Origin of the sequence: Kosakonia sp. N21, from assembly GCF_050587465.1 — a bacterium.
Classification (GTDB): Bacteria; Pseudomonadota; Gammaproteobacteria; order Enterobacterales; family Enterobacteriaceae.
Map to the genome: position 1 here is coordinate 1 of NZ_JBOBHR010000007.1, position 54,282 is coordinate 54,282.

General features: G+C 52.4%; 61 protein-coding genes and 1 riboswitch (1 of these 62 only partly in view). Of the genes, 39 read left to right on the forward strand and 22 right to left on the reverse strand.

What is annotated here, in order from left to right; genetic code table 11:
* Window positions 1–190: 190 nt before the first annotated feature.
* From rimO to ACQ3G7_RS17115, 4 genes are all read right to left on the reverse strand, one after another.
* Window positions 191–1,516: a 30S ribosomal protein S12 methylthiotransferase RimO gene (gene rimO, locus ACQ3G7_RS17100; RefSeq protein ID WP_430890685.1), complete on the reverse strand. Its 1,326-nt coding sequence runs from the start codon at window positions 1,514–1,516 to the stop codon at window positions 191–193.
* A gap of 197 nt (window positions 1,517–1,713) precedes the next feature.
* On the reverse strand, window positions 1,714–2,085 hold the full coding sequence (locus ACQ3G7_RS17105) for a DUF3592 domain-containing protein (RefSeq protein ID WP_430890686.1): 372 nt from the start codon (window positions 2,083–2,085) through the stop codon (window positions 1,714–1,716).
* A gap of 263 nt (window positions 2,086–2,348) precedes the next feature.
* On the reverse strand, window positions 2,349–2,720 hold the full coding sequence (locus tag ACQ3G7_RS17110) for a hypothetical protein (RefSeq protein WP_263097387.1): 372 nt from the start codon (window positions 2,718–2,720) through the stop codon (window positions 2,349–2,351).
* Between the two features lie 10 nt (window positions 2,721–2,730).
* A complete protein-coding gene (locus ACQ3G7_RS17115; protein ID WP_430890687.1) occupies window positions 2,731–5,139 on the reverse strand; it encodes a type VI secretion system Vgr family protein in 2,409 nt (802 codons plus the stop codon).
* A 488-nt stretch (window positions 5,140–5,627) separates the two neighbouring features.
* Between ACQ3G7_RS17115 and ACQ3G7_RS17120 the strand changes: the two genes are divergently transcribed.
* Complete coding sequence (locus ACQ3G7_RS17120) at window positions 5,628–6,587, forward strand: bifunctional helix-turn-helix transcriptional regulator/GNAT family N-acetyltransferase (RefSeq protein ID WP_430890688.1); 960 nt, start codon at window positions 5,628–5,630, stop codon at window positions 6,585–6,587.
* Between the two features lie 106 nt (window positions 6,588–6,693).
* On the opposite strand, the gene ACQ3G7_RS17125 is transcribed toward ACQ3G7_RS17120, so the two are convergent.
* The gene (locus ACQ3G7_RS17125; RefSeq protein ID WP_430890689.1) at window positions 6,694–7,257 is read right to left on the reverse strand and encodes an STY0301 family protein; all 564 of its coding nucleotides are present in this window, start codon (window positions 7,255–7,257) and stop codon (window positions 6,694–6,696) included.
* Between the two features lie 288 nt (window positions 7,258–7,545).
* Between ACQ3G7_RS17125 and ACQ3G7_RS17130 the strand changes: the two genes are divergently transcribed.
* On the forward strand, window positions 7,546–8,454 hold the full coding sequence (locus tag ACQ3G7_RS17130; RefSeq protein WP_430890690.1) for an alpha/beta hydrolase: 909 nt from the start codon (window positions 7,546–7,548) through the stop codon (window positions 8,452–8,454).
* Window positions 8,455–8,503: 49 nt separating this feature from the next.
* On the opposite strand, the gene ACQ3G7_RS17135 is transcribed toward ACQ3G7_RS17130, so the two are convergent.
* The 3 genes from ACQ3G7_RS17135 to ACQ3G7_RS17145 are packed head-to-tail and all read right to left on the reverse strand — an operon-like array spanning window position 8,504 to window position 10,268.
* Entirely contained in the window at window positions 8,504–9,061 is a 558-nt protein-coding gene (locus tag ACQ3G7_RS17135) for a hypothetical protein (protein WP_430890691.1), read from the reverse strand.
* Between the two features lie 57 nt (window positions 9,062–9,118).
* Window positions 9,119–9,598, reverse strand: coding sequence for a GNAT family N-acetyltransferase (locus ACQ3G7_RS17140; protein ID WP_430890692.1), 480 nt, complete (start codon window positions 9,596–9,598; stop codon window positions 9,119–9,121).
* A gap of 46 nt (window positions 9,599–9,644) precedes the next feature.
* On the reverse strand, window positions 9,645–10,268 hold the full coding sequence (locus tag ACQ3G7_RS17145; RefSeq protein ID WP_263097381.1) for a glutathione S-transferase family protein: 624 nt from the start codon (window positions 10,266–10,268) through the stop codon (window positions 9,645–9,647).
* Between the two features lie 224 nt (window positions 10,269–10,492).
* Window positions 10,493–10,591, forward strand: a riboswitch (guanidine-I (ykkC/yxkD leader).
* A 58-nt stretch (window positions 10,592–10,649) separates the two neighbouring features.
* Here ACQ3G7_RS17145 and ACQ3G7_RS17150 point away from each other — a divergent pair.
* The 9 genes from ACQ3G7_RS17150 to ACQ3G7_RS17190 all read left to right on the forward strand — a co-directional run bounded on the left by ACQ3G7_RS17150 (window position 10,650) and on the right by ACQ3G7_RS17190 (window position 22,006).
* Window positions 10,650–11,708 (forward strand): putative urea ABC transporter substrate-binding protein, encoded by a 1,059-nt coding sequence (locus tag ACQ3G7_RS17150; RefSeq protein WP_263097380.1) that lies wholly within the window; start codon window positions 10,650–10,652, stop codon window positions 11,706–11,708.
* Window positions 11,709–11,726: 18 nt separating this feature from the next.
* Window positions 11,727–12,542: an ABC transporter permease gene (locus ACQ3G7_RS17155; protein WP_263097379.1), complete on the forward strand. Its 816-nt coding sequence runs from the start codon at window positions 11,727–11,729 to the stop codon at window positions 12,540–12,542.
* Entirely contained in the window at window positions 12,539–13,315 is a 777-nt protein-coding gene (locus tag ACQ3G7_RS17160; protein ID WP_430890693.1) for an ABC transporter ATP-binding protein, read from the forward strand. The genes ACQ3G7_RS17155 and ACQ3G7_RS17160 overlap by 4 nt, the downstream gene beginning before the upstream one ends.
* Before the next feature lie 3 nt (window positions 13,316–13,318).
* The gene (locus ACQ3G7_RS17165; RefSeq protein ID WP_430890694.1) at window positions 13,319–14,044 is read left to right on the forward strand and encodes an urea amidolyase associated protein UAAP1; all 726 of its coding nucleotides are present in this window, start codon (window positions 13,319–13,321) and stop codon (window positions 14,042–14,044) included.
* 11 nt (window positions 14,045–14,055) lie between these two features.
* Window positions 14,056–14,688 carry an urea amidolyase associated protein UAAP2 gene (locus ACQ3G7_RS17170; protein ID WP_263100933.1) on the forward strand — a complete coding sequence of 211 codons (633 nt, stop codon included), beginning with the start codon at window positions 14,056–14,058 and terminating at the stop codon, window positions 14,686–14,688.
* 152 nt (window positions 14,689–14,840) lie between these two features.
* A complete protein-coding gene (gene uca / locus ACQ3G7_RS17175; protein WP_430890695.1) occupies window positions 14,841–18,443 on the forward strand; it encodes an urea carboxylase in 3,603 nt (1,200 codons plus the stop codon).
* Window positions 18,440–20,239 carry an allophanate hydrolase gene (atzF, locus tag ACQ3G7_RS17180; RefSeq protein ID WP_430890696.1) on the forward strand — a complete coding sequence of 600 codons (1,800 nt, stop codon included), beginning with the start codon at window positions 18,440–18,442 and terminating at the stop codon, window positions 20,237–20,239. The genes uca and atzF overlap by 4 nt, the downstream gene beginning before the upstream one ends.
* A 100-nt stretch (window positions 20,240–20,339) precedes the next feature.
* Entirely contained in the window at window positions 20,340–20,723 is a 384-nt protein-coding gene (locus ACQ3G7_RS17185; protein ID WP_061494611.1) for a biofilm formation regulator BssR, read from the forward strand.
* A gap of 170 nt (window positions 20,724–20,893) precedes the next feature.
* On the forward strand, window positions 20,894–22,006 hold the full coding sequence (locus ACQ3G7_RS17190; RefSeq protein WP_430890697.1) for a PQQ-dependent sugar dehydrogenase: 1,113 nt from the start codon (window positions 20,894–20,896) through the stop codon (window positions 22,004–22,006).
* 54 nt (window positions 22,007–22,060) lie between these two features.
* On the opposite strand, the gene ACQ3G7_RS17195 is transcribed toward ACQ3G7_RS17190, so the two are convergent.
* Window positions 22,061–22,690: a glutathione S-transferase family protein gene (locus tag ACQ3G7_RS17195; RefSeq protein ID WP_430890698.1), complete on the reverse strand. Its 630-nt coding sequence runs from the start codon at window positions 22,688–22,690 to the stop codon at window positions 22,061–22,063.
* A gap of 232 nt (window positions 22,691–22,922) precedes the next feature.
* On the opposite strand from ACQ3G7_RS17195, the gene dacC reads away from it, so the two are divergent.
* Window positions 22,923–24,125 (forward strand): serine-type D-Ala-D-Ala carboxypeptidase, encoded by a 1,203-nt coding sequence (gene dacC / locus ACQ3G7_RS17200; protein ID WP_430890699.1) that lies wholly within the window; start codon window positions 22,923–22,925, stop codon window positions 24,123–24,125.
* A 30-nt stretch (window positions 24,126–24,155) separates the two neighbouring features.
* Here dacC and deoR read toward each other — a convergent pair whose 3' ends face one another.
* Together deoR and ybjG are read right to left on the reverse strand one after the other, a co-directional pair.
* The gene (gene deoR / locus ACQ3G7_RS17205; protein WP_430890700.1) at window positions 24,156–24,914 is read right to left on the reverse strand and encodes a DNA-binding transcriptional repressor DeoR; all 759 of its coding nucleotides are present in this window, start codon (window positions 24,912–24,914) and stop codon (window positions 24,156–24,158) included.
* 65 nt (window positions 24,915–24,979) lie between these two features.
* Entirely contained in the window at window positions 24,980–25,588 is a 609-nt protein-coding gene (ybjG, locus tag ACQ3G7_RS17210; protein ID WP_430890701.1) for an undecaprenyl-diphosphate phosphatase, read from the reverse strand.
* Window positions 25,589–25,863: 275 nt separating this feature from the next.
* On the opposite strand from ybjG, the gene ACQ3G7_RS17215 reads away from it, so the two are divergent.
* The gene (locus tag ACQ3G7_RS17215) at window positions 25,864–27,096 is read left to right on the forward strand and encodes an MFS transporter (protein WP_430890702.1); all 1,233 of its coding nucleotides are present in this window, start codon (window positions 25,864–25,866) and stop codon (window positions 27,094–27,096) included.
* Window positions 27,097–27,134: 38 nt separating this feature from the next.
* Here the strand turns inward: ACQ3G7_RS17215 and ACQ3G7_RS17220 are convergent, their stop codons facing one another.
* The gene (locus tag ACQ3G7_RS17220) at window positions 27,135–28,337 is read right to left on the reverse strand and encodes an MFS transporter (protein WP_430890703.1); all 1,203 of its coding nucleotides are present in this window, start codon (window positions 28,335–28,337) and stop codon (window positions 27,135–27,137) included.
* A gap of 80 nt (window positions 28,338–28,417) precedes the next feature.
* Here ACQ3G7_RS17220 and ACQ3G7_RS17225 point away from each other — a divergent pair, with 80 nt between their 5' ends.
* Entirely contained in the window at window positions 28,418–28,960 is a 543-nt protein-coding gene (locus ACQ3G7_RS17225; RefSeq protein WP_430890704.1) for a TetR/AcrR family transcriptional regulator, read from the forward strand.
* A gap of 23 nt (window positions 28,961–28,983) precedes the next feature.
* Here ACQ3G7_RS17225 and ACQ3G7_RS17230 read toward each other — a convergent pair whose 3' ends face one another.
* Window positions 28,984–29,202, reverse strand: a complete 219-nt coding sequence (locus tag ACQ3G7_RS17230; protein WP_430890705.1) for a DUF7661 family protein — start codon at window positions 29,200–29,202, stop codon at window positions 28,984–28,986.
* A gap of 181 nt (window positions 29,203–29,383) precedes the next feature.
* Between ACQ3G7_RS17230 and ACQ3G7_RS17235 the strand changes: the two genes are divergently transcribed.
* The 5 genes from ACQ3G7_RS17235 (at window position 29,384) to ACQ3G7_RS17255 (ending at window position 32,529) form a co-directional block, all read left to right on the forward strand.
* Entirely contained in the window at window positions 29,384–29,809 is a 426-nt protein-coding gene (locus tag ACQ3G7_RS17235; protein ID WP_263097360.1) for a type VI secretion system amidase effector protein Tae4, read from the forward strand.
* Entirely contained in the window at window positions 29,806–30,282 is a 477-nt protein-coding gene (locus tag ACQ3G7_RS17240; protein WP_430890706.1) for a hypothetical protein, read from the forward strand. The genes ACQ3G7_RS17235 and ACQ3G7_RS17240 overlap by 4 nt, the downstream gene beginning before the upstream one ends.
* 96 nt (window positions 30,283–30,378) lie before the next feature.
* On the forward strand, window positions 30,379–30,837 hold the full coding sequence (locus tag ACQ3G7_RS17245; RefSeq protein WP_430890707.1) for a hypothetical protein: 459 nt from the start codon (window positions 30,379–30,381) through the stop codon (window positions 30,835–30,837).
* 159 nt (window positions 30,838–30,996) lie between these two features.
* Window positions 30,997–32,028: an alpha/beta hydrolase fold domain-containing protein gene (locus tag ACQ3G7_RS17250; protein ID WP_430890708.1), complete on the forward strand. Its 1,032-nt coding sequence runs from the start codon at window positions 30,997–30,999 to the stop codon at window positions 32,026–32,028.
* 150 nt (window positions 32,029–32,178) lie between these two features.
* Complete coding sequence (locus ACQ3G7_RS17255; protein WP_430890709.1) at window positions 32,179–32,529, forward strand: DUF1304 domain-containing protein; 351 nt, start codon at window positions 32,179–32,181, stop codon at window positions 32,527–32,529.
* A gap of 21 nt (window positions 32,530–32,550) precedes the next feature.
* Here the strand turns inward: ACQ3G7_RS17255 and ACQ3G7_RS17260 are convergent, their stop codons facing one another.
* Entirely contained in the window at window positions 32,551–32,706 is a 156-nt protein-coding gene (locus tag ACQ3G7_RS17260) for a hypothetical protein (protein WP_430890710.1), read from the reverse strand.
* Between the two features lie 234 nt (window positions 32,707–32,940).
* On the opposite strand from ACQ3G7_RS17260, the gene ACQ3G7_RS17265 reads away from it, so the two are divergent.
* From ACQ3G7_RS17265 to ACQ3G7_RS17280, 4 genes are all read left to right on the forward strand, one after another.
* Window positions 32,941–33,345, forward strand: a complete 405-nt coding sequence (locus ACQ3G7_RS17265) for a BPSL0067 family protein (RefSeq protein WP_430890711.1) — start codon at window positions 32,941–32,943, stop codon at window positions 33,343–33,345.
* Window positions 33,332–33,703: an STY0301 family protein gene (locus ACQ3G7_RS17270; protein WP_430890712.1), complete on the forward strand. Its 372-nt coding sequence runs from the start codon at window positions 33,332–33,334 to the stop codon at window positions 33,701–33,703. The genes ACQ3G7_RS17265 and ACQ3G7_RS17270 overlap by 14 nt, the downstream gene beginning before the upstream one ends.
* Window positions 33,704–33,831: 128 nt before the next feature.
* A complete protein-coding gene (locus tag ACQ3G7_RS17275; protein ID WP_430890713.1) occupies window positions 33,832–34,200 on the forward strand; it encodes an STY0301 family protein in 369 nt (122 codons plus the stop codon).
* 140 nt (window positions 34,201–34,340) lie between these two features.
* Window positions 34,341–34,709: an STY0301 family protein gene (locus ACQ3G7_RS17280; RefSeq protein WP_430890714.1), complete on the forward strand. Its 369-nt coding sequence runs from the start codon at window positions 34,341–34,343 to the stop codon at window positions 34,707–34,709.
* A 210-nt stretch (window positions 34,710–34,919) separates the two neighbouring features.
* Here ACQ3G7_RS17280 and ACQ3G7_RS17285 read toward each other — a convergent pair whose 3' ends face one another.
* The 5 genes from ACQ3G7_RS17285 to ACQ3G7_RS17305 all read right to left on the reverse strand — a co-directional run bounded on the left by ACQ3G7_RS17285 (window position 34,920) and on the right by ACQ3G7_RS17305 (window position 39,282).
* On the reverse strand, window positions 34,920–35,669 hold the full coding sequence (locus ACQ3G7_RS17285; RefSeq protein ID WP_430890715.1) for a hypothetical protein: 750 nt from the start codon (window positions 35,667–35,669) through the stop codon (window positions 34,920–34,922).
* Window positions 35,670–35,671: 2 nt separating this feature from the next.
* Complete coding sequence (locus ACQ3G7_RS17290; RefSeq protein ID WP_430890716.1) at window positions 35,672–36,142, reverse strand: Panacea domain-containing protein; 471 nt, start codon at window positions 36,140–36,142, stop codon at window positions 35,672–35,674.
* 166 nt (window positions 36,143–36,308) lie between these two features.
* Complete coding sequence (locus tag ACQ3G7_RS17295) at window positions 36,309–37,328, reverse strand: phage integrase (RefSeq protein ID WP_430890717.1); 1,020 nt, start codon at window positions 37,326–37,328, stop codon at window positions 36,309–36,311.
* An 89-nt stretch (window positions 37,329–37,417) separates the two neighbouring features.
* Entirely contained in the window at window positions 37,418–38,386 is a 969-nt protein-coding gene (locus ACQ3G7_RS17300; RefSeq protein ID WP_430890718.1) for a hypothetical protein, read from the reverse strand.
* Window positions 38,387–38,397: 11 nt separating this feature from the next.
* Window positions 38,398–39,282, reverse strand: coding sequence for a phage repressor protein CI (locus ACQ3G7_RS17305; RefSeq protein WP_430890719.1), 885 nt, complete (start codon window positions 39,280–39,282; stop codon window positions 38,398–38,400).
* A 121-nt stretch (window positions 39,283–39,403) separates the two neighbouring features.
* Between ACQ3G7_RS17305 and ACQ3G7_RS17310 the strand changes: the two genes are divergently transcribed.
* Genes ACQ3G7_RS17310 through ACQ3G7_RS17320 form a run of 3 tightly spaced genes read left to right on the forward strand, consistent with a single transcriptional unit; the run spans window position 39,404 to window position 40,360 of the window.
* Window positions 39,404–39,625 carry a regulator gene (locus ACQ3G7_RS17310; RefSeq protein ID WP_430890720.1) on the forward strand — a complete coding sequence of 74 codons (222 nt, stop codon included), beginning with the start codon at window positions 39,404–39,406 and terminating at the stop codon, window positions 39,623–39,625.
* A 32-nt stretch (window positions 39,626–39,657) separates the two neighbouring features.
* Window positions 39,658–40,167, forward strand: coding sequence for a phage regulatory CII family protein (locus ACQ3G7_RS17315; protein WP_430890721.1), 510 nt, complete (start codon window positions 39,658–39,660; stop codon window positions 40,165–40,167).
* A gap of 7 nt (window positions 40,168–40,174) precedes the next feature.
* Window positions 40,175–40,360: a phage filamentation protein Fil family protein gene (locus tag ACQ3G7_RS17320; protein WP_430890722.1), complete on the forward strand. Its 186-nt coding sequence runs from the start codon at window positions 40,175–40,177 to the stop codon at window positions 40,358–40,360.
* Here ACQ3G7_RS17320 and ACQ3G7_RS17325 read toward each other — a convergent pair.
* The gene (locus ACQ3G7_RS17325) at window positions 40,357–40,815 is read right to left on the reverse strand and encodes a hypothetical protein (RefSeq protein ID WP_430890723.1); all 459 of its coding nucleotides are present in this window, start codon (window positions 40,813–40,815) and stop codon (window positions 40,357–40,359) included. The two genes, ACQ3G7_RS17320 and ACQ3G7_RS17325, sit on opposite strands and share 4 nt — an antisense overlap.
* A gap of 218 nt (window positions 40,816–41,033) precedes the next feature.
* Here ACQ3G7_RS17325 and ACQ3G7_RS17330 point away from each other — a divergent pair, with 218 nt between their 5' ends.
* The 8 genes from ACQ3G7_RS17330 (at window position 41,034) to ACQ3G7_RS17365 (ending at window position 47,985) form a co-directional block, all read left to right on the forward strand.
* A complete protein-coding gene (locus tag ACQ3G7_RS17330) occupies window positions 41,034–41,375 on the forward strand; it encodes a DUF5347 family protein (protein ID WP_430890724.1) in 342 nt (113 codons plus the stop codon).
* Between the two features lie 66 nt (window positions 41,376–41,441).
* Window positions 41,442–41,675, forward strand: a complete 234-nt coding sequence (locus tag ACQ3G7_RS17335; RefSeq protein WP_430890725.1) for a DUF2732 family protein — start codon at window positions 41,442–41,444, stop codon at window positions 41,673–41,675.
* Window positions 41,675–41,902 carry a TraR/DksA family transcriptional regulator gene (locus ACQ3G7_RS17340; RefSeq protein ID WP_430890726.1) on the forward strand — a complete coding sequence of 76 codons (228 nt, stop codon included), beginning with the start codon at window positions 41,675–41,677 and terminating at the stop codon, window positions 41,900–41,902. Before ACQ3G7_RS17335 ends, ACQ3G7_RS17340 begins: the two co-directional genes overlap by 1 nt.
* Window positions 41,899–42,909: a phosphoadenosine phosphosulfate reductase domain-containing protein gene (locus ACQ3G7_RS17345; protein ID WP_430890727.1), complete on the forward strand. Its 1,011-nt coding sequence runs from the start codon at window positions 41,899–41,901 to the stop codon at window positions 42,907–42,909. The genes ACQ3G7_RS17340 and ACQ3G7_RS17345 overlap by 4 nt, the downstream gene beginning before the upstream one ends.
* Window positions 42,910–42,953: 44 nt before the next feature.
* Window positions 42,954–45,317 (forward strand): replication endonuclease, encoded by a 2,364-nt coding sequence (locus ACQ3G7_RS17350; protein WP_430891004.1) that lies wholly within the window; start codon window positions 42,954–42,956, stop codon window positions 45,315–45,317.
* A 159-nt stretch (window positions 45,318–45,476) separates the two neighbouring features.
* Window positions 45,477–45,659, forward strand: a complete 183-nt coding sequence (locus ACQ3G7_RS17355; protein ID WP_430890728.1) for a hypothetical protein — start codon at window positions 45,477–45,479, stop codon at window positions 45,657–45,659.
* Between the two features lie 167 nt (window positions 45,660–45,826).
* Window positions 45,827–46,090 (forward strand): hypothetical protein, encoded by a 264-nt coding sequence (locus ACQ3G7_RS17360; protein WP_430890729.1) that lies wholly within the window; start codon window positions 45,827–45,829, stop codon window positions 46,088–46,090.
* Between the two features lie 311 nt (window positions 46,091–46,401).
* Entirely contained in the window at window positions 46,402–47,985 is a 1,584-nt protein-coding gene (locus ACQ3G7_RS17365) for a GmrSD restriction endonuclease domain-containing protein (RefSeq protein ID WP_430890730.1), read from the forward strand.
* A 39-nt stretch (window positions 47,986–48,024) separates the two neighbouring features.
* On the opposite strand, the gene ACQ3G7_RS17370 is transcribed toward ACQ3G7_RS17365, so the two are convergent.
* Both ACQ3G7_RS17370 and ACQ3G7_RS17375 read right to left on the reverse strand, forming a co-directional pair.
* Window positions 48,025–49,062, reverse strand: a complete 1,038-nt coding sequence (locus ACQ3G7_RS17370) for a phage portal protein (RefSeq protein ID WP_430890731.1) — start codon at window positions 49,060–49,062, stop codon at window positions 48,025–48,027.
* Entirely contained in the window at window positions 49,062–50,828 is a 1,767-nt protein-coding gene (locus ACQ3G7_RS17375; RefSeq protein WP_430890732.1) for a terminase ATPase subunit family protein, read from the reverse strand. Before ACQ3G7_RS17375 ends, ACQ3G7_RS17370 begins: the two co-directional genes overlap by 1 nt.
* 139 nt (window positions 50,829–50,967) lie before the next feature.
* Between ACQ3G7_RS17375 and ACQ3G7_RS17380 the strand changes: the two genes are divergently transcribed.
* The 5 genes from ACQ3G7_RS17380 to ACQ3G7_RS17400 all read left to right on the forward strand — a co-directional run.
* On the forward strand, window positions 50,968–51,798 hold the full coding sequence (locus ACQ3G7_RS17380; RefSeq protein WP_430890733.1) for a GPO family capsid scaffolding protein: 831 nt from the start codon (window positions 50,968–50,970) through the stop codon (window positions 51,796–51,798).
* 16 nt (window positions 51,799–51,814) lie between these two features.
* Complete coding sequence (locus tag ACQ3G7_RS17385; protein ID WP_430890734.1) at window positions 51,815–52,894, forward strand: phage major capsid protein, P2 family; 1,080 nt, start codon at window positions 51,815–51,817, stop codon at window positions 52,892–52,894.
* A gap of 3 nt (window positions 52,895–52,897) precedes the next feature.
* Window positions 52,898–53,545, forward strand: a complete 648-nt coding sequence (locus ACQ3G7_RS17390) for a phage terminase small subunit (protein ID WP_430890735.1) — start codon at window positions 52,898–52,900, stop codon at window positions 53,543–53,545.
* A 93-nt stretch (window positions 53,546–53,638) separates the two neighbouring features.
* The gene (locus ACQ3G7_RS17395) at window positions 53,639–54,103 is read left to right on the forward strand and encodes a head completion/stabilization protein (RefSeq protein WP_430890736.1); all 465 of its coding nucleotides are present in this window, start codon (window positions 53,639–53,641) and stop codon (window positions 54,101–54,103) included.
* A protein-coding gene (locus ACQ3G7_RS17400; RefSeq protein WP_430890737.1) for a tail protein X crosses the window boundary here: on the forward strand, window positions 54,103–54,282 show its 5' portion. The gene runs 24 nt beyond the window's last position; the window shows 180 of its 204 coding nt (coding positions 1–180); its start codon is at window positions 54,103–54,105; the stop codon falls past the right edge of the window. The genes ACQ3G7_RS17395 and ACQ3G7_RS17400 overlap by 1 nt, the downstream gene beginning before the upstream one ends.

The window sequence follows — 54,282 nt, forward strand, 5'->3', positions numbered from 1 at the left end:
GCAGTAGTTGTAAGTGTCTACCATGTCTCCGAACAAGTGTTCACCATGTCTCCGGTATGTACACCCACGGGGGAGAGGGGACCGATCGGCGCGGTTTTGTGGGTTCCCGCTCCGCACAGCGGCAACGGGCTGGTATTGCTTTTCTCCCTCTCCCTTTCAGGGAGAGGGGCGGGGTGAGGGTTAAAACGACTTAAACCCGGGTGCCCCACAGATCATATTCGTCGGCATTTTCCACTTTCACGCGGACGACATCGCCTGGCTTCACCGTGGTTTCACCGTTCAGGTAGACGGCGCCGTCGATTTCCGGGGCGTCTGCCATGCTGCGGCCAATCGCGCCTTCGTCATCCACTTCATCAATAATTACCAGAATTTCGCGACCGACTTTTTCCTGCAAACGTTCAGCAGAGATCTGCTGTTGCAGTTGCATAAAGCGGTTCCAGCGCTCTTCTTTAATCTCTTCCGGCACCTGATCCGCCAGTTCGTTGGCGGTTGCGCCTTCGACCGGGCTGTATTTAAAGCAGCCGACACGGTCCAGGCGCGCTTCTTTCAGAAAATCGAGCAGCATCTGGAAATCTTCTTCGGTTTCACCCGGGAAGCCGACGATAAACGTAGAGCGCAGCGTCAGTTCCGGGCAAATTTCACGCCACTGCTTGATGCGCGCTAACTGGCGATCGACAGAACCCGGGCGCTTCATCAGTTTCAGAATGCGCGGGCTGGCGTGCTGAAGCGGAATATCCAGGTACGGCAGGATTTTGCCTTCGGCCATCAGCGGAATAACATCATCCACGTGCGGATAGGGGTAGACGTAGTGCAGACGCGTCCAGACGCCGAGTTTCGCCAGTTGCTCACACAGGCCGACCATGCTGGTTTTAACCGGCTCGCCGTTGTGGAAACCCATACGGTGTTTAACGTCAACGCCGTAGGCGGAGGTGTCCTGAGAGATCACTAACAGCTCTTTTACACCAGCATCCACCAGACGTTTGGCTTCCGCCAGTACGTCGCCAATCGGACGGCTGACCAGATCGCCGCGCATCGACGGGATGATGCAGAAGGTGCAGCGATGGTTGCAGCCTTCGGAAATTTTAAGATAAGCGTAGTGGCGCGGCGTCAGTTTCACGCCCTGTTCCGGAACCAGGCTTAAGAATGGGTTGTGCTTCGGTTTCGGCACATAGTGGTGAACATGGGAAAGCACCTGCTCGTAGCTGTGTGGCCCGGTGATTTCCAGCACTTTCGGGTGCACTTCGCGGATCTGATCTTCTTTTGCGCCCAGGCAGCCGGTGACGATCACTTTGCCGTTTTCGTTCAGTGCTTCGCCGATGGCTTCCAGCGACTCTTGTACTGCGCTGTCGATAAAGCCGCAGGTGTTGACGATTACCATATCGGCATCGTCATAGGTCGGTACAACGTCGTAGCCTTCGGTACGCAGTTCGGTAAGGATACGTTCAGAATCCACCAGGTTTTTCGGACAGCCAAGAGAGACAAAGCCGATTTTCGGCTGCAGGTTCACATTGCTCATAGTTCAAAAAATAATCAGTTATAGGATGCTTAGGGCAGGGATTGTACAGGTCTCCGGGCAAAATTTATAGCGATTAAAGCGGTGCGGTGTGCTTCGGTGTAAGTTCACAAAAGTGTCTCTCTTTTTAAGTCATCGTGTATGACACCCTGAGGTCTGTTAAACCGGTATCGATTCAGATTAGACGCACACCTGCATACTCAGCGTCTCTTAAAATCTTTCATCGCATCTCTCATATTTAACATATTTTTAGAGGGTTCACTTTTTGCATATACAACAGGTATTCCTGAACCAACCTGATATTTGGGTAAGTCCATTGTTTTAATATTGATGAGTTCATCTTCTTTTTCAAAAGATGTACCGTTTTCTGCTGTAAAGCGGTAACCAACATGGATACTGACAATACCAAAACTTGAAGGTGTACCCGGAGTCATATCCACAATCGTTGCTTCGGTGTAACACGGATTTTTGAGGATCTCTTTTTCAATACCTCTGTTTATAAAATTCCTGATAAAGGAATAAATGATTGCGATAATGACAACCGCCACAATGATGATGTGAATTGACTTCATGAATGTATCCATACCGTGCCTCATAGAAAAGATGTTAAAGCAGCATTTTGCAAAGCTAAGAGAAGATTTTTGCTTTGGACTTTACCGCTTTTGAACATAATACCTTTATTCCAGATAATATTGACGGATTCTGTTTCCTCTGAGGAGGACAGAAATTCTCCTGTTACTAAAACAGAAAACCAGATGAACTGTAAACCATCCCTTTGCTCAAAATGAGCCACAGTTGGCGTCAACCATGGCTTATTTTATCCGTTTTTAATTTGTCAGTAGGTTCGATAATCTACATAATAATATTCGAGGGGGGCGTTAGGATTTATTTTTATTTTTATGGTGTTGCCTGTTTTAAATTTATCCTTATCTGTGACTAAAAAATTTAGACCTCTTTTACTGATAAATTCGCGGCCATTGAAGTTATATTTCACGGAAACAATGGCGACAAGTTTGTTATTAATGCGTTGATACTTGTCATAAGTTATTTCATTAATTTCAGCATCAATGTTAACACCATGTTCTCTTATGTAACGATCATTAGTATCAGACTGTTTGTTTTTATATACAACGTATCCAACGAACACCAATACACATAAAGGAATAAACCAGGCTAGTTTAGGCATGATGTATGATAAAAAATTCATAAGACCTCTGTTAAAAAAATGATGTTAATGCACTCATGTATTGGGAAAAAGACGAGATTTTAGTCTCTGTACCTCCAATGTGTACTTCAAATTTCCCACCTTCTCTTTTTAGTGCCGCCGCTTTGTTCTCGATTTTTAGGCCGTTAACAGAAATCCCTAGTAACGGATTGATGCCGAGAGAAGTGAAGTTTAATGAAATATCATTAATCTTCATGCTTGCTGACGCATTTTTATACTCAAAGTATTCGGAAGGAGATATAACTTCAACCTTCTCATCACTCTTGATAGTTATTTTTTTAGGTGAATATATATCAATGCCACCCAGCACATATTCACTCAATTTTCCTGAGATACTTCTGGATGTATTGCCTTTAACCTCAATTAGTTGGTTCTGATCGATGGTCAACTTGTCAACACCTTCCACATGCGTCACGACACCTTTTTTATAAGTGACTTTTGTTGCAGCGCTGATTGCAGCAGATGAGGCTGAAGCCATGTAGTCCACCGGAGAAAGCATTGAACCGGGAGCAGACATAACAGGCCCTACCGTTTTACTGATATCGAAAGGTACAGGGGTTACAGCAGTTGGTGTACCCACGGCATCGATCACTTGTCCGAATACTACTTCGGGTACTTCATACATAATTTTATCTGCTGCAAGCGTACTGACTGTGGCATCAGTCTTGATTATCAGATTGCTGCTATAGCTGTTATCTGAGTAGCCTGTAACTGATTTTTTTTCATTGTCTACAATGGCTTCCTGACGTCCATTGGCGGTCACGGAAAGCGTTTGACCTTTATTGTAAGTCTGTGTGTCGTGATCATCTACGGTCACTGAGCGGGTGAGCTTATGTGTGTAAATGGTTTCTTTATGCACGGTTTCTGTATGAACGCCTTCTATAGAGACGTTCATATCCCGTTCAGAGTGCAGATCGATAGATTCGCTCCCGAGTTTGTCTTCGAAAAAGAGATAGCTGGCATTATCTTTGCTGCCATCTTTACTGCGTGTCATAAAGCCCATTTTAGTTGAGCCTGCCGGTAGTTCCCACGGCGGCATACTCGCTTCGTTATATACGCGGCCGGTAATAATAGGGCGGTCAGGATCACCATTGATAAAGTCGATAACAACTTCATCTCCCACGCGGGGGATTTGTACACCACCAAATCCCTGCCCAGCCCACGCGCTAGAAACGCGTACCCAGCATGAGCTGGTGTCGTCGCCTTTCGCATGTCGGTCCCAGTGGAACTTAACTTTTACCCGACCATATTTGTCTGTCCAGATTGATTCTCCCTGGGGACCAACCACACGTGCAGTTTGCGGACCATGGGTCCGTGGCCATTCAGTACGCTGTGCTGAACGGAAGGTGGTCTCAGCCGGAATCACAACAATATTAATTTGATGGACACTGTCGGTCATATTGCCGCTGGCGTAACTGTTTTCTTCAAGTGTATAACTCGCGCTGACGACAAGATATTCGCTCCTATTACCAGCAAATGGCGGGTTCCTGAGGGAAAAAGTGTATCCCGGAGTAATCCCCAGGGCAGTTCCGGAGGCATCAATGCGATGCTGCTCCGCCTGCCATTCTTCCTGTCGGATGCGTGCATAAAATTCCCCATGCTGGTGTTCTACAAAACGACCTGGCCATTCGTAATAATCGATCTGACCTGGCAATGGAGATGCAGGATTCTGTCGCGCCTGAAACATCCATGCGTTTGGTTTGCGGAAGTCATAGTCATCAATACTATAAAGTCCTGGCGTCACGCGCTCGCTAATAGCCCACTGTCCGATCCCCTCTTCACTGGTAGAACCCCCGGACAGACTTGTATGATACGGAACAGTTTCATAGCCTGGCCAGGGCTGATGATGTTCTGCTGAGTCCATCATCACCAGTGTGTGTGAGTCTGACTCATGACGGAAAAAGAAGTAAATCCCTTCCAGTTCCATCAGTCGGGAAATAAAGTTATAACTACTTTCCTGATATTGGACACAATATTCCCAGTTACGATATTGACCTGTCAGTTTATCTTCAGTTTTAACACCATATTCGCTCAAGACTGTCTTGATAATGTCCGGAACACGCTGATTCTGAAATATGCGCTGATTACGGTCGCGCAAAAGAGGCCATAAATCAGACTCCATTTTTAAAATATATACCGCGTAACGGACACCGTTCAATTCTGTACTCTGAAGGTTAACTTCAGTTATTTTGCCGTTAAAATAGCGTGGCGTTATGTTTTGGGTAGGTACAGAAACAGTAAGAGCCTTTCCCAGCAAGGCTTTCCGGTCAATATTCCCGTCTTTACTCAGCATCATGATATTTAACGCAAATGAGCGGGACATCACTTCCATTCCACTCATTTTCCAGAACAACAGTGACTCAGCGCCTTGCGGTGGGATTACAGTGATACGTTCAAGCATTCAGATTTTCTCTGGTTTGTTGTCAGGACAAAGGGTTGCTGGCGTAGTGAAGAGTTTGGTTAAAGTATGTACCGGTGCGGTTTCGTGAAAAAATATGTACCAACCTCTGCCACTGAAAGGGAAGTTTATCACCAGCCACATTCGCTATAGTTTACCGTATACCTTTTCTGAAATATCACTGAGACTTATAGGATATTTCTGGAAATGAGGCGTTTGATTCAATGTCCTCTCCCAACCAATGCGTTGATTCTGAATTAATTAATTGCGCTAACTATTTTAAAAAAAATAGTTAGCATGAAGAGGTGTGGCTGTATTTTACCTGTGTGCTCATTTTTCCCCCTGCGTTCCTCGAAAGCAGGGAACAGGCGTGCATTAAATAACATAGCCAGTGTGAACAGGCTTGTTGATCTGCCGTCAATCATACGAATTGACAGAGTGAATGATAGATGGTTGTATTGTGCAACTATCTATTCAGAACGGGTCATAACATGGCAGCACCTGAGCTTATCAACGATATCCGTGTAGCATCGCGGCAGATGGTTCGTGAACTGGGATTTATGAACAGCACTCTTGCCGCTACCGATTACTCTCCCTCGGCGGTGCATACTCTGTTGGAAGTAGGAATACGCGGCTCCGTTACTGCCGCACAGCTGGTGCAACTGCTTGGTCTGGAGAAATCCAGCGTCAGTCGAATGCTGGCGAAACTCATCCGTGCGGGTGAATTACAGGAGGTATCGCTGTCAGAAGATGCACGTTACAAGACGCTGGTGCTGACCGCGCAGGGAAAAGAGAGTGTGTCTCGCATAAACAGCTATGGTGAGACGCGTGTGCAGCAAGCGATGGGGTACCTGGATCCCGCCCGGCAAAACATGGTGGCTTGCGGTCTGTCGGCTTATGCTTCCGCACTGGAAGCTTGCCGGAAGGGGGCGCCGCTTCCCGCCGGCGATAAACCTGACATTATCACCGGTTATCTGCCGGGGATGATTGGCCGCATCAGCGAAATGCATGCGAACTACTACTCGCAACATTATGGTTTTGGGTATTTTTTTGAAAGCAAAGTGGCTTCGGGCCTGGCCGAATTTGCTGGTCGGCTGGAAAGCGAGCGCAACAATATTTGGCTCGCGGTTCTGAATGGGCGGGTGGTTGGCTCTGTGGCTATTGATGGGGAAGATTTGGGAAATAACGAAGCGCATCTGCGCTGGTTTATTCTTGATGATACGTGTCGTGGTACTGGCATCGGTCGTCAGTTGCTTGCCCGCGCCATGCAGTTTTGCGATCAACAGCAGTTCTCGGCAGTACAACTCTGGACCTTCAGCGGCCTTCATGCGGCACGACGTCTTTATGAATCTTTCGGCTTCAGGCTGACCAGGGAGTGGCAGGGGGAACAGTGGGGACGTTCTATGCTCGAACAGCAGTTCACCCGCGCGATGGAGGGGGATAAGGCGTAACGTTTCAGAGCCAGGCCTGGCAGAACGCGTTGTCTCTCCAGGCGATGGGCTAAGCGCTCAGATAAACGGGTGCACTTCAATCTCACATATCGCTTATTTGTACCGTCTATTCGCAAGCCGCAAAAAAATGATTTATACCGCCTTCCAGCCAGGCGGAACATTTTTTGGCGCTGTCCGGTACTTTCAGCGTGACGGTCTCTTTCGTGCCTTTGTACTTGCAAACAAGATAAAAAGGCAATTCGCCCGTTCTGTCGTAGAAGGGGTAACCTCTTATCGTCCACACCGTATCGTCTTCGGTATCCGGGATTAATTCACCACGTTCTTCGGGAGGCCCGCTAAAAAGGCTGACATCGTTCAACCGGTGAGGTTTATTGTTAATCTGTAATGATGCCGGGCAGGATATTTTTTCAGCCATTGCCGTCGCTGAGAATAAAAGTACAGTACTTAATAGTACTGTTTTATTAAGCGAAATAATCAAGTTTTTCATTATTTTTAATGAGACTGTTTGTACGCGAATAAAAGATAAATTTTCCAAAATATAATCCTCCTTTATTAAGTAATTAATCATTTTCTTCGTTATTTTCCATTTGGGCGATTTGTCGGACGTTGATGGTCTGTGGTGAGACATTGTGCGGTACAGTAATTTTTCTTTCGAGTTTGTCAACATCATGTCTCATCCACTGAACCAGCACCTGAATCCCATCCTGCCTCCTGTCATAACCCGGTCACTGGCGGCGGGATCATCATGATACGGTCGCTCCGTCAGATTAACAGGCTATTTCCGCAAGTGAAGTGCTCTGGCTGTTTACCTTTCCTGATAACCTCCTGACTCTCCTGTTCATTTATCTCTGTAAATATTGCAATTAGCAATCATTCTCATTAATGTGCGTGATTTGTTGCCACATTTACGCTTGGCAAATTTTCATCGTTGGGTCATGGATACAGGGAGAGGACGGAAATGAATCAATGGTTATACCGCAAGGGGCGTCTGAACAGCGTTGTACGTCTGGCTGTGTTTTTGACCCTGGCGTCTTGCCCGGTAAGCAGTTACGCCAGGCCTGATATGTCTCCGCTGGGGCCTAATATCGCCGATAAAGGGTCCGCTTTTTATCATTTCTCCGTCAGGACCTTTGATTCCGCCGATGGTAAACGCCATTACAAGGTGTGGACCGGCATTCCCAATAAAACCCCGCCAGCGTCTGGTTACCTGGCGGTGTATATGCTGGACGGCAATGCGGTGATGGACCGGTTGTCAGAGGCATTTTTGCAGACATTATCGCAACACAATCCGCCTGTGCTCGTGGCGATTGGTTATCAAACGCCACTGCCGTTTGATCTGGAGTCCAGAGCCTGGGATTACACTCCGCCAGCGGAGGGAAATGAACAGGCGCTTCGCGGCAGGAAGGGCGGCGGCAGCAAGGTTTTTCGCCAGCTTATTGAGCAGACCATTGCGCCCCAGGTAGAGCAAAACATCGCCATAAATCCCCATCAACGTGCATTATGGGGGCACTCCTACGGCGGGTTATTTGTGCTCGATGCGTATTTATCCTCGGAGATGTTCACGGCCTATTACGCTGCCGTTCCCTCGGTTAACCGTAACAATGTTGCGCTACTGAACGAGATAACGCATACGGAAAAACAGCGCGTCAGCCATAAACAACTCTGGTTTATGGAAGGTGATGGCGAACAGCGGGTCAGGGAGAAGGGCAATCACCCGGATGTGCTGAGCGCTGTGCGTGAAACGGCTTCCACGCTGCGCGATAATGGTGCTGCGGCAACCTTCTTGCTGTTTCCGGGATTGACACATGGTGAGATGTTCACCGCCTCTTTTCAGGCCGCTTTGCAACGTATCGCCTCTGAAGAGTAAATCAGCGCGCGGCAGGCAACAGACCGCGCGCGCTGATTTCCGGCAAGCCTTAGCGCTTGCCGCCAATAATCACATACCCCATCTTTGCTTCGTCGCACAACGGATCGCCGCAGCCGCAGAGGTCAATCGCACTGTGCACCGCGTATTTATACCCGGCGAGGAAGGGGGCCATATCGACATTGCTCTCGTCGTAATTCCAGTAAAACGCGATACACCAAAAAGAGCGCATTGGCTGGTACTGCGCCAGCAACTGCAATTTGGTGTAATCCTTATTCAACACGCGTCGCAGGGTGCTCAACTTTTTCACGCACTTTAATTCGATGTAAATATCCTGTTCGGCTTTTTTGCTCTCACGTTTTAATACCAGGTCAACGGACATCACCTGCTTTTTCGCGCTACCGGGTAGCAGCAGCGAAAACTGTCTTTCCCGTTCACAGCTAAACAGCGGGTGGGACTGAAAATAGTATTGCAACTCAATTTGCAGCCACTTTTCCCAGTCATTGATCGCGCCATTGATCATTTCCATTTTATTGAGCACCTCATCGTCGGCTAAAAACGCCTCCAGTGAGGTTTCAATTTCCCAAAAATCCCGATTGTCGCCGCGCATGGAACGGTTTCCTTGTAAAAAGCATTCGTCCGTTATCGACCTTTATGGCAACTTTCTTTAAACAGTCTGAAGCGGATAAGTCATATCAATGCAACGAAGTTCTGCTTTGGCAAGGCCAGAGTAATGCGTGTTTTCCCGCACAAAGGTAAAGCCATGCTTTTCGTAAAATGTTCTGGCATTGGGCGTCGAGGATAAAACAAGCTGTTTAATACCGCGCTGGCGAGCTTCATTTTTAATCGCATCAATAATCAACCCGGCGAGGCCGTTACCGGTATATTCCGGCAAGGTGAAAATAGCCTCAACGCTCTCTGATGAAAGATCGAGAAAACCGGTGGCAACAATCACCCCATCCGATGTGCTCGCTACAAAAAAAGGGTTGTCCGCCATAATGCGTAAAAAATGTTCCGGCATGGTATCTGGCGTCCATGCCTTAATCACGTCCGGGGTGTAGCTGTTTGCGCATCCGTAACGAATTGACTGGTTGCGGACGTACCAGCACTGTTCTGCTTCATCCGGCCCTGCATATCTGATTTTCATATTCCCTCGCCTGTCACACCCCACTGGTCAACGATTTTATCTGGATTTACACCATCCCATTATTCCCGTGGCGCAAAAATGCCGGGCGCTGGTTTAAACGTTCAAACCATGCGTCGATGGCCGGTACATCAGGGTGGTCAAACGGCGTCATCTTCCAGCGGTTGACCGACAGACCCAGCACCACATCCGCCAGCGTAAAGGTGTCACCTGCCGCAAAAGCGCCGGTGCGTTGCAACTGCTGTTCGAGAATGCCGATGCAGTGATTCCACTCTTTAATGCCAGCGGCAATCGCCTGTTGATCGTTATAGGCCGGGTTTTTGCGCGCCAGCGCCGGGAAAACATAGCGCCAGGCGTTGTTAAACTCGGTCGCCTGCCAGTCCATCCAGTGCTCAACGTTGGCGCAGGCTTGCGGCTCGCCAGGTAACAGGTCGTCACGCCCGGCTTTGCGCACCAGGTAACGGCAAATGGAGTTGGATTCCCAGAGCGTAAAATCCCCGTCGATCAGCACCGGCACCATCGCATTCGGATTTAGCGCGCGAAACCAGTCGGTTTCCGTGGAAGCAAAACCGCTGCCGTAATCCTCCTGCACATAATCAAGACCGGCCTCTTCGCAGGTCCACAATACTTTGCGCACATTAATCGATGTCGTTTTACCCAGAATCTTAAGCATGGTGCTGATATCCATCCCGCGTGATTAATCGTTTAAAAACAATACACCAGCTAAATACTTTTGCGCCACCGGTCGTGCAGCACCAGCGTGGTGCAGTGCCTTGCGGTAGCTCACCAAAACAGGGACAGCGCAGCGGCGCATATTGCTAACATAATGATGACAAAGAAAAAACAATCTGGCACAGGCCTTGCAGAAGTAAACGGGCAGTGCAACACACAATATGAAAAATAGCTGGCTAGGGTTCCGGTTCACCTGTGTGAATGTCTGGTCCAAGAGCTGGCGACCTCTGCGAGGTTACACGGCGGGACAAAAACCCGGGAGACAGCAGCACCAATGGGTGTCGCGCTGCCCCTAACTTTTTGTGCCAACCAGAGGTCAAGAATGAAGAAATCTTCCTTACTCCGCACGCTTGTGCTGTCGCTGGCAATGCTGGTCAGTCTCCCCACTTTCGCCGCCGTCAAAAAAGAGTTCAACGTCTGCTGGACCATCTATGCCGGATGGATGCCATGGGGCACCCTCAGCAGTAGCAAAATCATTGATAAATGGGCCAGCAAGTACGGCATCAAAATCAATGTCGTTCAGCTCAACGACTATATCGAATCCATTAACCAGTATACCGCCGGCCAGTTTGATGGCTGCACCATGACCAATATGGATGCGCTGACGATCCCGGCTGCTGGCGGGGTGGACAGCACGGCGCTGATCCTGGGCAGTTACTCCGAAGGCAACGACGGCGTCGTGATGAAAGGCGAGGGCAAGACGCTGAAGGATCTGAAAGGGATGAAGGTCTACCTGCCGGAACTCTCTGTGTCCCACTATCTGCTGGTGCGCGGGCTGGAAAAAGCCGGGCTGGCGGAAAAAGATGTGACCGTCGTGAACACCTCCGATGCCGATATCGTCTCGGCCTTCGCCACGCCGAATGTGCAGGCCGCGGTGGCCTGGAACCCGCAACTGTCGGTCATTAAAGCCACGCCGAAAACCAGCGAAGTCTTTAGCTCCTCGCAGGTACCGGGCGAGCTTATCGACATGATGGTGGTGAACAGTGAAACCCTGAAAGATAACCCGGCGCTGGGTAAAGCGCTGACCGGCGCATGGTATGAAATGATGGGCCTGATGAAAGCCGGAGACACCAACGTGCTGAACGCGATGGCGGCGGCTTCCGGCACCGATCTGCCGGGTTACCAGGCGCAACTGAAAACCACTCACCTGTTCTATACCCCGGCGGATAACGTTGCCTTTGTCACCTCGGCTGAACTGGCGAAAACCATGCAGCGCGTGGCGGCGTTCTCGTTTGCAAAAGGCTTGCTGGGCGACGGCGCGCAGAGTGCGGATTTTATCGGCATGACGTTCCCCGGCAATGTCACGCAGGGCGATGCGAATAACGTGAAACTGCGCTTTGACGACAGCTTCGTGAAAATGGCCGCCGCCGGCAAGCTGTGATAACTGACGGAGTTCGCCATGCGACAGATTAACCGCCATCCTGGTTCCGGTATGCGGATGATGCTCATCCTGCTGCCTTTTGTCCTGCTGCTGGCCGCGTATTTTATGGGCTCGGCGGTACGGCTGGAGGCCAACCCGCAGGACAAGCTGCTACCCGGCCTGCAACAGATGCTGGAGGCACTCTCACGGATGGCGTTTACCCCGGACAAACGCAGCGGTGAGTACCTGTTCTGGGTGGATACACTGGTCAGCCTGGCGCGCCTGCTGACCGGGCTGACTATCGCCTCGCTGCTTGGCCTGTGCATTGGCGTCACCGCGGGCGTGTTTCCGCTGTGGCGGGCATCGTTGTCGCCCTTGATGACGGTCTTGTCGATGATCCCGCCGCTGGCGATATTGCCGGTGCTGTTTATCGTCTTCGGGCTGGATGAGTTGTCGAAAGTGATGCTGATTGTTATTGGCATCACGCCGATGCTGGCCCGCGACCTCGAACACCGGGCGTGCGAGATCCCGCCGGAGATCCTGATCAAGGCGCAGACGCTGGGGGCGAACAGCTGGACGCTGGTGCTGCGCGTGGTGCTGCCACAGTTGCTGTCGCGACTGCTGACCTCGCTGCGCCTGCTGCTAGGGTCGGCATGGCTGTTCCTGATCTCCGCGGAAGCCATCTCATCGACTGCCGGGCTGGGGTATCGCATTTTTCTCGTGCGCCGCTACATGGCAATGGACGTCATTATTCCCTATGTTCTGTGGATCACCCTGCTGGCATGGCTGATGGACCTTGCGTTGCGCCAGTTACACAAAACCTGTTTTCCCTGGGCGGAAGGAGGGAAGGCATGAGCTTTATCACCATCAACAATATCTGGCAGGAGTATGGCGACCATGTGGTGCTGGAGCGCCTGAATTTGCAGGTGAAAGAAGGGGAGTTCTGCTCAATGGTCGGCGCATCCGGCTGCGGCAAATCCACCTTTCTGCGTCTGCTGCTCGGGCAGGAAGCGCCGAGTCGCGGCAGCATCACGCTGGATGGCAAACCGCTGACCGCAGAGCCGGACAGCAGCCGGGGCGTGGTGTTTCAGCGCTACTCGGTATTCCCGCATCTGACGGTGCTGGATAACGTCACCATTGGCATCGAACTGCCGCAATCGCCGCTGTTTGGCCGACTCTTCGGGGCGAAAAAACGCGCCGCGCGCGAACAGGCGGCGCAGATGCTGGAGAAAGTCGGCCTCGACCACGCGCTGCAAAAATACCCGGCGCAACTCTCCGGTGGGATGCAGCAGCGTTTGGCCATCGCCCAGGCATTCATTATGCAACCGCGCGTTTTACTGCTGGATGAGCCGTTTGGCGCGCTTGACCCCGGCATCCGTAAAGATATGCATGCGCTGCTGTTACAGCTCTGGGGCGAAACCCGCATGACCGTCTTTATGGTGACCCACGATCTGTCGGAAGGCTTCAATCTCGGCACCCGTTTACTGGTGTTCGACAAGGTGCGTATCGATCCGCACGCCCCCCAGGCGTATGGCGCGCGCATTACCTACGACATCCCGCTCAATGAGACGCGGCTCTCCGCGCTGAGCGGCGCGAGGCCCGATAACGTCTATGCATTAAGGAGTTAATTCATGACCACCAACATCACTTCTGTCACCCTGCGGGATGAGATCCTGCCGGGCGGCGGCCACCTCTCTTTTGTGCTCAAACGCGGGCAAATCCTGCGTATGACCGACATCGAGGGCGGCGCAAACGTCAGCCTGATGATGCTCAACGCCCATGAAAAAAGCGAACGGCTGAACCTGCCGGACACGCTCAAAGGCCAGCATACGGCGCGCCTGACTGCCGGGCACTGCTTCTACTCCGATATGGGCCGCGTCCTGGCAGGGATCACGGCCGATACCTGCGGCTGGCACGATCCTTTTGGCGGCGTGCTGAATGCCGCCGAAGTGGCGGAAAAATACGGGCAGGGACGCTACCAGGAGTTGCGTAACGGTTTCTTTCGTAACGGCACGGACAACCTGCTGGTCGAAATGGGCAAATGGGATCTCAACCTTGAAGATCTGCTTATGGTGGTCAATTTCTTCAGCAAAGTGGCGGTGGATGACAACGGTCAGTTCAGCTTCCACCACGCACATTCGCAACCCGGTAGTTACGTTGAGTTGTTCGCACCGATGGATGTGCTGATGGTGCTGACGGCGCTGCAACACCCGATGGATCCCTCGTCAAAGTACGCACCACGCCCGGTACGGCTGAGCTGGCGACAGGCGGAAGACCCGCAGGCGGCGATTAACGCCTTACTGACGCGCCCGGAAAACGAGCGCGCTGTCACCAATACCCACCTTTTCGCCCTGTAAGGAGCCGCATGATGAGTGTCGTCAGTGAAAAACAGGTCTCACACGCCGCCTTCCGCCATGTGATCCCGGCGGGGGAACCGTATCTGTTTGAGGTGAAAAAAGGCCAGACGCTACGTCTGCTTGATCTGGAAGGTAACCAGGCGGTGGATACGCTGTTCTATAACGCCGACAACCCCCGTGAGCGTTACGATCCACAACGCACGCTGCGCCGCCAGAACAACGCTTACCTCACCACCGGCAGCGTGCTCTGGTCCAATATGGGCAACCCGTTGCTGACCATTGTTGCCGATACCTGCGGTCGCCATGACACCCTTGGCGGTGCGTGCGCGCAGGAGAGCAATACCGTGCGTTATGCGCTGGACAAGCGGCATATGCATAGCTGTCGCGACAATTTCCTCTGCGCCTGTCTGCACGATGGCCGCCTGCAAAAGCGCGACATTGGCGCAAACATCAACTTCTTTATGAACGTGCCGGTTACCGAGCAGGGGGGGCTGACCTTTGAGGATGGTATTTCCGCACCGGGCAAATACGTTGAGCTGCGCGCTGAGTGCAATGTCATTGTGCTGATCTCCAACTGTCCGCAGCTCAATAACCCCTGCAACGGCTGGAACCCGACGCCTGCCGAGGTGCTGATATGGAACTGACGCCAACCCGCTGGCAGCGCCTGCGTCTGGCGCTGTATCACCTGTTTGCCGTTCGCGCGGGGCGCATTCTGTCGTAACCGATTTTTCCCCATGGACGACCATGCGGTGAGCCGACTGTCGGCGGGACGACCCGCCACCATTGAGTCTGATCTATGTTTACGAAATTACTGATCGCGAACCGTGGGGCGATTGCCTGCCGTATTCTGCGTACGCTGCGGCCGATGAACGTGGGCGGCGTGGCTGTCTATTCCGACGCGGATATCAGCAGTCTGCATATCCGCGAAGCCGACGAAGCGCTGAGCCTTGGTGACGGTCCGGCGGCAAATACCTACCTGGTCACAGAGAAGATCATTGCCGCTGCCAGAGCCAGCGGCGCGCAGGCGATCCATCCGGGGTACGGTTTTCTCTCGGAAAACGCCGCGTTCGCCGAAGCCTGCGAAGCGGCAGGGATTGCGTTTGTTGGCCCGACCCCTGAGCAACTGCGCGTTTTTGGCCTGAAACACACCGCTCGCGCGCTGGCGAAAGCGCATGGCGTGCCGATGCTGGAAGGCACCGAGTTGTTGGCGGATGTCGGCGAAGCGCTGCACGCCGCCGACCGTGTCGGTTACCCGGTGATGCTCAAAAGCACGGCGGGCGGTGGCGGTATCGGTATGCGCGTCTGCTACAGCGCCGCTGAGTTAAGCGAAGCCTTTGATGCCGTGGTGCGGCTGGGGAAAAACAACTTCAGCGATGCCGGTGTGTTTATCGAAAAATACATTGAGCGTGCGCGTCACCTGGAAGTGCAGTTGTTTGGCGACGGCCATGGCGAGGTCATTGCGCTGGGTGTGCGCGACTGCTCCGTGCAGCGCCGCAACCAGAAAGTGCTGGAAGAGACGCCAGCGCCGAATCTGCCCGCAGGCATGGCGGAGGCGCTGTGCGCGGCGGCAATCAAACTGGGCAAAGCGGTCAGTTATCGCAGCGCTGGCACGGTGGAGTTTGTCTACGACAGCGACGCGCAGCGCTTTTACTTTCTTGAAGTGAACACCCGCCTGCAGGTTGAACATGGCGTAACTGAACAAGTGTGGGGCGTGGATCTGGTTCGCTGGATGATTGCGCTGGCCGCGGGCGAACTGCCGCCGCTGGCAACACTGTTCGCGGGGCTGGAACCACACGGGCATGCCATCCAGGCGCGTGTGTATGCCGAAGATCCTGGCCGTCAGTTCCAGCCGTCGCCTGGCTTGCTCACCGACGTGGCGTTTCCGGCTGACGATCGCCAGAGCCTGCGTATTGACCGTTGGGTGGAAGCCGGGTGCGACGTGCCGCCCTTTTTCGACCCGATGCTGGCAAAAATCATTGCCTGGCAGCCGACGCGTGAGGCGGCCATTGGCGCGCTCCATACGGCGCTGGGGGAAACCCGCCTCTACGGCGTGGAAACCAACCGCTGCTACTTGCAGCAGATTTTGACCTTTACGCCTTTTGCCTGCGGTGAACCCTGGACCCGTTGTCTGGAGGGGCTTCGCTATCAGGCAACCACGCTGGAGGTGCTGAGCGCCGGGACGCAAACCACGGTGCAGGATTATCCGGGGCGCGTCGGTTACTGGGCCGTTGGCGTTCCGCCCTCCGGGCCGATGGATAGCCGCGCGCTGCGCCTCGGTAACCGCCTGTTGGGTAATGATGACACCGCCGCCGCGCTGGAGATCACCCTGAGCGGGCCGACGCTGAAATTTAACTGTGACGCTCAACTGGTGGTGACCGGCGCGCCGATTGCGCTGACGTTGGACGGGCAACCTGTGCGCGGCAATCGCGTGTTTAGCGTGCGCGCCGGAATGATCCTGCAAATGGGCGACATCAGTGGCGACGGCGTGCGCAGTTACCTGTGCCTGCGTGGCGGGCTTTGCGTGCCGGATTATCTGGGCAGCAAAAGCACCTTTACGCTGGGGCAGTTTGGCGGCCATGCCGGGCGTGCACTGCAAACCGGCGATGTGTTGCATCTGTTGCCGCTGACCGCGCCGTGCAACGACGCGGAATTGCCGCCTGCATTACACACCGTACTGGCCCCGGTGCGTGAACTGCGGGTGATTTATGGCCCGCACGGCGCGCCGGAATATTTTACCCCGGCCTCGATGGCGACCTTTTTTGCCACCGACTGGGAAGTGCACTTCAACTCCAGCCGTACCGGGGTGCGGCTGATTGGCCCGAAACCGGAGTGGGTGCGCGACAGCGGCGGCGAAGCCGGGCTGCATCCGTCAAATATTCACGACAACCCGTACGCCATTGGCGCGGTGGATTTTACCGGTGATATGCCGGTGATCCTCGGGCCGGATGGCCCCAGCCTGGGCGGTTTTGTCTGCCCGGTAACGGTCATCGAGGCGGATTTGCACGCTGTTGGGCAACTGAAAGCAGGCGACAAAGTGCGTTTTATTCCGGTGGATATTGCCACCGCGCGCCGCCTGGCGCAGGCCGAATCCGCGCAAATCGCCGCGCTACAACCGGTTAATACGCCATGGCAGTCGGTAGCGCTGGCTTCGCCGATCGTTCTTGATTGCGGTCAGGCAGACAAGCGCCTGGTGGCACGCGTATCCGGCGATACGCACCTGCTGCTGGAGATTGGCGAGCCGGAGCTGGATCTGGTACTGCGTTTTCGTGCGCATGCATTGATGCAGGCGCTGGAAGCGCTGGCGTTGCCGGGGGTGATTGATCTGACGCCGGGGATCCGGTCGCTACAAATCCACTATCAGCCGGAAGCGTTGAGTCTGGCGGTGTTACTGGACACCGTTGCCGGGCAGTGGAGCCGCGTGTGTGAGCGTCAGAATCTGGATGTGCCGTCTCGCGTGGTCTGGCTGCCGCTGTCGTGGGACGACCCCGCCTGCCAGAAAGCCATCGACAAATACATGACCACCGTGCGCCGCGATGCGCCCTGGTGTCCGAGCAACCTCGAGTTTATCCGCCGGATTAACGATCTGGCGAACATTGATGAAGTCTACAAAACGGTGTTTGACGCCCGCTATCTGGTGATGGGATTGGGGGATGTGTATCTGGGCGCGCCAGTGGCGACGCCGCTTGACCCGCGTCACCGGCTGGTGACCACCAAGTACAACCCGGCGCGCACCTGGACGGCGGAAAACTCGGTTGGCATTGGCGGCGCGTATCTCTGCGTATACGGCATGGAAGGGCCGGGCGGTTACCAGTTTGTCGGGCGTACGCTGCAAATGTGGAATCGCTACCATACGGTGGACGATTTTGCCGGTAAGCCGTGGCTGTTGCGCTTCTTTGATCAGATCCGTTTCTACCCGGTTTCTGCTGATGAGTTACTGACCATCCGCCGCGACTTCCCGTTGGGTCGCTACCCGCTGCGCATTGAACAGACCACCCTGAACCTGGCGGATTACCAGCAGTTTCTCGCCGATGAAGCGCCGGGGATTGCGGCGTTTCGCCGCCAGCAACAGGGCGCGTTTGACGCTGAACGTGAGCGCTGGATTGCCAGTGGTCAGGCGCATTTTGACAGTGCCGAAACGAGGGGTGACGAAGGTGAAGATGCACCGTTGCTGGCCGGGCAACTGGGTGTGGAAAGCCCGGTTTCCGGGAATCTGTGGCAGGTCAATGTGGAAGAGGGCGCGGCGGTACGCGAAGGCGATGTGTTGGTGGTGCTGGAGTCCATGAAAATGGAGATACCGTTGCTTGCCACGCACAACGGCGTGGTAAGTCAGGTGCGTGTTCAGCCCGGTAGCCAGGTGCGCGCAGGGCAATGTGTAGTGGTTCTGGAGAAAACAGCATGATGCATCCCTTTGATTTACGTCTTAACGTACTGGTGCAGGCCTACCGTGATGGCCGTTTAACCCCGCGTGAAGTGCTGACGACCGTGCGCGAGCGGGCTATCACGCTCAACCCGACCTTCAATGCCTTTATCCATATTCTCAGCGAACAGGAGCTTGAGCCGTATCTGGCGGCGCTGGATGATGTACCGCCAGCATCGCTGCCGCTCTACGGCGTGCCGTTTGCCATTAAAGACAACATCGATCTCGCCGGGATTGCGACCACGGCAGCATGCCCGGCGTTCGCTTACACCGCCACGGAAGATGCCACCCTCGTGGCACGGCTAATTGCGCTGGGCGCGGTTCCGCTGGGCAAAACCAACCTTGATCAGTTTGCCACCGGGCTGAACGGAACACGTTCTCCGTACGGCGCATGCCGTAACAGCGTACATGCTGATTACCCGGCTGGCGGCTCCAGCGCCGGTTCATCGCTGGCGGTGGCATTAGGCGTCGCCAGCTTCGCGCTCGGCACGGATACCGCGGGCAGTGGACGCGTTCCTGCCGCGCTGAATAACCTGGTCGGGCTGAAAGCCACCAAAGGTTTACTCTCTACGGCCGGGGTGATCCCGGCCTGTCGTACGCTGGACTGCGTGACCTTTTTCACTGCCACGGCGGCAGAAGCCAGCCAGTTACTGGCGCTGACGGCCAGCCACGATCCGCGTGATGAGTACAGCCGCACAAATCCGGCGTGGAATGGCGCACTGGCGTTCGGTACGCCAGAAGCAGGGTTCCGTTTTGGCGTGCCGGACACGCTGGAGTTTTTCGGCTGTACGCAGAGTGAAGCGCTGTTTAACGCCGCCAAAGCGCGATTAATGGCGCTGGGCGGCGTGCCGGTCACCATCGACTTTGCGCCGTTTCTTGCAGCGGCGAAGCTCCTGTATGACGGCCCCTGGGTTGCCGAACGCTATCACGTGGCCGGTGCGTTGATTGAACAGCAGCCGGAGGCCGTATTGCCGGTGATCCGCGCGGTGCTGAGCAAGGCGCCTGGTACCGATGCGGTGGCGGCGTTTGATGCACAATACCGATTGCAGCGCTACAAAGTGCAGTGTGATGCCATTCTGGCGAATCTGGAATGCGTGCTAACGCCAACGTATCCCCGCCCGGTAACGCTGGCGGAACTGGCGGCGGAGCCGGTCAAACGTAATTCGGATCTGGGCTATTACACCAACTTTATGAACCTGCTGGATTATTCGGCAGTAGCGGTGCCCGCCGGGATCATGGCGAACGGATTGCCGTCCGGCGTAACGCTGTTTGGCCGCGCGTTTACCGATCAGTATTTGCTGAGCCTTGCCGATGCCTTCCAGCGCAGCCAGTCACTGGCGTTGCCAGGCGATCGCCGGATCGACACTCTGGCTCCGGCGGGGATAGCGACGAACGATCGGATGCAGATTGTCGTCTGCGGCGCGCATCTTGAGGGTCTGGCGCTGAATGCGCAGCTGCGCCAGCGGGGCGCGACTCTGCGAGGTGCCGCGCGCAGCGCGCCCCGTTATCGCCTGTATGCGTTGGCGGACGGTAAACGGCCCGGCATGGTGCGTGATGCCCAACACGGGGCGGCGATAGCCGTTGAAGTATGGGAGTTACCCTCCAGTGAAGTGGGCTCGTTTCTTGCCGGTATTCCTGCGCCGTTGGGGCTGGGTAAGGTTGAGCTGGAAGACGGGCGCTGGCTGACCGGATTCATTTGTGAGGATTATGGCTTGCAGGGGGCGCAGGAGATCACGGATTACGGTGGCTGGCGCGCGTGGCTGGCTCGCGGAATGTAAAGGAAGACTGACGTTGTTCAAATATTGACATCACGCATACTTTTGCACAAAAAATGCTCATATGATGGTTTGCCCATTGGCTGACAAGGGAGGAACCAGTATGACCGTTGACGAAATGGCACGACGTCTTCTTACGAAGTTGGTGACTTGCAGAAGCGACCTTGCCGGCTATATCCAGTTGTTGAAAGCAAAGGGGTATATGTCGGTTAGTGAAACCGATCGTCTACGTGAACGTTTCTTTGCACTTGCACTGGAGATTCGCGATAAAGGGGAACGGCTCAGCCAGATGCCGGACCGCGATGCCCGCGGCGCCCTTTATCGTGCGGAGGAGGCCCTCTCCTCGGCGGCAGTCTGTTTGATGAGTGGACGGCAGGATTGCCCTACCTACATCACGGTGAATGCCGACAAACTCGAACGTTCTTTGAATGTCCTCAGCTATTGCGTTCAGTATTTGAGTGAGCGTGCACCGTTGGAGGAAGCCTGAGATCAGAGAATGGGGGGAAATTTCCCCCCTTCTTGTTGATGGATGATCGTTCACGTGATGTTCTGCTTTTCCACGCCTTCCACCTCCTTAAGTTTTTGTAAAAATCACCCCCCGAAACAGCATGCTGGCTAACCTTTATCCAGGCTAATGGATGAAGACAGGAGCGCCGTATGCGCCATATCCCGCTGTTATTACTCTTTTTTACCTCTGCGCTGTTTGCTGCGCCCGCCGCAGTCAACGTGACCGTGCTGCAAACCAAACTCGATCACCCGTGGTCGTTGGCCTTCTTGCCAGAGAAGCAGGGCATGTTGATCACCTTACGAGGAGGGCAATTACGCCACTGGCAGGAAGGGAAAGGATTATCTGACCCGATTAATGGAGTGCCGAACGTGTGGGCGCATGGGCAGGGGGGATTGCTGGATGTGGCGTTGGCACCGGATTTCGCACAATCGCGCCGGGTATGGCTCAGTTATGCTGAAGCGGGTCAGGATGGTAAAGCGGGGACGGCGGTTGGTTATGGACGGCTCAGCGAGGATTTACGGCAACTTGAGGATTTCCGCACTGTGTTCCGCCAGCAGCCGAAACTGTCTACCGGTAACCACTTCGGCGGACGGCTGGTGTTCGATGGCAAAGGGTATTTATGGGTGGCGCTGGGGGAGAATAACCAGCGTATAACCGCGCAGGAGCTGGATAAGTTGCAGGGCAAACTGGTGCGGCTGACGGATCAGGGGCAGGTCCCGAACGACAATCCGTTTGTGGGCAAGCCGGGCGCGCGCGCGGAAATCTGGTCTTATGGCATCCGTAACCCGCAGGGGATGGCGATGAACCCGTGGAGTGAGGCGCTATGGCTGAATGAGCACGGGCCGCGCGGCGGCGATGAGATTAACATTCCGCAAAAGGGCAAAAATTACGGCTGGCCTGTTGCTACCTGGGGCATTAATTACAGCGGGCTGAAGATCCCCGAAGCGAAGGGGGGAGTCGTTGACGGTACCGAACAGCCGATTTTCTACTGGGAAAAATCACCGGCCATTAGCGGCATGGCGTTCTACAACGCGGCACAGTTCCCGCAGTGGCAACACAAACTGTTTATTGGTGCGCTGAAAGAGAAAAATGTCATCGTGATGAGCGTTAATGGCGACAAGGTTCGCGAGGATGGCCGCATTCTCGGCGATCGCGATCAGCGCATCCGCGATGTACGCGTTGGTCCCGACGGCTATCTCTATGTGTTAACGGATGAGTCGGATGGCGAACTGTGGAAAGTCAGCCCGGCAACGACACCGTAGAGGAATTTGCCGGGCGTTCATGCCACCCGGCGGTATTGATTCAACGGGTCTGCATCAGGTGACCGGGATCATCACCGTATTTCGGAACCCCGGACGTTCGCACAGTTGCGCGTACCAGCGCTGCAAATGCGCGTGCGGGGCCCAGTTCAGACCGGGAATATTGTACAGGTTGTAAATAAACGGCCCGACGGCGATATCGCCGCAACCGAAGGCGTCGCCGGAGAGCCACGGCTGTTTGGCCAGCACATCGTCCAGCAGGGCGAACATCCCATCCAGCGCCTGTTTCGCCGCGTCGATTGCGGCGTGGTCGCGCTGTTCTGGCGGCGTGCGCACTAAGCCCATCAGCAGCGGGCCATGTTTGGGTGCCAGCGTGCTCAATGCCCAGTCCATCCACTTATCACCCTGCGCCCGCAGAGCGGGTTCTTCAACCCACAGGCGGCGTTGCCCGTACTGCGCGGCCAGATAACGCAGAATGGTGTTCGACTCCCACAGCACCGCGTTGGTTTCGTCGTCGCGCAGCAGCGGCACCAGGCCGTTTGGATTCATCGCCAGGTAAGCGGCATCGTGGTTGAGCCCATACTGCCCGCCCGCCAGAATATGCTCGTACGGCAACTCCAGTTCTTCCAGCATCCAACGTACTTTTTTGACGTTGGTCGAATTATTCCTGCCCCATAGCGTTATCATTTCCCACCCTTTGCAAGTGAATCGTTGTGTGCCCTAATGGTGAGATAAAGTTAACGTTCTGGCAACGGCTGTGAAAAAGATTGCGTCAACGGGGCGCAACGCGGTGTTATTGCGTAAACTTGAAAAACTTTACCCATTGATGGTTTTTTTCACTTCGTTTGTGCGCTATTACTCACGGTTTGTTACGGCACGGCATTGTGACGTTTTTTGAATGGATACTCGGGTGGCCTATATGACGCATTTCTCTTTATCCCTTCGCGGCCTGGCTGCAGGCTCTGCGCTGTTGGTTCTTTTCACTCCTTCACTGTATGCGGCTGAACAAACGCCGGGTGCGCCGCCGGTAGACGCCAGAGCATGGATCCTGATGGATTACGCCAGCGGCAAAGTGCTGGCGGAAGGTAACGCCGACGAGAAACTCGATCCCGCCAGCCTGACCAAACTGATGACCAGCTATGTGGTTGGCCAGGCGCTGAAAGCCGGGAAAATTCATCTCACCGATACGGTCACCGTCGGCAAAGACGCCTGGGCTACCGGTAACCCGGTGCTGCGTGGCTCCTCGCTGATGTTCCTTAAACCGGGCGATCAGGTCTCGGTCGCCGATCTCAATAAAGGCGTGATTATCCAGTCCGGCAATGATGCCAGCATCGCCATTGCCGATTATGTTGCCGGTAGCCAGGACTCGTTTGTCAGCCTGATGAACAGCTACTCGCAAAAGCTGGGTCTGACCAACACCACCTTTAAAACCGTCCACGGGCTGGATGCGCCGGGGCAGTTCAGCACCGCGCGTGATATGGCGCTGCTGGGTAAGGCGTTGATCCGCGATGTGCCGGATGAGTACGCCATCCACAAAGAGAAGGATTTTACCTTCAATAAAATCCACCAGCCCAACCGCAACCGGCTGTTGTGGAGCACCAGTTTGAATGTCGACGGGATGAAAACCGGGACCACCGACGGGGCGGGTTACAACCTGGTGGCCTCCGCCACGCAGGGCGATATGCGGCTGATCTCCGTGGTGCTGGGCGCGAAAACGGACCGCATTCGCTTTAATGAGTCGGAAAAACTGCTGACCTGGGGCTTCCGCTTCTTTGAAACGGTGTCGCCCATCAAACCGGACGCCGCCTTTGTTAACCAGCGCGTGTGGTTTGGCGATAGCAGCGAGGCGAAGCTGGGGGCCGGGGACTCCGGTGCGGTGACGTTGCCGAAAGGGCAGCTAAAAGATTTGAAAGCGACTTACACGCTCACACAGCCGCAGCTTGAAGCACCGCTGGCGAAAGGGCAGGTCGTTGGCACCATCGACTTCCAGTTGAATGGCAAAACCATTGAGCAGCGTCCGCTGGTGGTGATGGAAGCGGTCGGCGAGGCCGGTTTTATTGGCCGGATGTGGGATTTCGTTCTGCTGAAACTCCATCAGTTGTTCGGCGGCTGGTTCTCCTGACGGTAACTGACCGTGCCCCGGCGGGCACGGTCAGTACATCAGCTTGATCTGGTGCGCTTTGGCTGCGCTGACCAGGCTCTCATCCGGTCGGCAATCGCTCACCAGCACGTCAAACTGGCTAAGTGGCCCCATGCTGGCCTGGCGCACCTTACCAAATTTGCTGTGATCCACGACCAGCACATGAAGCTGGGCATGCGACATCGCCCAGTGTTTTACCGGCAACTCTTCCAGGTTAAAGCAGGTCGCGCCCTGTTGTGCATGCACGCCTGCCGCCGAATAAAAGGCGATATCCGGGCGCAGGCTGCTCAGTGTTTCGTTGAAGTTCAGCGGCTTAAAAATGGCGTTGCTGGCGTGAAACTCACCGCCGCAAAGGATTGCGCGGCACAGCGGTTTTTCCTGTAGCGCCAGGAAGGTATTCAGGGAGTAGCAGACGCCGGTAAACGGCAGATCGTGGTGAATGGCTTCGATGATCCACGGCGTGGTGGTGCCGCAGTCGAAAAACGCCATCTGATGGGGCTGCAACAGGCTTGCAGCCAGCTCCGCCGCACGGCGTTTCTCTTCCACCAGTCGGGTTTTTTGATCGCTGAGCAGATAGTGGCTGGCGCTGCGTGGCTCCAGCACAATATAGCCGCCCAACAGCACCACCGGTGCGCTATTGGCGCTGAGATCGCGGCGAATGGTCATTTCGGATACGCCCAGCAGCGCCGCCGCTTCTTTCAGATGCAGCTTATCGCTGCGTTTCAGCGCCGCCAGTAGCTGGCCAATCCGTTCGTCACGTCTTGTTTCCATATTTCCCCTGAATAAAAGAAAGCCCCGCATTGAGCAGGGCGTTCATCTTACCTTTGCCGTGTGGCTTAGTCACGCACCCAGCCGCGGCGGATAGGCATGGCAAAGCACAGGCGATAAAGCTGCTGAACGCTGCGGTAGATGACCGGACCAAAAGCCTGCCACAGGATCTGCGCCGTCAGGCAGCCGCCGATGCCAACCAGCAGCGCGCCGAGCATATCCAGCGGCCAGTGCACGCCAAGGTAAACCCGCGACCAGGCGATGGTCAGACCGATAACCATCAGCAACGCACCGGACCACACCCGGTGCCAGGCCAGGAAAGCGACAGCAAAGGTGAAGATCACGGTGCCGTGGTCGCTCGGGAAGGAGCTGTCCGGCGCGTGATGCAGGAAGTTATAACCTACGCGATCGGCAAATGGGCGATCGTGCGGGAAGAAGTGTCCCAGCAACGCAGAGAAGCAGAGACTGACGAGGATCGCCATCGCCACTTTAATCACCAGTTGGCGCTGTGCAGTGACCTGACTGCGCGGCCCCCACAACCAGAGACCCGCTGCCAGCAACGGAACGATACTGATCAGATCGCTGGCGGCAAACCCGGCAAAAGCAATCAGTCCGTGCGGTGAGTCGGGGGTGGCGTTAATCCAGTAAAACAGCGTGTAATTCAGGCTCTCTAACATACTCTCGTTACTCTTTGATTAAGCTATCCAAATTTAGGCGAAAGCGCTCACCTTAAAAGCGGCGCGCTGGACGGTAAAGGGGTTTTGTCTTACTCGTCTGAGAGTTAGACGAATCCTGGAGAAACCGTTAACAGAATTACCTTACGCCATCGGACTTAAGCGAACCTTAAACGGGTGAAAATGTGCTTTATTTAACGGGCGACCGAGAATTCTCTACCGCCGTGCAATGGCTTTGATTACACTCGGCGCGATTTTTCACAGGATGAAGAGACCGCATGCAAAACCACTCCCTTTTAGGCCAACGCCTGGGCCGACAGGCACTGTTATTTCCGCTCTGTCTGGTGCTTTACGAATTCTCGACGTATATCGCCAACGATATGATCCAACCCGGCATGTTGTCGGTGGTGGAGCAGTACAACGCGGGGATCGAATGGGTGCCGACGTCGATGACCGCCTATCTGGCGGGTGGGATGTTTTTACAGTGGTTGCTGGGGCCATTGTCGGACCGTATTGGCCGCCGCCCGGTGATGCTGACCGGCGTGGTGTGGTTTATTGTGACCTGCCTGGCAACGTTGCTGGCGCAGGATATTGAACAGTTTACGCTGCTGCGTTTTTTACAGGGGATTAGCCTCTGTTTTATCGGCGCTGTCGGTTATGCGGCGATTCAGGAGTCGTTTTCCGAGGCGGTGTGCATCAAGATCACCGCGCTGATGGCGAATGTGGCGCTGATTGCGCCGTTGCTTGGACCGCTGGTTGGTGCGGCATGGGTACATGCGGCACCGTGGGAAGGGATGTTTGTGCTGTTTGCGGTACTGGCGGCGTTCGCCTTCGTCGGTTTGCAACGCGCGATGCCGGAAACCGCCACCCGGCTGGGTGAGAAACTGTCGCTCAAAGCGCTGTGGCGCGATTACGCCGAAGTGATGAAAAACCTGCGCTTCGTGGCTGGCGCGCTGGCGACCGGCTTTGTCAGCCTGCCTTTACTGGCGTGGATAGCGCAGTCGCCAATTATTATTATCAGCGGCGAACAATTGAGCAGTTATGAATATGGGCTATTGCAGGTGCCAATTTTTGGCGCACTGATTGTCGGTAATCTGCTGCTGGCGCGGCTCACGTCCCGCCGCACCGTACGGGCGCTGATTATGATGGGCGGCTGGCCGATTGTCGCCGGGCTGATGCTGGCTGCGGTGGCGACGCTCGCCTCCTCGCATGCGTATTTATGGATGACCGCCGGGTTAAGCCTGTATGCCTTTGGCATCGGGCTGGCGAACGCCGGGCTGGTGCGTCTGACGTTGTTCGCCAGCGAGATGAGTAAAGGTACGGTTTCAGCGGCAATGGGCATGCTGCAAATGCTCATCTTTACCGTGGGCATTGAGGTCAGCAAGCACGCGTGGCTGATGGGGGGCAATGGCCTGTTCAGTCTCTTCAACCTGGTGAATGGTCTGCTGTGGTTGGGTCTGATGGTGGTGTTCCTGCGCGATAAGCGGGTGGGGAATTCACTGGAAGGGTAAGCGATACGGCATCCGCTCGGGCGAATGCCGCATCCTCGTCAGCAGATTTCGGCCTGTGTGTCTGGCGCCGGTTTGGCTACGGCGCGGGCAACCAGTGCCGCAACCAGCACCAGGCTGAGTACCACCAGCATGGCGCTGCGCAGACCGTAATGCTCACCCAGGAAGCCTAACAACGGCGGGCCGACGAGAAACGCCAGATAGCCCGTGGTTGCGACCACGCTGACACGGGTTGGCGCATCCGGGCCGGTGTCGCTGGCGGCGGAAATGGTTAGCGGGAAGCCGAGCGACGCGCCCAGTCCCCAGAGGATCACCGACACACCTGCCACCCAGGCGCTATCAACAAAGATAATCAGACCAATGCCCAGCGCGCCCATCATGGCGCTGGCGCGGACAACCGCCACGCGGCTGTAGCGGTCGATAAACCAGCCACCGGTAAAGCGCCCGACCGTCATGCCGAGGGTAAAACCTGCGTAGATTAACGACCCTGAGGTCGGGCTAAAGCCGTGACCGTCCACCATTAATAGCGGCAACCAGTCATTGGCGGAGCCTTCGGCAAAGGCCATCGCCAGCACCACCACGCCAATCAGCAGCAGTTGGGTATCCCGCCAGAACGGCAGACCTTTTTTCCCGTGCGCGCTGTTTTCCTCAGAGTCCCGCCCGGTGCCATCGGGAATAGCGGCAATCGCCAGCATAATCGGCACAATCGCCGCCAGACCTGCCAGCAGGATATGCACATTCGCCGCAAGGCCGAGTGCGGTTAACGTCATGCCGATACCCGCACCAACCAGCGTGCCAAGGCTGTAAAAGCCGTGCATCATCGGCAGTACGGTCTTGTTCATCTCCCGCTCGACCACCGCACCTTCAATGTTCATTGCCACTTCGCCTGCACCCATGCTGCCGCCAAATACTGCCAGTCCGGCGGCAAACAGCAGTGGCGATGCGAACCACAACGCCAGACTGAGGATCAACATGCCAAGGACGGAAAACGACATGCTGGCGCGGATCACGTTGCGTGCGCCAAAACGCTTGACCAGCCAGGCGGAAGAGAGAATGCCGCTCATCGAACCGATCGACAGACCGAACAGCACCACGCCCATTTCGGCGGTGGAAACGGAGAGAATGTCGCGGATGGCCGGGGTACGCGTTGCCCAGGAGGCCATCAATAAGCCGGGAATAAAGAAGAAGGTGAACAGCGCCCATAAGCGATTTCTCAGGGCTTTGCGGGATCCATTTGCAGTCATAGCGTCACATCGGGCAGTAAAAAGGTGCGACAACAGTAGCAAGTAAGTGTACATTTGTACATAAATCAGTGAGAGGACTTATGGCCCGACGACCCAATGATCCACAGCGGCGTGAACGCATTCTTGATGCGACGCTGGAGACGATTGCCGAGCACGGTATCCAGGCCGTCACGCACCGGAAAATAGCCAGCTGTGCAGACGTGCCGCTGGGTTCGATGACCTATTATTTCGCCGGTATCGATGCGCTGCTTGAAGAGGCGTTTACCCGCTTTACGCAGCAGATGTCTGCGCAGTATCAGGCATTTTTCGCTGGCGTTGACAGCCCGGCACGGGCCTGCGATGCGGTCACGGAATTGATTTACGGCGCGCAGGTGACCACCGCGCACAATATGGAGCTGATGTACCAACTCTATGCGTTTATGAACCGCCAGCCGACGCTAAAAAGCGTGATGCAAAACTGGATGCGTGCCAGCCAGACTACGCTGGAGCACTGGTTCGACCCGGTCACCGCCCGCGCGCTGGATGCGTTCATCGAAGGCATGACGTTGCACTTTGTGATTGACCGCGCGCCCCTGAGCCGGGAGCAGATCCGTTCAATGATCGGGCGCATTGCCGGTTCGTGAGACGGCTTGTTCTCCGGCAGGCCTTATTCAACGCGGGTGACATCGGGATGTTGCTCGCTGGCCGCTTCATGGAAAATATCCCCCAGCCAGCCGGAGATCTCCGCTTCGCTTAATTCATCAGGAATGATGATGTTATACAGCCGGGAGTGCTTGCCTTCATTCCGGTCTACCCGGAACACCTGCCAGCTTTCCGCCACGCGTTTTACCCCCAGATAACGGCCAAAAACGTTATAAATCAGCATTATCTTATTTTTCCCTCTGCTATTGGTTACCTGTTTATAACATAGAGAATTGTCACGAAAATCAATCATAGTGGTGAATAAAATCTCGCCAGTTTTGGCGATGCCGCCTATTCTTTGGGGGCAAAAATGATCAACAGCATGGTGCAGTAAACCTCCGGGAACCGTCAATAAAAGGACAACTATGATGCTATCGTTCAGCCAACTCTGGGATAACCATCCCTATCCGGAAAGCCCCTGTGACAGCTCTTTCGTCAACCAGTGCGCCATCAGAATGGGCGTTGCGCTGGAGAAGTCGGGCGTTAACCTCAGCATTTATCATGGCGCAAAATGTTATCCGGGGTTTGGTCATAGCCCTAAACATGTGCTGCGCGCGCAGGAACTTGCCACCTGGTTACTGGGACGACATGATCTGGTGGGAAAAGCGGTGAAGAAAAAATCCGTTACCCAGTCGGACTATGCCGGTAAAAAAGGGATCGTGTTCATTCAGGATGGTTGGGGATCAACCGATCATATTGATGTCTGGGATGGCAGTAAGATGTTAATGAAAGGCGGAAGTCCTGATTATTTTGCCTTAGGGAAAGAGGTCTGGTTTTGGGAGTTGCTATGACTAAGATGATCCATTACGCCTGTGGCGCGGCAGCGCTGTTGCTGGTGAGCAGCCTGAGTTACGCGGAGTCTGCCGCGACAGACAGCGTTGCCTGGCAGGGCCATGAACTGGCGTTAGGGCAGGCACAGGGCAAATGCCAGTTGGCGATCGCTTCCCAGGGGAGGGCAAAACAGACGCACGCGCTGGATTTGACGCCGCCTTGCTATTTTTTGCGCCGTGGAGAAGCGGAACCCCTGCATTATGCTTATCCAAAACAGCATATTAAGGCGGCGTTTATTATTCTGGGTAACCCGTTGTCAGCGGATGAGCTTAAAACCTGGAATGTTTCCGCCACGATGCAATGTGGAACACAGGGCCAGGGGCTGCTGTTTAGCGGGAAAGATTTCCGCCTGAGCACCAGGTCGCTTAACCGGATGCTGTTGTGCAAAGATAAAGGAACGGATGAGAAAAATTTCCGCTTTCTGAGTCAGTAATAGCAGGATCACGCGAACAAGGGCCGGAAGGCCCTTTTTCAGATGCCCGCTTCGTGAGCGGCGTAAAAAAGAGAAAAAAGCGAGCAGGGAACGATCGTGAATATCATCATGTGGATGTTGTCATCGGCGGCGTTTTTCGCCTGGATCTTTGGTATTACTTTAAAAAAGCCCTTTAGTACCAATGCAAAGCATTTTGGTTTGCTGATTGTGGTGCACCTGGTGCTGAGTATTGCCGCCATTGAGCTAAAAAAACGCGGTGTGGTGATATTGCGCCATGAGGATAGTCTGTGGCTGCGTGAAGGCATTGCGCTGGCGCTGAAAAGCTATATGGCGCTGGTGTTGATTGTGATGTCGAGCTTTATGATCGCCCTGACTGGCAAAGGCGCACAGCAGATGACCCATTTCCATAAAACCTATAACGCAGCCAACCTGCACCGTAACCCGCTGAAATTCTACCTCCGGCAGGAGCCTGCCATCGTCTGGGGCTATCGGCTGTTTTTTCTTGTGGGTGGGGTTTATGTCCTGTGGGCTATCTGGTTCCGCCTGCCGTTTTAATGTGAGCCTGCGCACACTGGGCGGGACGCATTCAAAATTTAGATGAATTTCATTCAGTTATTGGGTTTGACGCTAAAAAAAGAGCCAGAGTACTCTCCCTGCTGACAAACATTGCGTAAGCCGCTGGCTTTTCGGGCGACAAACAGAATGGAGATCTCAATGAGGCGAGGACGATTCAACATGGCGGGTTTGCTGCTGATGGCAGGCATCTCAGGTTCAGCATTTTCAGCCACGCAGGCGTTGCCAGGCAATACCCCAGGCGCGGAGGTGATTAAGGTCGAAAAATCACGCGGGCAGGTGGATTTAATCAGTAATGTGGTTTACTCCCAAATCCGCGATGTGCGTGCGATTCGCCAGTTAAAAATGTCGCTGTTGGTGCCCCGCACCAGCGACCTGAAGCCTGCAGTGGTCTATTTCCCGGGCGGTGGTTTCACCAGCGCAGATTATGACAAGTTTATTGAAATGCGGCTGGCGCTGGCGCAAGCGGGGTTTGTGGTCGCTGCGGCGGAATACCGCGTGGTGCCGAATACCTTCCCTGCGCCGGTGGAAGATGGTAAAGCCGCGGTGCGTTACCTGCGCGCGCATGCTAAAGAGTACAACATCGACCCGGAACGCATTGGCGTGCTGGGCGACTCAGCGGGTGGCTGGATGGCGCAGATGTTGGGCGTCACCAACGCAGATAAGGCGTTTGATAAAGGCGATAATATTGAGCAAGCGTCAACGGTACAGTCGGTTGCGACGTTATATGGCATTTCAAACTTGCTGAATATCGGCGAAGGGTTCCCGGAAAATATTCAGCAGGTGCATCGCTCCCCGGCGGTGACCGAAGCCCTGCTGGTGAATGGCGCGGCATTCCGTAATTTCCCCGGCGCGACCATCGACAGCGACAAACAAAAAGCGCTGAATGCCAGCCCGATGGGGCATATTAGCGGTCACGAACCGCCATTCCTGATCATGCATGGCAGCGCCGATACGTTAGTGTCGCCACTTCAGAGCGCGCAGCTTTATAACGCGCTAAAAGATAAAAACGATAAGGTGAAATACATCCTCGTCGATGGGGCCGAGCACGGCGATATTAGCTGGTTCCAGCCTGCGGTGATTGACACGGTCGTGGCGTGGTTTAAACAGACCTTAGGCGCGCCGGTAAAGGGGAATAACACCGCCGCAGCCGGTAAAAACGGTAATCTCTGACTCGCTGTGCACAATAAAAGCAACCGGATGAGCGGTTGCTTTTACCTCTCTTTTTCCGCTCTCGCGAGGTATTCATTATCTGAGAACGGGTTATGCCTCGCGTAATTATCTATACTCCACTTCACGTGTTCCCATTCAACAGGATGTCCCGTGTTAGCCACTTTTCTTGTCGCTGTTGTTGCTGTGATACATCTCTATATTCTTGTTCTCGAAATGTTTTTATGGAACACGAATACAGGTCGCAAGGCTTTTAATCTCAGTGCCGATTTTGCCCGCGAGACCCGCGTACTCGCCGCGAACCAGGGGCTGTACAATGGCTTTCTGGCCGCGGGGTTACTGTGGGGATTATGGCTGGGTGCCAGTGGCGTTCCGGTTCTCTTCTTTTTTCTGCTCTGCGTGCTGGTTGCCGGGATTTTCGGTGCGGTGACCGCCAGCCGTAAAATACTGTATGTGCAGGCGCTTCCGGCGCTGCTCGCGTTGATTGCACTGCTGGCCCGTTAAATAGCAAATGGGCTAAGTGAATTAGCCCATTTCACGGAATGCGTGCGGCCAGGTTTTTTCGTAGTAATTTTTCATTTCGGTCTCGTCGAGGGAGAGCGCTTTTTCAAATGCGATGACCCGAGGAGAACCGGCACCTTTGTAGAAGAAAAAAACGGGCACCGGGTCGCATGAACCCATCAATTTTCATGGCGATATCGACACCAGACGGGTTGCGAAAATATCACCATAACGTCCCGCCAACATAACGTATACCCTGCCAGAAAAGGTAGGGTTATATGTCATTGATTTACGCTAAGTAAAAATGGGTTCTAAGAATTATCTTAATCAATAAAACGTATTCATTCCCCGCTTGCTTATCTTTCAGTGCACCACACAATATCACCCGATAAACCATATGGAGATCAGCAGGGAATGGCGTACATAGCAGCAACACCACGAGCATATATTGGGCAATCTGTTGGTAGCGGTCAGTGTGTGGCGTTTACACAAAAAGCAGCCAATATGCCTCGAACAGCAAACTGGAAGCGCGGTGCTCTGGTGAAAGGGAATATGAATATCGCTCCGGGAACAGCGATAGCGACGTTTGATGATAATGGGCAGTATGGCAATCATACTGATGGACGCTCTCACGCGGCCATATATATGGGACAAGACTCAACCGGTATACAGGTACTGGATCAGTGGGTAGGGCATGGCTTTGACAATAAGACGGGAGCACGTATTCCAGTTCCTTCGCCTGTTAGCCCACGCACAATTTTTTTCCGGCACGCAACTCGCGCTGAAAATAATGGAGTGAATTATTATGTCGTTGAGTAAGCCACTGATATTAAGCGTTGGTATGCTGCTTTTTACACCTTTTGCGATGGCTGCATCTACTGTAAAAACAACATGCCCGGAATCTCTGGAAATTAACAATAAGTCATACGCTATGAGTGAAGTGGAACTTTTCCAGGGGTTGCCGGTAAAACAGGGTAGGTTGATGCCCGATACTCTGGACGATATGGTATGGACGCTGAAAGATTATCAAGACTACGCAAAAGAGATGAACATGCCTCTCTATCTGGTTTGTCGGTATAAAGGGACGGATAAAACAGTCACATTGCAAGTGCCCGTTACTGCAAAAAAATGCTCGGCATGGTTTAGCAACGGGAAATATGCAGCCTCTTGCGAATAATACCTTATTAGCAATACATGCCCCCGGCAGGATGATTACCGAGGGCAACTTTCCTCGCTCTCTTCGTAAATTCTGGAACGATAAATGTCGTTCAAAAAATGGGGCTTAACGCGCTGAAGAAAATGGGAATGTTGTGGAATAGAGCAGTACTGTTAAGTGGCGCTATTATGCTTTTCTCGGGGTCTGTGTTTGCAGAAAAAGTAAGTTGCCCTGATGTTTTAACCATTAATGCTAAGAATTACAGAATGTATTACGCCGATGTTTTTGTGGGCCCCCCGTCCGAGCGCGCATCTTTGTTACCTGATACCGATGACGAGATGGTATGGACACTTAAGGACTCACAGGATTATGCAAAAGCGCACAATACTTCTATGTTTCTCGTTTGCCATTATAAAGGAACGGACAAGACCATTACGGTAAAAGTGCCTGTGACCGCGAAAAAATGCACAGTGTGGTTTGAGAGTGCTAACAATCACGATCACGGTGATTGTGAATAGAAATTTTGCAATCAGCAGCCTTTTTAGCGCCCTGGATAACGGAGTCATTCCTTGCCTCCGTTTTCATACGCAATGAGAGTTTAAACGGATGCAACGAAACGCAATGCGGATACGAGCTAAAAGTTCTGGAGAAAATGATTATGTTGTGGCGTAAGACACGACTTTTAGTCGCTGCTATCTCGCTATTTTCTACAGTCGTATACGCTGAAAAAATAACCTGTCCTGAGGTCTTAAAGGACGGCGGAAAAATATATCGAATGAACAGGGGCAGCGTTTTTGAAGGTGAGCCAGAAAAACGGGTCGACTTGATGCCTGATACAGACGACAACATGGTCTGGACGCTAAAACCCTCTCAGGAAAATGTGAAGGCACAGCACACGGCTATGTACCTTGTTTGTCGGTATAAGGGGACAGATAAAACAACGACATTGAAAATCCCGGCGTCAGCGAAAAAGTGCATGGCATGGTTTGGGGACAACAAAAAACCGTTTTATGCTGCTTGCGAATAACATTAACTGAGCATGCCTGATGTACTGCCATTTTGGCGCCATGACAACGGGTGTCGGTTGTTCTCAGACAACAAAAAACCCATTTATGTAAATGGGTTTTCAAAAACACCGACTTGCATAAAAATCAATGAATTAGATTTGTGATGAGGAGGGGCAACTAAGGGGTAATGCCAACCTCTGCCGCCACTTTGTCGCCATTTGGCAGATACCTTACTTTAATTGTTCCTTGAGAGCACTTAATCCCCAAGAGAAAACTTCCGTAGGATCTGTGATCAAGCCATCAGTCATGTATTGTTGCGTTTCCGTCCATTCCATATCGCTAACATAGTGTATGAGTGTGTTAGTCTGAACTGGAATTTCTTCAAAATGCTTAATACGCTGTTTGAAACTACATGCAGGGTCAGAGCAACGGCAAGTACGTTTGATTTCATCTACTCTGCTGAGCAATAGCGAATAAGGGGTTTCAAGTGGTGCACAATAATCAACACGATAATTGTGAGACTTTGTTGGCTGAATATTGTGAAGTGGATCCAAAAGCACAATGTTAAATATCTGCTGCTCATCCCAAAAACCGACAACGCGACCTAATGCCTTGGATATTTGAAATTGAAGTAATGGATATTCTTCATTGTTATTAAGGTAATCTGAGTCGATCCAGTTTAAATCTCGACGTTGAATTGGAATATTTGTTTGGCTCCAGTTAATAGGATGATAGCGCCAGGCGTCTTTATCTGCACTATTAGTAATGAAACCTTTAATATCCCTTTGTGAGAGTTCTGATAATTTTTCCATTAAGGAAACAAACCAGTTTGCTCCTGTCCGGTCAAGACCAAAATTATCGATTTGCCGCCAGTAGCGGAAGGAGAACGCCCACTTTTTTTCAGGTGCAGAGGGCGTTTTAGGAGTCTGTGCAGCCGTCGGTTGGGTTGTCCCCAGGATCGGACGGAAATCCTTATTCATCGTTATGAGTTCAACCGGCTACGGTAATAATCTCGCGTAATGTTGCGATCAATGATCTCTTCACAACGTTCGGATGGCCTGTAACCCTCACGTGCCTTGATCCACGGTTCTTCTTTATGAGTCATATCTTCAAGTTGAGCACCGGAAAATGCGCCGTAAACTTCAAGAACGCTATCAATATGAGCTGCAGCAGCGGCGGGAACATCTGAAAGCTCGAACCCAGGGGTGCAATCGGCACTCGTAATGTCTGAATAAAGAGATTTTGTCGAAGCAAATCGGTTATACAGTGAGCGGCTGACTGGACCATGAATCCATGCCTGGAACCCTTCATCCACTAATTTCTCATCGAAAAAAGCCAGATACCAAGCATCTGCGTAATACGCCAATTTTTGTAGCTTCAAATTAGACATAGTTTCGCCTGAAGCCGAGATTTTTGTGATAATGTAATCACATAATTGGTTGATATTTATCATTTTTATTCCCCTCAACTTGGTGTCTATAGAGTCAATTTCGTGCACTACAATTGACCACGAAGGAGCTTTGAATACCAAGTAAACTTATAGTGGCATATGTGGTGACATAAATCGAGATTGAAACGTGCTAAATCACGATGAGTAGGGATAAGCACGATTTTCTCTATTACGAGGTTTCCATAGTAGCAAGGGGATTGAAACGTAATGCTGTTTCTAGATGTTCTGGAGCCAGATGAGCATAGCGCATCGTCATTTTTATGTCGTGGTGCCCCAGTATTTTTTGCAGAGCAAGGATGTTACCGCCGGACATCATAAAGTGTGCTGCAAATGTGTGGCGCAGCACGTGGGTTAGCTGCCCCCGAGGAAGCACAATCGATGTTTTCTCCATCACTGCCAAAAACTGAAAGTAGCAATCGGTGAAGAACTTGAAGCCGTCCAGCGCAATGATTTCTTCATATAGCTCCTTGCTGATCGGAATGCTGCGGTTCTTTTTGCCTTTGGTTCTGACAAAGGTGATGCGGTATTTAGTGACCTGCGAACGGGTGAGATTCACCGCTTCGCGCCAGCGTGCACCGGTACTTAGGCAAATTTTGACAACCAGAGCGAGAAGGGCGCTCTGACGGTTGCAGTCGTATAAGAGTTCCGTGATTTGTTCATGCGTCAGCCAGGCCATCTCTTTTTCTGCGATGGTGAACTTACGCATATTCTCCAGCGGGTTCGGTGCGGTCCATTCACCGAGGCGTGCAAGCTCACTGAAAACACCGCTTAAATAGCTCTGCTCAAGGTTGATGGTTACCGGGCTGGCTCCTTTCTTCCATTTCTCGCTAAAGTAGATTTCGCCGGTGAGACGTTTGTCGCGGTAGTGCGCGAACATTTTGGAACTGAGATCGGTAGCGAGAGGATTTCCGAGGGCATCGACCATCAGGACCAGCTTGTCATAAACGTGCTCGCCAGCCGTCAGTGATTTACCGTGCAGTTTGAACCAGAGTTCAACAACGTCTTCGAGTGTCCGGTGATCTAGCGATTCGCCAAGCCAGGGCTTAATGTCCGCCTCATCCATCGTATGACGTTCAAAGGCTAATGCCTCCCCTTTAGTGGCGAACTGCTTACGCACACGACGCCCGTTGCGCCCGGCGGGGTAACATTCACAAATCCATTTCCCGGTATCCAGTTTCCGTACTGTCATAAAAAAGCCCTCATATCTGAGGGCTAAATTTAACTGTGTATTTGAACAGTGGTCAATGTGTAATTTGGCACATATCATACAGAGTTAAGTCATTCGGTTGTCTTTTCGTTAATTGAGGATTTGAGTTTTTCTTTAGCTGTATCCCAAAGAGCATATATCCCAGGTGGTTGATCCGTCTGATCAGAGAATGCGGAGTCACCAGACATATTCCAGTCTTTAAATACTAATATTGCATCTTCTTTAGTTGCAGTAGAACCATAAATTTGAAGGAAAACCTGACCAAACATAAGAGCATGTCTGCGATCTTTTCTTCTAATAGATTCATGAGTATATTTTTTTGAATTACTCAAACAGATGTAAGACAACCACGACAGTATTGATATACCAATCAATCCACGTGTGAAAAGATAAAATAGCTCAAAACCTTTAGCTTCATTAAAATCAATTTTAAAATATAATGAATAAAATGAAGCTAGTACGGCTAACATTCCAAAAAATGCACCAGAGCCTGCCCATATTTTTGACATTAAAATGAAATGAGCGTCGTCAGAGCTTAACTCACTTTTTACATTGTCTACATACCCGGGAATTTTCTCATCGATTCGTTTTTGTTGTACAAGGCTCTGAAGTTCTTTATTAGAAGTTTCAAGATTGGTACTTTTGATTATAACCTGTTCTAACTCTCTGTTCTTTTGAATTAACTCAGTTTTAATTTTTGAGTTGATATTCTCTTGAGTTTTGAGTTTTTCCTCGTTTTCTATTAATTTTGATGTGAGTGATTGAATTTGGGATTTTGCTAAATCTGTGAAATTAAAGTAGTTACTACCCAAGCCAGTTCTTTTTGCTGTGATGTCATCGTTTATTAATTTTTCCGGTGAATTTCTTGCGATTATATCAAAAAGAGAGTATTTAAACTCTTCGATTCTCCCTCTTAAAATCAGTTGGCGTAAATTATTATATTCTTCATTTGATAGCAATTGTGCGTTGCTTTCAAGCACGAACATGTTTTCACGAATTATTTTCTCTTCGCTTTCTATATCTCTTCCTGTCTCACTCATAATGAATCCTTTCAAATGTTATTAACTACAACGCTATGACATCTTGCGATAAATTCAATTTCGTCTATTGAACATTCGAAATCAGAGCTGGAATTTGTAACTTTAACCATGCCAACAGGAATGCGAGTTATTTTTCTTATGCTAGATTTGCCTTCTATTATAACTAGCCATTCACCATCCACGATTTCGGAAAATGCCATGTCAGCGATATAAGTTTTGTTTGCAAATGATATGGCAATCGGGCTGTTCAAAGGTTGAGTAAATAGATTGGTATCAAGCATAAAAAAGCTTGCGTCAATAAGTTCTCCATCGACAATATGTTTGCGATGAATAGGGCGGACATTATTACTTAGATTATCGAATTTCTGACCTTTCCCTATTGTTAACCAAATTAGGGATGCACCCGTTTCAAGTGCACATTGGATTATCCAGTCGGCTGGAAAGGTATCCCTTAAATAGCGGTTTGCCAGCGTGCTTTTTGAAATACCCAGATGATCGGCTAAAGCCTGCCGCGTTGTAAAACCATAAGCCTCCACCAATCGTTCAATAGCAGCCTTCCCACCCTGATTGAGATTTATTTTGATCTCATTTGGGGACTTCTGGGCGATTGAGTGAATGCTGTCTGCTACGTCCTGATGATGTTGTTCTGTTATTGCTTGTGATGGTGGAGAGACTTGTTGGTTATTCTCAGTACCAAATGCCAGCCACTCCACAGAAGCACCCGTTTCAATAGCGCACTGTACGATGAAATCAGTCGGGAGCGAGTCCCTTGTATAGCGGTTTGCGAGAGTGCTGCTTGAAATGCCTAACTTGTCGCAAAGTGCCTGTTTTGTCGTAAATCCATAGGCCTTCATTATGCGGTCAATGGCTGTCTTCCCGCCTCGACGTAAATCCATAGCGCTCCCAAAATGTGAGAATAAATGTTGACACTCACATTTTGTGAGAATAAATTCTCTCTAACGTGAATGCCTCACGGAATATCACGGCTCACCACAAGCCAATAGGAGATGTTGCATCATGAGACCTAACATTTCAATCACTCTCATTACCCCTCATGTCACTATCGAAAGATATAGTGAACTCACTGGGTTATCTATCGAGACTATCAATGACATGCTGGCTGATGGGCGCTTGATTCGCCATCGTCTTCGCAAGGACAAAAAGCGTGAAAAAGTGATGATTAACATCGCGGCAATGACGGTTGATGCCCTTTCTGATTGCAACGTGACTATCAACTAGTTCCATTCTGAGACTTTGCGGAGTAGCTGACTATGTTTGACTATCGCGTTTCACAACAACCGTATTTCAATGACGCCTGCCGGGCTTTCGCTCTAAGCCATAACATGGCGAAGCTGGCAAAGCGTGCCGGAATGAACGTCCAGATGCTGCGCAACAAACTTAACCCCATGCAGCCGCACCAGCTCACGGCAGCAGATATCTGGCTGCTTACCGATCTCACGGAGGACTCAACGCTGGTCGATGGTTTTCTGGCGCAGATCCATTGCCTGCCGTGTGTTCCGGTGAATGAAGTGGCAAAGGAAAAATTGCCGCATTACGTCATGAGCGCGACCGCTGAAATCGGGCGTGTCGCCGCCGGCGCGGTATCCGGTGAGGTGAAAACCACGGCAGGCCGTCGCGATGTGATTAGCAGCGTTAACGCCGTTACGCGCCTGATGGCACTCACTGCTGTTTCATTACAGGCGCGCTTGCACGTCAACCCTGCAATGGCAAGCGCGGTGGATACCGTAACCGGCCTTGGGGCGTCGTTCGGTTTGCTCTGAGATGCCTATGTTGAGAAAAGAGCCATCATTAGCATCACTGCTTGTCAGGCAAAGTCCGGCAATGCACTACGGACACGGCTGGATACTTTTACCCGGCGGGAAAAAATGGCATCCATCTATTGAAGTGGTTCCCCGGCAGCAGGCTGTCCGGGGAAAACAAGGGAGAGATAAACGACGAACCTTGCAGGATTAACGTGGCAGATCACCCGCGAACCAGGCAAAGAGTTTTTCCTGAAAGGTGAGTTGGGTTTCATCAACCCGACCGCAGGCAATGGCTGCTCGCTTAAATGCCGGGTTTACTAAAGAACCAAAGTGTGTGGAGTCGGAGTGATACGAGCTTTTCAATTTCTGTGTGATCAGCTGTGGGGTAAGGTCATCCCCCTCGTAAAGCAACTCGCCATATTGATGACTCTGAACACGTGCGCGTTCGGAAATAATTGCGGGTTGCCACACAAGCTGGATTGTCGCAATAACAACAACAGGCAAAGCGAACATCCATTCCAGTCCGGTTTTGGTGAATACAGCAGTACCGCTAATAAGCTGGATAGCAGTCATTAACTTATCTGCTCTGCCATGAAACGTTGCTGTCATTGCTTCAAGGTAATAGCAGTAAGTTAAATGAAAATATTCGGAGCTTTGCTTAATCATGCCGGTTCCTATTTTTTATCTTGCCCCGGCTGGGGTTGTGGCGCGGGCGCGGGGCGAGGCAGTACGTGAAATTTGTCATTGTCTGACATGAGATTTCTCCTTAAGGGGGTAGATGATTGTTGGCGCAAATAGTCTACCACTAAGGCACGCGCCGGGCGTGTTGAAAAATCCCGGCATATTTTCAAATTGATTTAAGTGGAGGAGGCCAGGAGGGCGCTATGGCTATTGAGGGAGATGTAGCAACTGTTCCAATCAATATAGGTCAACGTCTCGACGGGTTAAACCATATCGCGGAATTAAGAGCCAAAGTGTTCGGCCTGAATATTGAAGCGGAGCTTGAACGGTTCATAAAGGTTATGCGTGATCCGCGAGACGTAAATAAGGCTCAGAATGAGAGGGCACTGGCAGCCATATTCTTTATGGCAAAAATTCCGGCGGAGCGTCACGGTGCCAATGTTAGTAATCTGACTACTGACGAAAAGCGGGAACTGATTAGCGCAATGAATCATTTTCGTGCAGTGGTGAGCTTATTTCCAAAACGGCTAACCATGCCGGATTAACCCTAACAGTCATTAATGGCGTAAACCCGCCGGGATTGCTATTGCCCAAATTCAGGAGAAACGACTATGCGAAACAAGGAAACCCGCACGACCAAAACTGGACCCGATGATGCTGGCCTTAACCTGCTGCTGATCGAAGCGCGTAAAGAAGAACGCAGGGGACGCGCTGATGTTATGGCTGCCAGGCTGGAGACACTTGCCGCGCGTATTGTAACGCGCCAGCTTAACAACACAGAAGCCGCTGAATTACTGCGTGAGGAAGCGGTAAAGATTCAGAACGAAGCGCGGGAGATCCATTAATGGCAGACTCAATGGACCTCGTACAACAACGCGTTGAAGAAGAACGCCAGCGACATATTCATACCGCCCGGCGCATGACAACGGGTATTTCCCGCTTGTTGTGTATTGAATGTGAAGCTCCCATTCCGCCAGCTCGTCGCCGTGCCATTCCCGGCGTGCAGTGCTGCATTACCTGCCAGGAAATCGCAGAGCTTAAAGGTAAGCACTACAACGGGCGTGCGGTATGAACATCATCGATCCGCGTTGCTTCGGTGTCAGCACTATTAACAGCATAAGTATTTCAGGGGGCAAGGACAGCCTTGCCCAGTGGTTACGGGCCATTGAAAACGATGTTCCTCATATCTCTGTCTTTGCTGATACAGGTCATGAGCATCCTCAGACGATGGACTATCTGGATTATCTGGAATCTCGACTGGGTAAGGTCATCCGCGTCAAAGCGGATTTCACCCGGCAGATAGAAGGGAAGCGGAAGTTTATTGCCGAAAAATGGCCTATGTCACTTGTTGAAGAGTGTGGCATGTCACCAGATGAGGCGGCAGTACGTGTCAAACGTGCTCTTGAGATCCTTAAGCCAACTGGCAACCCGTTTCTGGATTTATGCATGTGGAAAGGGCGATTCCCGTCAACTAAGGCTCGTTTTTGCACATTTGATTTGAAACATGAGCCTGTCCGTACTCAGGTTATTGTTCCTGCATTAGATGAATATGACGAAGTTATCAGTTGGCAGGGAGTCAGGGCGCAGGAGTCGCCAGCGCGTGCATTGCTTCCGGACTGGGAGGAAGATGCTGATAACACTCCAGGCCTTCATGTATATCGCCCGATACTCAACTGGCAGCACGAAGACGTGTTCGCCATAGCTAAACGCCATGGAATCAAACCCAATCCGCTTTATTTACAGGGCTGCAGCCGTGTCGGATGCATGCCCTGCATTCATGCCCGTAAATCTGAACTGGCGGAAATTTTCCAGCGTTGGCCAGAAGAAATTCGCCGTGTCGCTGAATGGGAAAGGATGGTTGCTGAATGCTCACGTCGTGGTAATTCAACGTTCTTCCCGTCGACTCACGATCCTCGACGAGCCGAAAGGCGTAATGAAGCCATCACCGTAGATGCCTATGGAGTTGAGACTTATCGCGACTGGGCGTTAACCACACGAGGTGGTGCGCAATTTGATCTGCTTGCAGGCATAAATGACAGTGCAGTGTGCAGCAGTGTCTATGCGGGAGTCTGTGAGTGACGGGTATCTGTTCAGGCCGTCACACAACGCTTTTTACAACCGACATTCCCGGTAGCTCTGAGAAAGCTCCCGGGGCCTATTCATGGAATGCCCCTAAAAAAGCGATTAACCCCTATCTGGACCCGGCGGAAGTTGCGCCGGGGTCTGCGCTTTCAAATCTGATCTCTTTGTACGCGGCTGATAACGCGCAGGAGCAGCTGCGCCGCGAGGCGCTGAGTGATGAGGTCTGGCAACGCTATTTTTCCAGTGAGAGCCGTGATCCGGTACTGCGTGAAATCGGGCAGAGCAGGCTACTCAGTTATGTCGAAATGGTTCGCGAGCAGCAGCGCTTTAATGCTGATCTGGTGATCTTGGCTGACGTTAACGCCATGCCGCCCTATATCAGTAAGCCTCTGTTGGAGCGGATTAAATATTTCCATAGCCTGGGCCGTCCGAAAGCCTGGTCTCGCTATCTGCGCGAAACAATCCGTCCGTGCCTTGTGCGGCTGGAACGTGTTCGTGATAACCAGGTATCGGCTTCATTCCGCTTTATGGCAAGTCGCGAAGGGCTGGCGGGGCTGCTGGTCCTACCTGAAATGAATCAGGACCAGGTCAAGCGCCTTTCTACGCTGGTTGCGGCGCACATGAGCATGTGTCTCGATGCGGTCTGCGCCGAGCTGTTTGTTACCGACAACGTTAAGCCTGAACAGATCCGCAAGTCGTGGGAACGAGTTGCTGCAGAGGCCATGCGCCTGGAGGTGATACCGCCTGCATTTGAGCAGCTACGCCGCAAGAAACGACGCCGCAAGCCAGTGCCTTATGATCTGATCCCCGGCTCGCTGGCGCGGATGCTGTGCGCGGACTGGTGGTATCGTAAATTGTGGCAGATACGCTGTGAGTGGCGGGAGGAGCAGCTACGTGCCGTTTGCCTGGTCAACAGGAAAGCCTCGCCTTATGTCAGCCTCGAGGCTGTGATCCACAAACGCGAACAACGCCGCAGAGCGCTGGAGTTTTTCCGCTCGCACGAGCTGGTCAATGCTGACGGCGACGCGCTGGATATGGAAGACGTAGTAAACGCGAGCAGCAGCAACCCAACGCACCGCCGTAATGAAATGATGGCCTGCGTGAAAGGAATGGAGCTGATCGCAGAAACGCGCGGAGACTGCGCAGTGTTTTACACCATCACTTGTCCGTCACGCTTCCACGCAACTCTCAACAACGGCAGGCCAAACCCGAAATGGAGCACTGCCACGGTTCGCCAGAGCAGCGATTATCTGGTGGCGACATTCGCCGCTTTTCGCAAGGCAATGCATAAGACCGCGCTGCGCTGGTATGGCGTCCGTGTTGCAGAACCACACCATGACGGCACCGTGCACTGGCATATGCTGTGCTTTATGCGCAAAAAAGATCGCCGTTCCATCACCGCGCTGCTGCGTAAATTTGCCATTCGAGAAGATCGTGCGGAGCTGGGAAATAACACCGGGCCGCGTTTCAAGTCAGAACTTATCAACCCGCGCAAAGGCACGCCGACCAGCTATATCGCCAAATACATCAGTAAGAACATCGACGGGCGCGGACTGGCTAAAGAAATCAGTAAGGAAACCGGCAAATCACTGCGTGATAGCGCCGAACATGTCAGCGCCTGGGCGTCACTGCATCGCGTTCAGCAATTCCGTTTCTTTGGCATTCCTGGGCGCCAGGCATACCGCGAGCTGCGTTTGCTGGCAGGTCAGGTGGAGAGGGTGCAGAGCGACAGCAAAGCGGGCGCGCCGGTGCTGGATAACCCGCGTCTGGATGCGGTGTTGGCTGCCGCCGATGCCGGCTGTTTTGCCACTTACATCATGAAGCAGGGCGGCGTGCTGATTCCCCGCAAACATCACCTCATCCGAACAGCCTACGAACTGAATGACGAGCCGGGCGCGTATGGCGATCACGGCATCCGTGTTTATGGCATCTGGTCCCCGATTGTAGAGGGCAGGATCTGCACGCACGCCATGAAATGGAAAATGGTGCGTAAGGCCGTTGACGTGCAGGAGGCGACAGCCGACCAGGGCGCTTGCGCCCCTTGGACTTGTGGCAATAACTGTCCCCCTGCTGAAAAAATGAACCATTTTGAGCATGGTTCGGAGGAAATTGGGGAGGCTGATCCACCGCCTGATTTCCACAATATGAGCAAAAAGGCGTTACGCGAGCTGAATGCCAGGCTGCGGCAGGTCAAGCCGCGACGCCGAAAGGGGTACAGGCAGGAAATTACTGAGCACCAACGGCTGCAACTGGTAGCAGAACTGTGGTCCAGAGGATTTGCGGGCAGTGAACCGGAGATTGATTTGCTTCTGCGCGGCGGCAGCATTCCATCCGGAGCCGGGCTGCGTGTCTTTTACCGCGATCACCGGTTGCAGGAAGACGACAAATGGCGGCAGTTGGAGTGATAGGTCGGATTTTATTGATTGATCATGAAAATGCTTAAAAATGAATTGGTTGGGCGTTATTAAGAAATCGATTTACATTCGGAAATTACTGTTATACTGTTTTTATATACAGTTGTAATTAAGGTTTATTTTGTCAGGACGAAGTTCCAGGAGAGGGATATGCAAGATTATTTTTTGGAGTCGGTGAAGCTCCAGCGTATTGATTTTTTTATCAAGCTTGTCGCGACGAGTGAGTGTAGTAACGAAGAAAAGGGACTGGCCATTCAGTGGGTGTCTGAGCTGACCGACGAGCTGATGGCGAAGATCCGTAGCCATGAATACAGCAAATCAATGGAAGTGTGAAATATAGATAGTTTTTTAATAATCAATTGATATTTAAAATTTCAGTGTGACCATCACGTTTTCATGAAATTTGTGGTTGTACCTTAGACGAAGCGGTAACTGGGCTATTAACTTTTAAGGGCATAACTGGTTGCTCTTTTTACCAACCAAAAGAAGGATTTTTCGGAATGGAATTAAAAAAAAGTGACTGGAAACATGAAGATAATAAACACTATCGAGGCCATCTTGATCGTATCTATGTTTCTACCACGGAAGAATGGGAAATTGGTTATTTTGTTGACCACTATCTCAAGAGCCATAAGAGTTCGACCACTGAGTCCAATAGAGATTTTGTGATGGAAAAAATCTCGACCTACCCTGGCCGTAAACCCATCAAGAGAACTGACCTCACAGCGTTCTTGGACGAAAGAATTAAATTTAACTCAAAGTGATGATAGCGAGTGCATGGCTATAGCGCATGAATCCGCATGATCGCTCAAGGATCGTTTTTGCCGAAGCCCACCAGTTCTGGCGGGCTTTTGCTTACGTCATGCAGGTGCATGAAAACCACTACATAAAGCGGGCAGGCGTGGCGGGGATACGAGCGCGCGCGAGGGATCACATTTGGTATGTCTGGTCCTTCATTATGACTAGTCGAATGATATTGAAAGTACTAGGATGAATGGGCATAGCTAATAAGAGCATTTTCTAATGTTAGCTTAATTTATAAAAATGAATGAACGTAAATCAAAGAGGCACAGCAATGGAATCCAGTGCAATTACTAAGAAAAAGATAGATTCAGGTAACCAGAGACTTGCTTCTCTGTTAGATGATGTAACACGTGGTAATATTAAAATCCCTGCTTTTCAGCGTGAATTTGTTTGGTCCGATGAACAAATATTAGGCTTGATTGATTCAATTTATAGCGGGTATCCTGTTGGTTCACTCCTATTATGGTCCACCAAAATACCACTAAAATTTGAAAGGAATGTTGGTGGTTTCTATCTTCCTGAGGTGAAAGAAGATTATCCAGTTAATTATGTTCTTGATGGTCAGCAACGTTTGACTACATTATTTGGTGTGTTCAATGCTGATAGAAAAACAGAAAATAAAGATTTAGCTGTTAGATTCAATATACATTATGTTCCTGCCTTGGATGCTTTTTATAATTATCAAACATTACCTGCTGACACGGCAAGTATTCCACTGAGCAACATACTAGATACGGCAAAACTCCTTCCAGAGTTAAGGCGTTTTTCTCCAAATGAGCAAGATAGAATTGCTAATCTTGTTGATAAATTTAAAGACTATGAGTTTCCTATAGTAACTATTAAGGAAAGAAGTAATCAAGAGGTTTGCAGAATTTTCCAAAGGATTAACTCTTCAGGCACAAGTTTAAGCACTATTGAACTTTTAACTGCATGGACATGGTCAGAAGATTTTAACTTACGTTCAGAAATGGACTCTTTAAAAGAATATCTTTCATCTGTTGGTTATGAACAAATTGATGAAGTTCTTTTGATGCGCTGCCTTACCGCGATAATAAATAAGAAAATAGATTCTGATACATTAATTGATGTTGATCCAGAAATATTATTATCAGCGATGCAAGATTTAAAAGGTGGAGTCAACAATGCCGTAGATTTTTTGGCAAAAGATTTGAAAATTAAAAACTCTATATTTCTTCCTTTTCCTATAATGTTAGTTCCAATTACATACTTTTTTGCAAAAGTAGCACGACCGACTGGATTTCAATATAGCTCTATTAAACGATGGTTTTGGTGTTGTGCGTTTTCACAGAGATATAAAGCAGGAACCAATACATATGTAATGGAAGATATTCTTTCTATGGACGGTATTATTAATTCTCCAGATGCTTATGTTCAACCAATGCCTAAAATAGAAACTGGTTTTTTTAAAAAAACATGGCGTATTAACTCTTCTGCTGCAAAAGCATCAATTTGTCTTTTATCACAACTTGGGCCTCGGAGTTTTATAACAGGTAAAACAGTTGATTTGGAAACTGCGTTGGCAGCCTATAATGCACGCCAATTTCATCATATTTATCCTAAGGCATATTTATCTAAACAAGGATTCGCTTTTCATGAATCAAATATAATAGCCAATATTGCGTTTCTTACGGCTCAGGATAATAATGCTATTTCTGATAATGATCCGAAAGTGTACTTCCCAAAAATACACGAGGCTGAGAGAGATTTAATATTTGATGCGGCTTTAATAAATCAAGTCTTGCGAAAAGGTGATAAGTCGTATGGTGAATTTATTGACATCAGAGAAGCTGATTTGATTGAACTTGCAACAAAAGCTATGACAGGGAAAATATAACAAACAGAATTCTCTGTTTGTTATATAAGGGTGGGTGAGTTATTTTGTGAGTGAGTATTTATCGAAACGGATTATAATCTCACCCAGCCAATTATTAATTTCTTCAATTCGTTTCTGTAATGGTTCTAATTCGTTTATTACAAATACTTTACTCGCCTTCTCCACATCCCCAAATCCCCCAACATTATTCGGCATTATCCCCATCATCTGCGGTGGTACGCGGTGAGCAGCCATCATGTCATCGCGGCTGACGTTCTTGATATTCAGAAACTCATCCTTTGCCGCCACCTCAGACAGCGGGATGATCTGAATCCCGTCCTTTTTGCCGTTGGGCGAGTACATAAACAGGTTGCGGAAGTTGCCCGGCCCCTTGGCGCTTTTCATCGCCTGGCGGATGTTGTTCACATCTTCCTGATTCTGCGCCGCGTCGGTCATATACATGATAAAACCCGCATGGCTGCCGTTGATGTAATACTTGCGGCGGAACAGCGTGGCGGACTCGTTAAGCAGAGCTGACGGGATGGCAGAGAGGTATTCCGGCAGGCCGTAAATCTCCTGGTTTAAATCCGGCTCCATCAGGTGAAAGATACTGCCTTTGGTGAACTCATAAGGCTGCGTAGTCATGCCGTATTGCACAAACCAGTATGTATCGAGATCGATCCCGCGGCGGGTGTATTTCGCCAGCGATGGCTCCAGCGAAAGGATGCCTCCAAGCCGGTTGGTGCGCTTCTCCAGATAAGCGTTACCAAACACCAGATAGTCCTGCACAAAACGGCTGAACGCCTGCTGGCTAAGCAGTGGATGCGGGATAAACGTGCTGGTCAGAATGTTGCGCTTAACGGCAATTGATGAACTGTGATGCACAGCTGCGCGGTAGGTTCGCGCTAATCCGTCAAAGCTCACCGGCGGCTCATACCAGCGATCCATTTGCACGCATTCCACATAGTCCAGCAGTTCGCGGCGGTCCAGCACCGGGATAGGGTCACCAAAGCTGAACGCCTCTGCAGAAATGGTATTGGCAGGCTGCTCAACCGTATCCGTTGGCGCAGTGCTGGTGAGGGCGTCGTGTTCACTCATCAAAAAATCTCCACAATATTACTGGTATTGGCGGATTCGCCCTGCAGCGGTTCGTTAAACAGCGCGTGCATCGTTGCCCAGGCCAAATCGGCGTGGCTGGCTTCTTCGCTTCGGTTGGCTTCGTAAGTAGGGCGGTTGCCGCTGGCGGTGGTGGCGCGGCGGATAGCCATAAACGATTGCGCAATGTCGGTGTGCCCGGCGTCGAACTCCAGACGGCGGTGGCTGATTATGTCGTAGGCCTTGAGCACCAGGGCGTTTTTGACATTGGGGTTGTAGACAAACTCCCGCACGGCGGGAAAGAACGCTTTCACGTTCTCGTAAACACCGTGACCGACGCCGGTGGAGTCAATGCCGATATAGGTCACGTTATACTGCTGCGTCAGTTTCTTGATGGCATCCGCCTGGGCGCGGAAGTCCATCCCGCGCCACTGGTGGCGCTCAAGAATGCGGAATTTACCGCCCGGAACCGCCGGTGGGGCCACCACCACGCACCCGGCACTGTCGCCGTTCTGCGTACCTTTCGCCGGGTCATAACCGATCCAGACTTCGCGCCAGCCAAACGGGCGCAGCGCCAGTGCCTGAAAATCGGACCAGACTTCCCAGCTATCCACCATGCATGCCTGCAGCTCGCTGAGTGGGAACACCGACGCCAGATCGTCAATAAATTCGCACATCAGCAGGTTCTGGTATTCGTCCGGGCTGTACTCCATGCGCAACTGGTCGAGGTCGAACAGGTTACAGCCGCCGCGCACCGCGTCCTCTACGGTGACGATCTGCCGATACTGCCCGTCCGGGCAGAGCAGGCCGGGTGCCAGATTGCTGTGGGTCAGGTCAATGTCCACTTTGTCCGCTCTGGCGCGGCCCCGGTTGAACAGCGCGCCGGACCAGAATGGATAGGCGCTGTGAGTCAGGCTGGACGGCGTGGAAAAGTAGGTTTGACGCCATTTTTTATGAATGGCCATCCCGGAGGCGACTTTGCGTAGCTCCTGGAATTTCGGTATCCAGAAATATTCATCAAGGTACAGATTGCCATGGTAGCTCTGCGCCGTGCGGGCGTTGGTGCCCAGGAAGTACAGGCACGCGCCATTGCTGAGCGTCATCGGGTCGCCTTTCAGCTCCACCTCAACCTCTTTGGCAAAGTCGATGATGTACTGCTTAAAGACGTGCGCCTGCGCTTTACTGGCAGAAAGGAAAATCTGGTTGCGCCCGGTGGTGATGGCGTCAATCAGCGCCTCACGGGCAAAAAAGAAGGTCGCCCCGATCTGGCGCGATTTAAGCAGGTTACGGATACGGTGGCGGTTGCCTGCGTCGAACCAGTGGCGCTGATAGTCGAACATGGTGTTGTGAAAAACGTCCTGCAGCTTCTCGATCTGCGCGTCGGTAAAGACATTCTTTTCCGGCTGCCGGCGCGGGCCTTTGTTACGGTTCGCCACTTTCGGGTTTAAATCCGCTTCGTTACCGCCATCATTGAATTTGCCGATCCGGGCGTGGCGTTCCGACTGGCGCGCCAGCAGGTCAATCTCCTTGAAGTCTTTCCCTTCTTTTTGCTCCTTCATGATGAGCTGGCAGTAACGCGCGGCGGTGGTGAGCTGCATCTGATCCAGCGGCCCATAGCTGCCCCACTTATCGCGTTTCTTCCAGCTATGAACGGTTGCAACTTTCTCACCCAGCATTTCAGCAATGCGGGCGACACGGTATCCCTGAAAATAGAGCAGCATGGCCTGCCGGCGGGGATCGAGGTCTGCGGGTGTCAGTGTGGTGTTCATGGCACAAGGTTACGGCCTTGAATCACGGCTTTCCCCGGCTTCGTTTTGTATAGCGGAGGGTACAAGCGCCGCGCGTTGTTTCACTCCACCATCACCGCAACCATAAGGCTCCAGTAAGTTATTTAACGGAGCACGGCTCATGACAGTGAAAGCAAAGCGTTTCCGTATCGGGGTGGAAGGTGCCACCACCGACGGGCGCGAAATCCAGCGCGAATGGTTGGAACAGATGGCTGCCAGCTATAACCCGACGGTCTACACCGCGCTGATTAACCTTGAGCACATCAAATCTTACTCCCCGGACAGTGCCTTTAACCGCTACGGCAAAGTGACGGCGCTGGTTGCCGAAGAGATCCAGGACGGCCCGCTGGCAGGAAAAATAGCGCTTTATGCCGATGTCGAGCCGACGGACTCCCTCGTAGCGCTGGTGAAGAAAGGCCAGAAGCTTTTCACCTCCATGGAGGTCAGCCCGAAATTTGCCGACACCGGCAAAGCCTACCTTGTTGGCTTGGCGGCTACTGACGATCCGGCGAGCCTCGGCACTGAAATGCTGGCATTCAGCGCCAGCGCCACGCATAACCCGCTGGCTAACCGCAAACAGAAGCCGGAAAACCTGTTTACCGCTGCAGAAGAAACGGTGATCGAGCTGGAATTTCTGGACGACAAACCCTCGCTCTTTGCCCGCGTCACCGCGCTGTTCACCAAAAAAGAGCAGACCGATGACGCGCGTTTCTCCGATGTGCATAAAGCCGTTGAGCTGGTCGCCACCGAACAGCAGAACCTGAGTGAACGCACGGACAAATCCCTGACCGACCAGGACAAGCGGCTTTCCTCGCTGGAGTCCTCCCTGCAGGAACAGCAGACAGCCTTTGCTGAGCTTGAGCAGAAGCTGAGCCTGGAAGACAGCCGCAAAGATTACCGCCAGCGTGCGCCGGGCGGTGACGCGCCGGCAGGCACACTGACCAATTGCTGATGGAGCATAAAACCCGATGAAAAAGAAAACCCGCTTTGCCTTCAATGCCTATCTGCAGCAACTGGCGCGCCTGAACGGTGTGGAGGTGAAAGAACTCTCCAGCAAATTTACCGTGGAGCCATCCGTGCAGCAGACGCTGGAAGACCAGATCCAGCAATCCGCTGCATTCCTGACGCTGATTAACATCACGCCGGTTGCGGAGCAGTCCGGTCAGTTGCTGGGGCTGGGTGTGGGCAGCACGATTGCCGGAACCACCGACACCACCACCAAAGAACGTGAGCCGACCGATCCGACGTTGATGGAGGACGCGGAATATAAATGCGAGCAGACCAACTTTGATACGGTGCTGACCTACGCCAAGCTGGATCTGTGGGCCAAGTTCCAGGACTTTCAGGTGCGTATCCGCGACGCCATCGTTAAGCGTCAGGCGCTGGACCGCATCATGATCGGCTTCAACGGCGAGAAGCGCGCCAAAACCTCCAGCCGTGCTGACAACCCATTGTTGCAGGACGTTAACAAGGGCTGGCTGCAGAAAATCCGCGAAGACGCACCCGATCACGTAATGGGCAGCGCAACCAAAGACGGTATCACCACCAAAGGCGCGGTCAAGGTAGGTAAGGGCGGCGACTATGCCAACCTGGACGCCGTGGTGATGGATGCGGTCAACGAGCTGATCGACGCCGTTTATCAGGATGATGACGATCTGGTTGTTATCTGCGGGCGCGAGCTGCTGTCCGACAAATATTTCCCGTTGGTCAACAAAGAGCAGGAAAACAGCGAGAAGCTGGCAGCCGATCTGATCATCAGCCAGAAACGTATGGGCGGCCTGCAGGCCGTACGTGCGCCTTACTTCCCGGCTAACGCTTTGCTGATCACCCGCCTGGATAACCTCTCCATCTACTGGCAGGAAGACACCCGCCGCCGCTCTGTTATCGACAACCCGAAACGTGACCGGATTGAAAACTTCGAATCGGTTAACGAGGCGTATGTGGTTGAGGATTACCGCTGCGCGGCGCTGGTTGAAAACATCGAAATCGGTGATTTCAGCGCGTCTATGGCCTCGTCAGAAACCCCTGAAACAGAAGCCGGAGAGTAACGCATGAGCCTGAGTCCGGCACGGCAGCACCGCCTGCGTATTCAGGCAGAGCAGGCCGCCCGTGAGGGCGGCAGCGTTCGCCACGCAACGGGTTATGACCTGATGCTGCTGCAACTGGCAGAGGACCGCCGCCGCCTCAAGGGCATCCAGTCCACGGTGAAAAAGGCGGAAATCAAGGTGGAGCTGCTACCGAAATATGCTGCCTGGGCTGATGGCGTGCTGGCTGCCGACGGCGCGCAGCAGGACGACGTGCTGATGTTTGTGATGCTGTGGCGTATCGATGCCGGCGATTATGCCGGCGCGCTGGAGATCGGGCACCATGCGCTGCGCCATGGCTGGGTGATGCCGCTGGGCAATCGCAATGTGCAAACCGTTCTTGCAGAGGAAATGGCAGACGCCGCGCAAAGCGCGCTGCTTGCTGCTACCGCTTTTGATGCCAGTCTGCTCCTGCAGGCGCTGGATCTGACAACGGATTTCGATATGCCGGACCAGTCGCGGGCGCGCCTGCATAAAGCCATCGGATTGGTACTGAGTGAAAGCAACCCGGCATCGGCTCTGAATCACATCACCCATGCGCTGCAGCTTGATCCTCGCTGTGGTGTGAAAAAAGAAAAACAGCAACTGGAGCGCAGACTGCGCAACGACCGCTAACGAATGTGCCCCGCGCACGGGCGGCACGGGGTGGCGAAAGGCATTGCCACATCCAAACCCCGTCCACCGCCCACTTATTCAGGAGAAACCCGCATGAAGTTTGTTGCGCCCGAACAGGCACCGGAACAGGCGGAGGTCATCAAAAATACGCCGTTCTGGCCTGATGTGGACCTGTCGGAGTTTCGCAGTGTGATGCGCACTGACGGCACGGTGACGCAGCCACGTTTAAAGCAGGTGGTGCTGACGGCAATTTCAGAGGTTAACGCAGAGCTGTACGACTTTCGCCACCGCCAGCAGATGCTGGGCTATCGTTCGCTGGCTGAGGTTCCGGCGGAAATCCTCGACGGCAAAAACGAGCGAATCCGGCACTACCACAACGCCGTTTATTGCTGGGCGCGCGCCGTGCTCAATGAGCGTTACCAGGATTATGACGCCACAGCGTCCGGTGTTAAGCGCGGGGAGGAACTGGCGGAGGCCAGCGGTGATCTGTGGCGTGATGCCCGCTGGGCAATCAGCCGGGTGCAGGATGCTGCGCATTGTACGGTGGAGCTTATCTGATGAAAGTGCGTGCGTACCAATATGACACGGTGGATGCGCTCTGCTGGCGGCATTACGGGCGCACGCAGGGCGTTACGGAGCAGGTGCTGCAGGCCAATCCAGGGCTGGCAGAGTATGGCCCACTTTTACCGCACGGGCTGCAGGTGGAGCTGCCGGACATTACGGCAGCCACCACGGCG

Excerpts from the sequence above, each read along its gene's own strand:
- rimO (WP_430890685.1), bottom strand. The coding sequence starts at position 1,516 with ATGAGCAATGTGAACCTGCAGCCGAAAATCGGCTTTGTCTCTCTTGGC.
- ACQ3G7_RS17105 (WP_430890686.1), bottom strand. The coding sequence starts at position 2,085 with ATGAAGTCAATTCACATCATCATTGTGGCGGTTGTCATTATCGCAATC.
- ACQ3G7_RS17110 (WP_263097387.1), bottom strand. The coding sequence starts at position 2,720 with ATGAATTTTTTATCATACATCATGCCTAAACTAGCCTGGTTTATTCCT.
- ACQ3G7_RS17115 (WP_430890687.1), bottom strand. The coding sequence starts at position 5,139 with ATGCTTGAACGTATCACTGTAATCCCACCGCAAGGCGCTGAGTCACTG.
- ACQ3G7_RS17120 (WP_430890688.1), top strand. The coding sequence starts at position 5,628 with ATGGCAGCACCTGAGCTTATCAACGATATCCGTGTAGCATCGCGGCAG.
- ACQ3G7_RS17125 (WP_430890689.1), bottom strand. The coding sequence starts at position 7,257 with ATGATGTTGACAAACTCGAAAGAAAAATTACTGTACCGCACAATGTCT.
- ACQ3G7_RS17130 (WP_430890690.1), top strand. The coding sequence starts at position 7,546 with ATGAATCAATGGTTATACCGCAAGGGGCGTCTGAACAGCGTTGTACGT.
- ACQ3G7_RS17135 (WP_430890691.1), bottom strand. The coding sequence starts at position 9,061 with ATGCGCGGCGACAATCGGGATTTTTGGGAAATTGAAACCTCACTGGAG.
- ACQ3G7_RS17140 (WP_430890692.1), bottom strand. The coding sequence starts at position 9,598 with ATGAAAATCAGATATGCAGGGCCGGATGAAGCAGAACAGTGCTGGTAC.
- ACQ3G7_RS17145 (WP_263097381.1), bottom strand. The coding sequence starts at position 10,268 with ATGCTTAAGATTCTGGGTAAAACGACATCGATTAATGTGCGCAAAGTA.
- ACQ3G7_RS17150 (WP_263097380.1), top strand. The coding sequence starts at position 10,650 with ATGAAGAAATCTTCCTTACTCCGCACGCTTGTGCTGTCGCTGGCAATG.
- ACQ3G7_RS17155 (WP_263097379.1), top strand. The coding sequence starts at position 11,727 with ATGCGACAGATTAACCGCCATCCTGGTTCCGGTATGCGGATGATGCTC.
- ACQ3G7_RS17160 (WP_430890693.1), top strand. The coding sequence starts at position 12,539 with ATGAGCTTTATCACCATCAACAATATCTGGCAGGAGTATGGCGACCAT.
- ACQ3G7_RS17165 (WP_430890694.1), top strand. The coding sequence starts at position 13,319 with ATGACCACCAACATCACTTCTGTCACCCTGCGGGATGAGATCCTGCCG.
- ACQ3G7_RS17170 (WP_263100933.1), top strand. The coding sequence starts at position 14,056 with ATGAGTGTCGTCAGTGAAAAACAGGTCTCACACGCCGCCTTCCGCCAT.
- uca (WP_430890695.1), top strand. The coding sequence starts at position 14,841 with ATGTTTACGAAATTACTGATCGCGAACCGTGGGGCGATTGCCTGCCGT.
- atzF (WP_430890696.1), top strand. The coding sequence starts at position 18,440 with ATGATGCATCCCTTTGATTTACGTCTTAACGTACTGGTGCAGGCCTAC.
- ACQ3G7_RS17185 (WP_061494611.1), top strand. The coding sequence starts at position 20,340 with ATGACCGTTGACGAAATGGCACGACGTCTTCTTACGAAGTTGGTGACT.
- ACQ3G7_RS17190 (WP_430890697.1), top strand. The coding sequence starts at position 20,894 with ATGCGCCATATCCCGCTGTTATTACTCTTTTTTACCTCTGCGCTGTTT.
- ACQ3G7_RS17195 (WP_430890698.1), bottom strand. The coding sequence starts at position 22,690 with ATGATAACGCTATGGGGCAGGAATAATTCGACCAACGTCAAAAAAGTA.
- dacC (WP_430890699.1), top strand. The coding sequence starts at position 22,923 with ATGACGCATTTCTCTTTATCCCTTCGCGGCCTGGCTGCAGGCTCTGCG.
- deoR (WP_430890700.1), bottom strand. The coding sequence starts at position 24,914 with ATGGAAACAAGACGTGACGAACGGATTGGCCAGCTACTGGCGGCGCTG.
- ybjG (WP_430890701.1), bottom strand. The coding sequence starts at position 25,588 with ATGTTAGAGAGCCTGAATTACACGCTGTTTTACTGGATTAACGCCACC.
- ACQ3G7_RS17215 (WP_430890702.1), top strand. The coding sequence starts at position 25,864 with ATGCAAAACCACTCCCTTTTAGGCCAACGCCTGGGCCGACAGGCACTG.
- ACQ3G7_RS17220 (WP_430890703.1), bottom strand. The coding sequence starts at position 28,337 with ATGACTGCAAATGGATCCCGCAAAGCCCTGAGAAATCGCTTATGGGCG.
- ACQ3G7_RS17225 (WP_430890704.1), top strand. The coding sequence starts at position 28,418 with ATGGCCCGACGACCCAATGATCCACAGCGGCGTGAACGCATTCTTGAT.
- ACQ3G7_RS17230 (WP_430890705.1), bottom strand. The coding sequence starts at position 29,202 with ATGCTGATTTATAACGTTTTTGGCCGTTATCTGGGGGTAAAACGCGTG.
- ACQ3G7_RS17235 (WP_263097360.1), top strand. The coding sequence starts at position 29,384 with ATGATGCTATCGTTCAGCCAACTCTGGGATAACCATCCCTATCCGGAA.
- ACQ3G7_RS17240 (WP_430890706.1), top strand. The coding sequence starts at position 29,806 with ATGACTAAGATGATCCATTACGCCTGTGGCGCGGCAGCGCTGTTGCTG.
- ACQ3G7_RS17250 (WP_430890708.1), top strand. The coding sequence starts at position 30,997 with ATGAGGCGAGGACGATTCAACATGGCGGGTTTGCTGCTGATGGCAGGC.
- ACQ3G7_RS17260 (WP_430890710.1), bottom strand. The coding sequence starts at position 32,706 with ATGGGTTCATGCGACCCGGTGCCCGTTTTTTTCTTCTACAAAGGTGCC.
- ACQ3G7_RS17265 (WP_430890711.1), top strand. The coding sequence starts at position 32,941 with ATGGCGTACATAGCAGCAACACCACGAGCATATATTGGGCAATCTGTT.
- ACQ3G7_RS17270 (WP_430890712.1), top strand. The coding sequence starts at position 33,332 with ATGTCGTTGAGTAAGCCACTGATATTAAGCGTTGGTATGCTGCTTTTT.
- ACQ3G7_RS17275 (WP_430890713.1), top strand. The coding sequence starts at position 33,832 with ATGTTGTGGAATAGAGCAGTACTGTTAAGTGGCGCTATTATGCTTTTC.
- ACQ3G7_RS17280 (WP_430890714.1), top strand. The coding sequence starts at position 34,341 with ATGTTGTGGCGTAAGACACGACTTTTAGTCGCTGCTATCTCGCTATTT.
- ACQ3G7_RS17285 (WP_430890715.1), bottom strand. The coding sequence starts at position 35,669 with ATGAATAAGGATTTCCGTCCGATCCTGGGGACAACCCAACCGACGGCT.
- ACQ3G7_RS17290 (WP_430890716.1), bottom strand. The coding sequence starts at position 36,142 with ATGATAAATATCAACCAATTATGTGATTACATTATCACAAAAATCTCG.
- ACQ3G7_RS17295 (WP_430890717.1), bottom strand. The coding sequence starts at position 37,328 with ATGACAGTACGGAAACTGGATACCGGGAAATGGATTTGTGAATGTTAC.
- ACQ3G7_RS17300 (WP_430890718.1), bottom strand. The coding sequence starts at position 38,386 with ATGAGTGAGACAGGAAGAGATATAGAAAGCGAAGAGAAAATAATTCGT.
- ACQ3G7_RS17305 (WP_430890719.1), bottom strand. The coding sequence starts at position 39,282 with ATGGATTTACGTCGAGGCGGGAAGACAGCCATTGACCGCATAATGAAG.
- ACQ3G7_RS17310 (WP_430890720.1), top strand. The coding sequence starts at position 39,404 with ATGAGACCTAACATTTCAATCACTCTCATTACCCCTCATGTCACTATC.
- ACQ3G7_RS17315 (WP_430890721.1), top strand. The coding sequence starts at position 39,658 with ATGTTTGACTATCGCGTTTCACAACAACCGTATTTCAATGACGCCTGC.
- ACQ3G7_RS17320 (WP_430890722.1), top strand. The coding sequence starts at position 40,175 with ATGTTGAGAAAAGAGCCATCATTAGCATCACTGCTTGTCAGGCAAAGT.
- ACQ3G7_RS17325 (WP_430890723.1), bottom strand. The coding sequence starts at position 40,815 with ATGATTAAGCAAAGCTCCGAATATTTTCATTTAACTTACTGCTATTAC.
- ACQ3G7_RS17330 (WP_430890724.1), top strand. The coding sequence starts at position 41,034 with ATGGCTATTGAGGGAGATGTAGCAACTGTTCCAATCAATATAGGTCAA.
- ACQ3G7_RS17335 (WP_430890725.1), top strand. The coding sequence starts at position 41,442 with ATGCGAAACAAGGAAACCCGCACGACCAAAACTGGACCCGATGATGCT.
- ACQ3G7_RS17340 (WP_430890726.1), top strand. The coding sequence starts at position 41,675 with ATGGCAGACTCAATGGACCTCGTACAACAACGCGTTGAAGAAGAACGC.
- ACQ3G7_RS17345 (WP_430890727.1), top strand. The coding sequence starts at position 41,899 with ATGAACATCATCGATCCGCGTTGCTTCGGTGTCAGCACTATTAACAGC.
- ACQ3G7_RS17355 (WP_430890728.1), top strand. The coding sequence starts at position 45,477 with ATGCAAGATTATTTTTTGGAGTCGGTGAAGCTCCAGCGTATTGATTTT.
- ACQ3G7_RS17360 (WP_430890729.1), top strand. The coding sequence starts at position 45,827 with ATGGAATTAAAAAAAAGTGACTGGAAACATGAAGATAATAAACACTAT.
- ACQ3G7_RS17365 (WP_430890730.1), top strand. The coding sequence starts at position 46,402 with ATGGAATCCAGTGCAATTACTAAGAAAAAGATAGATTCAGGTAACCAG.
- ACQ3G7_RS17370 (WP_430890731.1), bottom strand. The coding sequence starts at position 49,062 with ATGAGTGAACACGACGCCCTCACCAGCACTGCGCCAACGGATACGGTT.
- ACQ3G7_RS17375 (WP_430890732.1), bottom strand. The coding sequence starts at position 50,828 with ATGAACACCACACTGACACCCGCAGACCTCGATCCCCGCCGGCAGGCC.
- ACQ3G7_RS17380 (WP_430890733.1), top strand. The coding sequence starts at position 50,968 with ATGACAGTGAAAGCAAAGCGTTTCCGTATCGGGGTGGAAGGTGCCACC.
- ACQ3G7_RS17385 (WP_430890734.1), top strand. The coding sequence starts at position 51,815 with ATGAAAAAGAAAACCCGCTTTGCCTTCAATGCCTATCTGCAGCAACTG.
- ACQ3G7_RS17390 (WP_430890735.1), top strand. The coding sequence starts at position 52,898 with ATGAGCCTGAGTCCGGCACGGCAGCACCGCCTGCGTATTCAGGCAGAG.
- ACQ3G7_RS17395 (WP_430890736.1), top strand. The coding sequence starts at position 53,639 with ATGAAGTTTGTTGCGCCCGAACAGGCACCGGAACAGGCGGAGGTCATC.